This is a genomic window from Bradyrhizobium sp. Arg237L (assembly GCF_029990105.1).
GTDB lineage: Bacteria > Pseudomonadota > Alphaproteobacteria > Rhizobiales > Xanthobacteraceae > Bradyrhizobium.
On sequence record NZ_JAQMIL010000017.1, the window covers coordinates 1 to 56,155 of the forward strand.

General features: G+C 63.0%; 54 protein-coding genes and 1 tRNA gene (1 of these 55 cut by a window edge). 29 read left to right on the forward strand and 26 right to left on the reverse strand.

Features of this window, described 5'->3' with window-relative positions; translation table 11 throughout:
* Positions 1–274: 274 nt before the first annotated feature.
* The 3 genes from OZ411_RS12670 to OZ411_RS12680 form a co-directional block, all read right to left on the reverse strand.
* Positions 275–565 carry a hypothetical protein gene (locus OZ411_RS12670; RefSeq protein ID WP_282528212.1) on the reverse strand — a complete coding sequence of 97 codons (291 nt, stop codon included), beginning with the start codon at positions 563–565 and terminating at the stop codon, positions 275–277.
* Positions 566–790: 225 nt separating this feature from the next.
* Complete coding sequence (locus OZ411_RS12675) at positions 791–2,359, reverse strand: adenylate/guanylate cyclase domain-containing protein (protein WP_130581894.1); 1,569 nt, start codon at positions 2,357–2,359, stop codon at positions 791–793.
* Between the two features lie 267 nt (positions 2,360–2,626).
* Positions 2,627–3,286 (reverse strand): peroxiredoxin, encoded by a 660-nt coding sequence (locus tag OZ411_RS12680; protein WP_130581893.1) that lies wholly within the window; start codon positions 3,284–3,286, stop codon positions 2,627–2,629.
* A 387-nt stretch (positions 3,287–3,673) separates the two neighbouring features.
* On the opposite strand from OZ411_RS12680, the gene OZ411_RS12685 reads away from it, so the two are divergent.
* Positions 3,674–4,246, forward strand: a complete 573-nt coding sequence (locus OZ411_RS12685) for a hypothetical protein (protein WP_130581892.1) — start codon at positions 3,674–3,676, stop codon at positions 4,244–4,246.
* A gap of 36 nt (positions 4,247–4,282) precedes the next feature.
* Here OZ411_RS12685 and OZ411_RS12690 read toward each other — a convergent pair whose 3' ends face one another.
* The 4 genes from OZ411_RS12690 to OZ411_RS12705 form a co-directional block, all read right to left on the reverse strand.
* On the reverse strand, positions 4,283–6,121 hold the full coding sequence (locus tag OZ411_RS12690) for a nucleotide pyrophosphatase/phosphodiesterase family protein (protein ID WP_282528213.1): 1,839 nt from the start codon (positions 6,119–6,121) through the stop codon (positions 4,283–4,285).
* Between the two features lie 138 nt (positions 6,122–6,259).
* Complete coding sequence (locus OZ411_RS12695) at positions 6,260–9,487, reverse strand: CusA/CzcA family heavy metal efflux RND transporter (RefSeq protein ID WP_282528292.1); 3,228 nt, start codon at positions 9,485–9,487, stop codon at positions 6,260–6,262.
* Positions 9,480–10,685 carry an efflux RND transporter periplasmic adaptor subunit gene (locus OZ411_RS12700; RefSeq protein ID WP_282528214.1) on the reverse strand — a complete coding sequence of 402 codons (1,206 nt, stop codon included), beginning with the start codon at positions 10,683–10,685 and terminating at the stop codon, positions 9,480–9,482. The genes OZ411_RS12695 and OZ411_RS12700 overlap by 8 nt, the downstream gene beginning before the upstream one ends.
* A 113-nt stretch (positions 10,686–10,798) precedes the next feature.
* Positions 10,799–11,077 carry a hypothetical protein gene (locus OZ411_RS12705; protein ID WP_282528215.1) on the reverse strand — a complete coding sequence of 93 codons (279 nt, stop codon included), beginning with the start codon at positions 11,075–11,077 and terminating at the stop codon, positions 10,799–10,801.
* A 340-nt stretch (positions 11,078–11,417) separates the two neighbouring features.
* Here OZ411_RS12705 and OZ411_RS12710 point away from each other — a divergent pair, with 340 nt between their 5' ends.
* Positions 11,418–12,224 carry an extracellular solute-binding protein gene (locus OZ411_RS12710; RefSeq protein ID WP_282528216.1) on the forward strand — a complete coding sequence of 269 codons (807 nt, stop codon included), beginning with the start codon at positions 11,418–11,420 and terminating at the stop codon, positions 12,222–12,224.
* Here OZ411_RS12710 and OZ411_RS12715 read toward each other — a convergent pair.
* Positions 12,198–12,896, reverse strand: a complete 699-nt coding sequence (locus tag OZ411_RS12715) for an ABC transporter permease (protein WP_130581886.1) — start codon at positions 12,894–12,896, stop codon at positions 12,198–12,200. The two genes, OZ411_RS12710 and OZ411_RS12715, sit on opposite strands and share 27 nt — an antisense overlap.
* Positions 12,897–13,138: 242 nt before the next feature.
* On the opposite strand from OZ411_RS12715, the gene OZ411_RS12720 reads away from it, so the two are divergent.
* Positions 13,139–15,856 carry an EAL domain-containing protein gene (locus tag OZ411_RS12720; protein ID WP_282528217.1) on the forward strand — a complete coding sequence of 906 codons (2,718 nt, stop codon included), beginning with the start codon at positions 13,139–13,141 and terminating at the stop codon, positions 15,854–15,856.
* 11 nt (positions 15,857–15,867) lie between these two features.
* Here the strand turns inward: OZ411_RS12720 and OZ411_RS12725 are convergent, their stop codons facing one another.
* A complete protein-coding gene (locus OZ411_RS12725; RefSeq protein WP_282528218.1) occupies positions 15,868–16,434 on the reverse strand; it encodes a phosphatase PAP2 family protein in 567 nt (188 codons plus the stop codon).
* A gap of 124 nt (positions 16,435–16,558) precedes the next feature.
* On the opposite strand from OZ411_RS12725, the gene OZ411_RS12730 reads away from it, so the two are divergent.
* A complete protein-coding gene (locus tag OZ411_RS12730; RefSeq protein ID WP_130577725.1) occupies positions 16,559–17,098 on the forward strand; it encodes a DUF4142 domain-containing protein in 540 nt (179 codons plus the stop codon).
* A 10-nt stretch (positions 17,099–17,108) separates the two neighbouring features.
* On the opposite strand, the gene OZ411_RS12735 is transcribed toward OZ411_RS12730, so the two are convergent.
* The gene (locus OZ411_RS12735) at positions 17,109–18,014 is read right to left on the reverse strand and encodes a DUF6328 family protein (RefSeq protein ID WP_282528219.1); all 906 of its coding nucleotides are present in this window, start codon (positions 18,012–18,014) and stop codon (positions 17,109–17,111) included.
* A 97-nt stretch (positions 18,015–18,111) separates the two neighbouring features.
* Here OZ411_RS12735 and OZ411_RS12740 point away from each other — a divergent pair, with 97 nt between their 5' ends.
* The 3 genes from OZ411_RS12740 to OZ411_RS12750 all read left to right on the forward strand — a co-directional run bounded on the left by OZ411_RS12740 (position 18,112) and on the right by OZ411_RS12750 (position 20,320).
* Positions 18,112–19,188 (forward strand): flavodoxin family protein, encoded by a 1,077-nt coding sequence (locus OZ411_RS12740; RefSeq protein ID WP_282528220.1) that lies wholly within the window; start codon positions 18,112–18,114, stop codon positions 19,186–19,188.
* A gap of 108 nt (positions 19,189–19,296) precedes the next feature.
* The gene (locus OZ411_RS12745) at positions 19,297–19,857 is read left to right on the forward strand and encodes a type 1 glutamine amidotransferase domain-containing protein (protein WP_282528221.1); all 561 of its coding nucleotides are present in this window, start codon (positions 19,297–19,299) and stop codon (positions 19,855–19,857) included.
* 16 nt (positions 19,858–19,873) lie between these two features.
* The gene (locus tag OZ411_RS12750; protein ID WP_282528222.1) at positions 19,874–20,320 is read left to right on the forward strand and encodes a PPC domain-containing DNA-binding protein; all 447 of its coding nucleotides are present in this window, start codon (positions 19,874–19,876) and stop codon (positions 20,318–20,320) included.
* A gap of 12 nt (positions 20,321–20,332) precedes the next feature.
* Here the strand turns inward: OZ411_RS12750 and OZ411_RS12755 are convergent, their stop codons facing one another.
* On the reverse strand, positions 20,333–22,771 hold the full coding sequence (locus OZ411_RS12755; RefSeq protein WP_282528223.1) for a PAS domain S-box protein: 2,439 nt from the start codon (positions 22,769–22,771) through the stop codon (positions 20,333–20,335).
* A 70-nt stretch (positions 22,772–22,841) separates the two neighbouring features.
* Positions 22,842–23,603 carry a thermonuclease family protein gene (locus OZ411_RS12760; RefSeq protein ID WP_130577731.1) on the reverse strand — a complete coding sequence of 254 codons (762 nt, stop codon included), beginning with the start codon at positions 23,601–23,603 and terminating at the stop codon, positions 22,842–22,844.
* A 277-nt stretch (positions 23,604–23,880) separates the two neighbouring features.
* Here OZ411_RS12760 and OZ411_RS12765 point away from each other — a divergent pair, with 277 nt between their 5' ends.
* The 4 genes from OZ411_RS12765 (at position 23,881) to OZ411_RS12780 (ending at position 27,485) form a co-directional block, all read left to right on the forward strand.
* Complete coding sequence (locus OZ411_RS12765; protein ID WP_130577732.1) at positions 23,881–24,090, forward strand: hypothetical protein; 210 nt, start codon at positions 23,881–23,883, stop codon at positions 24,088–24,090.
* Positions 24,091–24,236: 146 nt separating this feature from the next.
* A complete protein-coding gene (locus OZ411_RS12770) occupies positions 24,237–26,252 on the forward strand; it encodes an acetyl/propionyl/methylcrotonyl-CoA carboxylase subunit alpha (protein WP_282528224.1) in 2,016 nt (671 codons plus the stop codon).
* Between the two features lie 70 nt (positions 26,253–26,322).
* Positions 26,323–27,189, forward strand: coding sequence for an isocitrate lyase/PEP mutase family protein (locus OZ411_RS12775; RefSeq protein ID WP_130577734.1), 867 nt, complete (start codon positions 26,323–26,325; stop codon positions 27,187–27,189).
* Positions 27,186–27,485: an acylphosphatase gene (locus OZ411_RS12780; protein WP_130577735.1), complete on the forward strand. Its 300-nt coding sequence runs from the start codon at positions 27,186–27,188 to the stop codon at positions 27,483–27,485. The genes OZ411_RS12775 and OZ411_RS12780 overlap by 4 nt, the downstream gene beginning before the upstream one ends.
* Before the next feature lie 106 nt (positions 27,486–27,591).
* Here the strand turns inward: OZ411_RS12780 and OZ411_RS12785 are convergent, their stop codons facing one another.
* On the reverse strand, positions 27,592–27,966 hold the full coding sequence (locus OZ411_RS12785; RefSeq protein ID WP_130577736.1) for a helix-turn-helix domain-containing protein: 375 nt from the start codon (positions 27,964–27,966) through the stop codon (positions 27,592–27,594).
* 48 nt (positions 27,967–28,014) lie between these two features.
* Between OZ411_RS12785 and OZ411_RS12790 the strand changes: the two genes are divergently transcribed.
* The 4 genes from OZ411_RS12790 to OZ411_RS12805 all read left to right on the forward strand — a co-directional run bounded on the left by OZ411_RS12790 (position 28,015) and on the right by OZ411_RS12805 (position 31,625).
* Positions 28,015–28,824 carry an SDR family NAD(P)-dependent oxidoreductase gene (locus tag OZ411_RS12790; protein ID WP_282528225.1) on the forward strand — a complete coding sequence of 270 codons (810 nt, stop codon included), beginning with the start codon at positions 28,015–28,017 and terminating at the stop codon, positions 28,822–28,824.
* Between the two features lie 123 nt (positions 28,825–28,947).
* Positions 28,948–29,505: a MarR family transcriptional regulator gene (locus OZ411_RS12795; protein WP_282528226.1), complete on the forward strand. Its 558-nt coding sequence runs from the start codon at positions 28,948–28,950 to the stop codon at positions 29,503–29,505.
* A 21-nt stretch (positions 29,506–29,526) separates the two neighbouring features.
* A complete protein-coding gene (locus OZ411_RS12800) occupies positions 29,527–30,192 on the forward strand; it encodes a DUF4166 domain-containing protein (RefSeq protein ID WP_282528227.1) in 666 nt (221 codons plus the stop codon).
* Entirely contained in the window at positions 30,189–31,625 is a 1,437-nt protein-coding gene (locus OZ411_RS12805; RefSeq protein ID WP_282528228.1) for a TIGR01777 family oxidoreductase, read from the forward strand. Before OZ411_RS12800 ends, OZ411_RS12805 begins: the two co-directional genes overlap by 4 nt.
* A 19-nt stretch (positions 31,626–31,644) precedes the next feature.
* Here the strand turns inward: OZ411_RS12805 and lipB are convergent, their stop codons facing one another.
* Positions 31,645–32,370, reverse strand: a complete 726-nt coding sequence (gene lipB, locus OZ411_RS12810) for a lipoyl(octanoyl) transferase LipB (protein ID WP_282528229.1) — start codon at positions 32,368–32,370, stop codon at positions 31,645–31,647.
* Between the two features lie 60 nt (positions 32,371–32,430).
* Here lipB and OZ411_RS12815 point away from each other — a divergent pair, with 60 nt between their 5' ends.
* On the forward strand, positions 32,431–32,673 hold the full coding sequence (locus OZ411_RS12815) for a FliM/FliN family flagellar motor switch protein (protein ID WP_028164002.1): 243 nt from the start codon (positions 32,431–32,433) through the stop codon (positions 32,671–32,673).
* A 99-nt stretch (positions 32,674–32,772) separates the two neighbouring features.
* Positions 32,773–32,857 (forward strand) — tRNA-Leu (locus tag OZ411_RS12820).
* Between the two features lie 26 nt (positions 32,858–32,883).
* Here the strand turns inward: OZ411_RS12820 and OZ411_RS12825 are convergent.
* The 9 genes from OZ411_RS12825 to OZ411_RS12865 form a co-directional block, all read right to left on the reverse strand.
* Positions 32,884–33,324, reverse strand: a complete 441-nt coding sequence (locus OZ411_RS12825) for a hypothetical protein (RefSeq protein ID WP_130577741.1) — start codon at positions 33,322–33,324, stop codon at positions 32,884–32,886.
* Positions 33,325–33,739: 415 nt separating this feature from the next.
* Positions 33,740–34,588: a VOC family protein gene (locus OZ411_RS12830; RefSeq protein WP_130577742.1), complete on the reverse strand. Its 849-nt coding sequence runs from the start codon at positions 34,586–34,588 to the stop codon at positions 33,740–33,742.
* A gap of 22 nt (positions 34,589–34,610) precedes the next feature.
* The gene (locus OZ411_RS12835; protein WP_282528293.1) at positions 34,611–35,492 is read right to left on the reverse strand and encodes a VOC family protein; all 882 of its coding nucleotides are present in this window, start codon (positions 35,490–35,492) and stop codon (positions 34,611–34,613) included.
* 2 nt (positions 35,493–35,494) lie between these two features.
* Positions 35,495–36,244 carry a TetR/AcrR family transcriptional regulator gene (locus OZ411_RS12840; protein WP_282528230.1) on the reverse strand — a complete coding sequence of 250 codons (750 nt, stop codon included), beginning with the start codon at positions 36,242–36,244 and terminating at the stop codon, positions 35,495–35,497.
* Positions 36,231–36,557, reverse strand: a complete 327-nt coding sequence (locus tag OZ411_RS12845; RefSeq protein ID WP_282528231.1) for a non-heme iron oxygenase ferredoxin subunit — start codon at positions 36,555–36,557, stop codon at positions 36,231–36,233. The genes OZ411_RS12840 and OZ411_RS12845 overlap by 14 nt, the downstream gene beginning before the upstream one ends.
* Positions 36,554–37,315, reverse strand: coding sequence for an SDR family oxidoreductase (locus OZ411_RS12850; RefSeq protein WP_282528232.1), 762 nt, complete (start codon positions 37,313–37,315; stop codon positions 36,554–36,556). Before OZ411_RS12850 ends, OZ411_RS12845 begins: the two co-directional genes overlap by 4 nt.
* Before the next feature lie 12 nt (positions 37,316–37,327).
* Complete coding sequence (locus OZ411_RS12855; protein WP_282528233.1) at positions 37,328–37,813, reverse strand: aromatic-ring-hydroxylating dioxygenase subunit beta; 486 nt, start codon at positions 37,811–37,813, stop codon at positions 37,328–37,330.
* 12 nt (positions 37,814–37,825) lie between these two features.
* The gene (locus OZ411_RS12860) at positions 37,826–39,121 is read right to left on the reverse strand and encodes an aromatic ring-hydroxylating dioxygenase subunit alpha (RefSeq protein WP_282528234.1); all 1,296 of its coding nucleotides are present in this window, start codon (positions 39,119–39,121) and stop codon (positions 37,826–37,828) included.
* Between the two features lie 23 nt (positions 39,122–39,144).
* Positions 39,145–40,356, reverse strand: coding sequence for an FAD-dependent oxidoreductase (locus tag OZ411_RS12865; protein WP_282528235.1), 1,212 nt, complete (start codon positions 40,354–40,356; stop codon positions 39,145–39,147).
* Positions 40,357–40,539: 183 nt separating this feature from the next.
* Here OZ411_RS12865 and OZ411_RS12870 point away from each other — a divergent pair, with 183 nt between their 5' ends.
* The 6 genes from OZ411_RS12870 (at position 40,540) to OZ411_RS12895 (ending at position 46,505) form a co-directional block, all read left to right on the forward strand.
* On the forward strand, positions 40,540–41,571 hold the full coding sequence (locus OZ411_RS12870; protein ID WP_282528294.1) for an amidohydrolase family protein: 1,032 nt from the start codon (positions 40,540–40,542) through the stop codon (positions 41,569–41,571).
* Positions 41,572–41,575: 4 nt separating this feature from the next.
* Entirely contained in the window at positions 41,576–42,058 is a 483-nt protein-coding gene (locus tag OZ411_RS12875) for a hypothetical protein (RefSeq protein ID WP_282528236.1), read from the forward strand.
* Positions 42,055–43,572 (forward strand): AMP-binding protein, encoded by a 1,518-nt coding sequence (locus tag OZ411_RS12880; protein WP_282528237.1) that lies wholly within the window; start codon positions 42,055–42,057, stop codon positions 43,570–43,572. The genes OZ411_RS12875 and OZ411_RS12880 overlap by 4 nt, the downstream gene beginning before the upstream one ends.
* A 31-nt stretch (positions 43,573–43,603) precedes the next feature.
* The gene (locus OZ411_RS12885) at positions 43,604–44,413 is read left to right on the forward strand and encodes an alpha/beta fold hydrolase (RefSeq protein ID WP_207230891.1); all 810 of its coding nucleotides are present in this window, start codon (positions 43,604–43,606) and stop codon (positions 44,411–44,413) included.
* Positions 44,410–45,189, forward strand: coding sequence for a fumarylacetoacetate hydrolase family protein (locus OZ411_RS12890; RefSeq protein ID WP_282528238.1), 780 nt, complete (start codon positions 44,410–44,412; stop codon positions 45,187–45,189). Before OZ411_RS12885 ends, OZ411_RS12890 begins: the two co-directional genes overlap by 4 nt.
* Before the next feature lie 83 nt (positions 45,190–45,272).
* Positions 45,273–46,505, forward strand: a complete 1,233-nt coding sequence (locus OZ411_RS12895; protein WP_282528239.1) for an ABC transporter substrate-binding protein — start codon at positions 45,273–45,275, stop codon at positions 46,503–46,505.
* A gap of 108 nt (positions 46,506–46,613) precedes the next feature.
* Here the strand turns inward: OZ411_RS12895 and OZ411_RS12900 are convergent, their stop codons facing one another.
* Both OZ411_RS12900 and OZ411_RS12905 read right to left on the reverse strand, forming a co-directional pair.
* Entirely contained in the window at positions 46,614–47,828 is a 1,215-nt protein-coding gene (locus OZ411_RS12900) for an ABC transporter substrate-binding protein (protein ID WP_245475771.1), read from the reverse strand.
* Positions 47,829–47,867: 39 nt separating this feature from the next.
* Positions 47,868–49,007 carry an acyl-CoA dehydrogenase family protein gene (locus tag OZ411_RS12905; RefSeq protein WP_282528240.1) on the reverse strand — a complete coding sequence of 380 codons (1,140 nt, stop codon included), beginning with the start codon at positions 49,005–49,007 and terminating at the stop codon, positions 47,868–47,870.
* 21 nt (positions 49,008–49,028) lie between these two features.
* Between OZ411_RS12905 and OZ411_RS12910 the strand changes: the two genes are divergently transcribed.
* Genes OZ411_RS12910 through OZ411_RS12925 form a run of 4 tightly spaced genes read left to right on the forward strand, consistent with a single transcriptional unit; the run spans position 49,029 to position 54,271 of the window.
* Entirely contained in the window at positions 49,029–49,955 is a 927-nt protein-coding gene (locus tag OZ411_RS12910) for a GntR family transcriptional regulator (protein WP_282528241.1), read from the forward strand.
* Positions 49,956–50,010: 55 nt separating this feature from the next.
* A complete protein-coding gene (locus tag OZ411_RS12915) occupies positions 50,011–50,820 on the forward strand; it encodes an enoyl-CoA hydratase-related protein (protein ID WP_282528242.1) in 810 nt (269 codons plus the stop codon).
* 7 nt (positions 50,821–50,827) lie between these two features.
* Positions 50,828–53,068: an acyl-CoA dehydrogenase gene (locus OZ411_RS12920; RefSeq protein ID WP_282528243.1), complete on the forward strand. Its 2,241-nt coding sequence runs from the start codon at positions 50,828–50,830 to the stop codon at positions 53,066–53,068.
* Positions 53,069–53,083: 15 nt separating this feature from the next.
* Positions 53,084–54,271: a CoA transferase gene (locus OZ411_RS12925; RefSeq protein ID WP_282528244.1), complete on the forward strand. Its 1,188-nt coding sequence runs from the start codon at positions 53,084–53,086 to the stop codon at positions 54,269–54,271.
* A 31-nt stretch (positions 54,272–54,302) separates the two neighbouring features.
* Here the strand turns inward: OZ411_RS12925 and OZ411_RS12930 are convergent, their stop codons facing one another.
* Positions 54,303–54,803: a MarR family winged helix-turn-helix transcriptional regulator gene (locus OZ411_RS12930; RefSeq protein WP_282528245.1), complete on the reverse strand. Its 501-nt coding sequence runs from the start codon at positions 54,801–54,803 to the stop codon at positions 54,303–54,305.
* A 224-nt stretch (positions 54,804–55,027) separates the two neighbouring features.
* On the opposite strand from OZ411_RS12930, the gene OZ411_RS12935 reads away from it, so the two are divergent.
* Entirely contained in the window at positions 55,028–55,339 is a 312-nt protein-coding gene (locus OZ411_RS12935) for a hypothetical protein (RefSeq protein WP_282528246.1), read from the forward strand.
* A 39-nt stretch (positions 55,340–55,378) separates the two neighbouring features.
* On the forward strand, positions 55,379–56,155 hold the 5' portion of the coding sequence (locus OZ411_RS12940; protein ID WP_282528247.1) for a Rieske 2Fe-2S domain-containing protein. It continues 543 nt past the right edge of the window; only the first 777 of its 1,320 coding nucleotides appear in the window; the start codon lies at positions 55,379–55,381; its stop codon lies off the right edge, out of view.

Consider the following 56,155-nt stretch of genomic DNA (forward strand, 5'->3'; position numbering starts at 1 on the left):
GGGTGCAACCGGCACCCGGCTTTCCCTGCGCCCTCTGTTCAATGAGAGGGTGAAACGAACGCAAAGCTCGGACGCAAATGCGCCGCGAGAATGCGGACACACATCCCTCCGCTGTTTGAAATTTGAATCAGACCTCACCCCGTCATTGCGAGCGCAGCGAAGCAATCCATAGTGCCCCTCGTGGAGACGTGGATTGCTTCGCTGCGTTCGCAATGACGAACTCGTCGTACCAGCATGCGCCGGGACGACGCCGGTGCCAGAGCGGTGCCTGCAATCAGCGCTTCGACTTCTTGGCCTTCTTTTTCTTGGTAGTTTTCTTGGTAGTTTTCTTGGACGTTTTCTTTGCCGACTTCTTGGCTTTCTTTGCCGACTTCTTGGCGGCCTTCTTGCCGGCCTTTCTGGTCTTCGTTGCTTTCTTCTTCCTGGCCGCCGCTACCTTCTTCGCCACTTTCTTGGCGGCCCTTCGCACCTTCTTCACGGCTGTCGTCGCGACTTCGGTGGTGGCCGTTGCGGCGGTGCCGAGCGTGTCGGTCACTTGATCGATTACGGGCTTGTCGTCGTCCATGTCATCCCCCAACAGTTGAACGAGAGCACAACGATAGCCGGATTCTTGAAAGCGTCAAATCGATGTCGCAGTCCGTGCACTCCGCACTTCGGCGTAGGCGGCAAGCGCGGTCGTTCGCTGGGACTGATGTCAGCCACCGCGGAGGCCGGCAGGGCAACGGCCTGCGGGACGTCGCCGGGAACTGAGGGGGCGCCGACCGGAGCTTCGATTGTCGGCTCAGCGCCGCTATTGCGCGGGCGTGGCGCGCCTGCGATCGAGCGCGACGAGTGCATCGCTCAGGATCGCCTTGATCCGGTCGATGCCCTGCGGATCGAGCACGGATGGATCAAGGTAGAAATCCAGCCCGGCCGTGCGCTCGACGATCACATCGCCTTTCGCGGTGTCGTCCAGCACGTTGTCGATGGAATAGGGGATCACCTCGCGGCTGATGCCCTTCATGGTGATCGCGGGCAGCGGGTGGGCCTGGATGATGTCCCTGGCCAGCGCAAAGGTCTCGTAGCTGACCACGATGCCTCCGGGCTCGGCGATCGATTGCAGCCGCGCCGCCAGATTGGCTTCGGCGCCGATGATCGTATAGTCCATCCGGTCCACGCTGCCGAAATTGCCGACATTGCAGTAGCCGGAATTGATGCCCATCCGCGACTTGAAGGGCTGTTCAATGCCGGCGGCGCGCCACTTGGCGTTCAGCTCCAGCAGGCGGCGCTGCATCTTCCAGGCCATCTGGACGCAGGCCTCGGCATCCGCCCGGTCCCCCCTGGTTTCGGGATCGCCGAAGAAGATCAGCATGGCGTCGCCGATGAACTTGTCGATCGTGCCGCCATGCTGGTGGGCGATCTCGGACATCTCGGTGAAATACTCGTTGAGCAGTTGGGTGATCTGCTCCGGCTGCAGCCGCTCGGTGGTGGCGGTGAAGTTCTGGATGTCCGAGAAGAAGATCGTCAGTTTCTTGCGCTCAGTGTGAATGGTGACGTCCTTCTGGCCGCTGAAGATGCTCTTGTAGATCTGCGGCGGGATGTAGCGCGATATCTTCAGCGACAGCGTCGCGAGGAAATCGTTGTTGGATTCGAGCTCGCGGTTCATGGCCCGGATTTGCCGGGCTTGGCGGCGCTGCATCATCAGGAAGGAGAGGCCGCTGATGCTGGCCAGCGCCAGATAGGCGAGCAGGTATTTGAAGGAGAACAGGTTTGCGGCGATCGGTTGTGTGATCGCGACCTCCTGGATGCCGCGGACGTCGCCCACCTTCCAGTCCGTCTTGGGGCTCTCGGGATGGGAGTTGTGGCAACTGACGCAGGCCGGGCCCATGACGACCGGGGCGACCAGCCGGACGCGGTCGCTGAACAGCGATGTCGTCGTGTCGACGATCTTCTGGTCCGGGTTCGTGCGCAGGCTCTGCAGCGAAGCTTTCTCGAACTCATCGAGCTGGTGCGGCGCACGGTTCTTGAACGGGAAGTCCGAGACGAAGCGGTAGGTGATGTTCTGCTGCTGCTCGCTGATGACCTTCCCGAGCTCGAGCGACAGCGTCGCCGGGATCGGGATCGCGCCCGGAATGGTCTCGTAGTTGTGGACCACCTGGGTCTGGCCGGGATGGGACAATATCCGCCCGACAACGTTCGAGGCGTAGTACGAGCGGACGCTGCTGACGAGCGAATTGAGATCATTGGCCTGCCGCCGGAGCGCGACTTCCGCGAGATTGGTCAGGTCGAGCCATACCGCGACCGGAAGGGCAGCGAGCAGCAGTGCAATCAGGAACCCTGTCAGGGCCGCGGAGCGTATTTGTCTGGGATTGCTATCCATCGCGATGATCCGATTCCTGCTCGTCCGCAGGCTAAACTTCCATTGCAACCATCGCCTGTAAAGCGCGGCCACGGAGCAACTTTCGTCAAATTGATGCGTAACTGGAGCGACTTGCCGCGGCGGCTGAAGGTGGGGGTGCCGGCAGTCGGTGACGGCCCTGGCTTAGGCGGAGAGGGCAATCCGGAGCGAGAAAATGCAATTCGGAACGGCTCCATCATGCCCGGCACAAGACCGGGCATGATGGTCGGATATCGATGGCGCGGGCGCTTACTTCGGTTGTCCGACGATGCGGATATAGGGCTTCGGCGCCTTCCAGCCTTCGGGGTAGATCGTCTTGGCTTCGTCGTCGCTGACGGAGCCCGCGATGATGACGTCCTCGCCCTGCTTCCAGTCGGCCGGCGTCGCGACGCGATGCTTGGCGGTGAGCTGCAGCGAGTCGATGACGCGCAGTATCTCCTGGAAGTTGCGGCCGGTGGTCATCGGATAGACCAGCACCAGCTTGATCTTCTTGTCGGGGCCGATGATGAAGACGTTGCGGACGGTCTGGTTGTCCGCCGGCGTCCGGACGAGGGGATCGCCGGAGGTCGAGGCGGGCAGCATCTCGTAGAGCTTGGAGACGTTGAAGTCGGTGTCGGCGATCATCGGGTAGTTCGGCGCGGCACCCTGGGTCTCCTCGATGTCAACAGACCATTTGGCATGGCGGTCGACGGGATCGACGGAAAGGCCCATCAGCTTGACGCCGCGCTTGTCGAATTCCGGTTTCAGCTTGGCGAGCGCGCCGAGCTCGGTGGTGCAGACCGGGGTGAAGTCCTTGGGATGCGAGAACAGGAGCGCCCAGCTATTGCCGATCCAGTCGTGGAATTTAATTTTGCCCTCGGTGGTTTCGGCTTCGAAGTCGGGGGCGGTCGCGCCAATGGGAAGTGTCATGGTTTTGCCTCATGCTATTGAAGTGGCTAAAGAAAATCTTTTCTGGGTGACCGGCGAGTATAGGCACAACAAGGGCTTAAGTGAACCACTGTAGCTAAAGTGAAATCATTCTCTTTTGTGACGGAACTCCAAGCAACTTCTTTTGATCGGCCCGCCTGCGGCGAAAAAACCCATAATGCCCGCAAGAGCACGGATTGCCGTGGAATTGCCTTTTATGGTCCCCATCTCCGCGGTCCGGTCTGCTAATAGGCGCGAACCGTGACAGCCGTCACAGCGACCAATTGGCAACTATGTACAAATGTCGAAACCCCGGTTTCGAATCGGTAACCACTCGTTTACGCCGGCATGGAAATGCTGGACTGAAATAAGGAACTGAGAAGTCTCGCTATGTCTGCCCCTAGTATCGAGGCGACCGATGCGGTCGCCCTGCAACCGTCCTGCCGTAAGACTGCCGCCCATGCCCTCACCATCGTACGCGATGGCGTGATCACCGGCGAAGGCCCCACCACCAAGGGCCGCATCCACTTTTCCCGAGCGCTCGATGCCGATGACGCCGCCTGGTGCGCGCGCATCCTCACCGCCTCCGCCGTTGCGCACCAGCCGGTGAGCCGGGAGGAGGTCGCGGCGTTGTTCGAGATCAACGAAGCCGCGGCCGAGCGCAGCGACGATGGCCGTTTCGACGACCTCCTGGCCAAGGCGGTCGCCCATCACGCCGCTTCGATGTCCGGCCTGCCGGTGCCGCCCCGCACGGTGGCGCTGTCGCCGGACACCGACATCGAGAGCTGGGCGCCCACTCACGCCGCCAATATCGACACCAAGGTGCTGGAGTGGATCGCGAGCCAGATGCGTGGCAAGCGCCGCACCAGCCACGCGCTCGCCGCGATGGTCGCCACCCTGGTCGGCGCCGCGGCGCTGCCGCTGGTGCAGTTGCCGAACGTGTTCGATATCGCGTTGGTGTAAGCCACCCGACCTCAAAAAGGGTACCGACGGCGGGGGCTATTTCCCCGCCGTTTTCTGTTTGCCGCTCTCGACGTCAAGCCCCAGCGTCCGCCCGGGAAAACCGGCGACGTCGAAATAGCGGGTCGACAGCACCCGCTGGAATTTGACGACCGTGCGCAGCCCGTTGCCGGCCGGCTTCGAGGTGATGGTGCCGTCGGCCATCTTCGGGACGATGCCGTTCGGGATCGCTTCCGACACCACCCGACCCAGCAGCCCGCCATTGGCGCTGGTGCGGAGGTCGAGCAGCTTGGCGATGGTCATGCCGACGTCGGCGTTGCTGACAGGAAGGGGATCGACATAGCCGGATTTGAAGTCGGGTCCGATCGCCGCCATGAAGTTCAGCGTGTCGCCGCGGCTGAAGCTGCCGTGCATGCCCTGGCCTTGGCGAAGGACCGTGTCGGCGACCTGGACCGAGCAGTTGGTTGGCTCCTCGCAGCCCGACGACCAGGAGCGGAAGTTGACCACGATCGACGGCGTCGGGGTCACCGCCTTGCCCCGCAGGTTGAGCTGGGAGATCGGCAGCGTGCCGGGGAAGCGTCCGAACCGGTCATCGACGAAGAGGCCGCTGACATAGTCCTGCTCCAGCAGCGCCTTGATGACGCGGCCAGTGAGCTTCTTGTCCCGGTTCGGCAGATAGACCAGGTCCGACCCGCCGTTGGTGGCCACGACAACATCGGGCTTGGTTGGATCCTGGCCGAGCACGCCGTTGCCGGCCTTGGGATGGGCGTTGTCGGCGACGCGCGCGTTCTTGTCGTTGGGATCGAACAGCGGCAGGTCCAGCGCCTTGGCGAGGTCGATCGCCAGGAAGCCCATCGGCAGGAAATCCTTCGGTGTATCGTCGTAGGAGATTTTGGCGGAAGGGCTGGTCTTGCTCTCCTTCGAGATCGTCGAGAAGCCATGGTCGGCGGAGACGATGATGTTGGTGGAAGAGGCGAGTCCGAGTTCGTCGAGCGCCTTGCGCAACTGCGCAAGGTTGTCGTCGGCGTTCTTGATCGCGGCCATCGAGGTCGGCCCGTTGATCCCGGGCGTGATCGTGTTGAGGCTGTCGCCCGTGTTGTGCTGGCTGCCGTCAGGGTCGCGCGACCAGAACACCAGCACGAACGGCTTGTTGCGGGCCTTGAACATCGGCAGCACGACCTTGGTGGCGACGTCGGCGAAATAGGCCTGCTGGGCGACATTGGCCACCGTGGTGCCCGGGGTCTTGGCGTCGCCGGCCTTGCCATTATCGCCGCGGCTGGGCGTCGTCAGCGGCAGGTTGGCCTTGGCGAGCCCATCCTTCACCTCCTCGGACAGGGGAACGCCGTTCTTGCCGCCAGTGGAATCGTCGAAGATGATGGTGTGCTTGCCGCGATCGGTGTGGTCGAACAGCAGCGTCGGGCCGACCTTGCCGATGGCCGCGGTGCTGAAACCCTTCTCGCGCGCCATCTTCAGGATGGTCTCTTCGTTGAGATAGTCGCCGTTGAAATGGTCGTCGATGTCGGCCAGCACCGCGTCATTCTCGATGAAGGGCACAACGGTGTCGCCCGCCGGCGCCGAAGAATAGCCGGTGTAGATCGTGTTGCTGAAAGTGCCGGTGTCGCCGAGATAGTGGCCGGTCGACATGGCCGAGCTGTTGGCCATGGTGAAGGTCGGAAACAGTGAATGCGAGTTCTTGAAGTTGACGCCCTTGTCGCGGATATCGGCCATCGTCGGCGCCGTCTGCGGGGTGACGATGCGGGAGCGCAGACCGTCGGGGATGAACAGGATCACGTTACGTGGCGTGTTGTTCTGGGCCGATGCGGCCCCGGCCGCGAGCGTGATCAAGCCTGCCGATAACAATGTTATTGTGCGGCGCATCTTCATTTCCCCCTGTCAGCAGCAACTTCCTGCGATCGATCGTCGCACCCGTTTAGTTTTGCTATATGACAGAATTGTTACATTTGGCCACGATGCCCGTCGAACTATCGAGTCATCGCTCCGAGCTTCGCATCGCGATCAGTTGTGTGCCGCCTTGGGTAGCCCGGCGCGCAGTTCGGCAGCATGCTCACCCCGCCGCCCGAACGCGTAGAGCGCTGGCAGAACGGCGAGCGTCAGCAGGGTCGCGCTGATCAGGCCGCCGATGACCACGGTCGCCAGCGGCTTTTGTACCTCCGCGCCCGTGCCGGTGGCGAAGGCCATCGGCACGAAGCCGAGCGCCGCCACCAGTGCGGTCATCACGACCGGGCGAAGCCGGGTGAGGGCGCCATTCTCGATTGCCTGTCGCAGCGGCATGCCGTCCTCATGGAGCTTACGGACCAGGCTCAGCATCACCAGGCCGTTCAGCACGGCGACGCCGGACAGCGCAATGAAGCCGACCGCCGCCGAGATCGAGAACGGCATGCCGCGAAGCCAGAGCGCGGCGATGCCGCCGGTGAGCGCGAGCGGCACGGCGCTGAACACCACCAGCGCATCGCGCGCCGATCCGGTGGCCGCCAGCAGCAGCAGGAAGATCAATGCAAAGCACGCCGGCACGACGATGCCGAGCCTCTGCCGCGCCGCCGCCAGGTTCTCGAACTGTCCGCCCCAACTCATCCAGTAGCCGGGCGGCAGCTTGACCTGCTGGCCGACCTTGGCCTGGGCTTCCGCGACGACCGAGCCGAGGTCGCGGCCGCGGACGTTGGCGGTGATGACGATGCGGCGCTTGCCGTTCTCGCGGCTGATCTGGTTCGGCCCCTCGGTGAAGGAGAATCGCGCCAATCGGTTGAGCGGCAGGCTCTGGACCGTTGCATTGGGCGTTGCCTTCGGCAGCGCCACGGGAAGGTTGCCGAGCGCCTCGAGGTCGGATCGCAAGCCTTCCGGCAATCTTACGACGATGTCGAACCGGCGGTCGCCCTCGAACACGACGCCGGCGTCCTGGCCGCCGACAGCGGCGCCGATCACATCCTGCACCGCCGCCGCGCTCAGACCGCGGCGGGCGATCGCGGCACGGTCGACCTTGATGTCGAGAACAGGAAGGCCGCCGGCCTGCTCCACCTTCACATCGGTCGCCCCCTCCACCGAGCGCAGGATCGAGGCCACTTCGTTGGCCGCTTTCAGCATCGGCTCGAACTCGTCGCCAAACACCTTGACGGCGATGTCGCCGCGAACGCCAGCCAGCAATTCGTTGAAGCGCATCTTGATCGGCTGAGTGAACTCATAGACATTTCCGGGAACGCGATTGACCGATCTTGCGATCTGCTCGACCAGTTCCTCCTTCGTCATCGAAGGATCCGGCCATTGATTGCGCGGCTTGAGCATGATGAAGGTGTCGGACGCGTTCGGCGGCATCGGGTCGCTCGCGACCTCGGCCGTGCCGGTCTTGGAGAAGACGAAGGCGACCTGCGGCAGACGGCTGACGGCGTTCTCGACCGCAAGCTGCATCGCCTGCGATTGCGACAGCGCGGTGCTGGGAATCCGCAGCGCATGCATGGCGATATTCTTCTCGTCCAGCGACGGGATGAACTCCTGCCCGAGGCGCGCGAAGCCCGCCAGCGCGGTGGCAAACAGTACGGCCGCCGTTGCGATGACAGGCAGCGGGGCTGCAATCGCATAGCGCAACAGCGGCCGGTATAGGCGCTTCAAGGCAGCAACCAGCCTGCTTTCATGCTCCTGGACGCGTCCGGTGACGGCAATGGCGATCGCGGCGGGAACGAGCGTCAGCGACAGAACGAATGCCGATGCCAGAGCCAGGATCACGGTCACGGCCATCGGCGTGAACATCTTGCCTTCGACGCCGGTGAAGGTGAGGAGCGGCACGTAAACCAGAAGGATGATGGCCTGCCCGTAGAGGCTCGGGCGGATCATCTCGACCGCGGAAGCGCGCACCGTGGCCAGCCGCTCGTCGCGGGAGAGGGGACGCCCGAGGTCGCGCTGCCGCTCCGCCAGATGGCGCAGGCTGTTCTCGGTGATGATGACGGCGCCATCGACGATCAGGCCGAAATCGAGTGCGCCCAGGCTCATCAGATTGGCGCTGATGCGGCCCTGCCACATGCCGATCGTGGTCATCAGCATCGCCACGGGGATCACCAGCGCGGTGATCAGCGCGGCGCGAAAATTGCCCAGCAGGACAAACAGCACCGCCATGACCAACAGCGCACCCTCGCTCAGATTGGTCGCAACCGTCCTGACGGTGGCATCGACTAGTTGAGTGCGGTCGAGCACGGTCTTGACCTCGACACCGGGCGGCAGCGTCGGCGCGATCTCGCGCAGCCGCGCGTCGACCGCCGACGACACAGTGCGGCTATTGGCGCCGATGAGCATCAGCGCCGTGCCGACCACCACCTCGTGGCCGTTCTCGCTGGCGCTGCCGGTGCGGCTCTCGCCGCCGATCGCAACGGTGGCGATATCGCGGATCCGCACCGGAACGCCGCCGCGCGTGGTGACGACGATGGCGCCGAGCTCCTCCATGTTCTCGATGCGGCCACCGGAGCGCACGACAAAACCCTCGCCGTTCTTTTCAATGTAGCGCGCGCCGCGGCTGACATTGTTGGTCTCGATCGCGTTTGCAACATCGGCAAAGGTCAAGCCGAGCGCGATCAGCTTCGCCGCATCCGGGTGGACCTGGTACTGCTTGAGATAGCCGCCGATCGTATCGACGCCGGCAACGCCGGGAACGGTCTTGATCTGCGGCCGGATGATCCAGTCCTGTACCGTGCGCAGATAGGCGTTCTTCTCGATGTCGCCTTTGAGCCGTGCCCCGTCGCTGGTGACAAAGCTGCCGTCGCGCTGCAGGCCCGGCGCGCCGTCGGCTTCGACCGGTTTGTCGGCGAAGCGAACGGTCCACATGTAGATCTCGCCGAGCCCGGTCGAGACCGGACCCATCCGCGGCTCGATGCCTTGCGGCAGGCGCGCGCGGACCTCGGCCAGGCGTTCGGTGACCTGCTGGCGCGCAAAGTAGATGTCGGTGGCTTCGCTGAAGACCGCGGTCACCTGTGAAAAGCCGTTGCGCGACAGCGAGCGTGTGCTCTCGAGGCCAGGCGCGCCGGCGAGCGCCGTCTCCACGGGAAAGGTGACCTGCTTCTCGATTTCGAGCGGCGACAGCGCGTGGGCCGCGGTGTTGATCTGCACCTGCTTGTTGGTGATGTCGGGCACCGCGTCGATCGATACCCTCGTCAACGCAAAGCCGCCGAGCCCCATGACGACGGCGCAGAGCGCAACGACGACCCAGCGACGATGAATGGAGAAGCCGATGATGCCCTCAATCATGGCCATGCTCCGCTTCGGCCTTTTCCAACTCGGCCTTGAGCGTGAATGTGTTGGCGACCGCGATCGTCTCTCCGGGCGAAAGGCCGCTCACGATCTCGACGTCGTCATCATCCTCGCGACCGGTACGCACCTGTCGCGCCTCAAACCCTTCGGCGTTACGCACGAATATCGTGGCGTTGCCCTTGACGGTCTGAAGCGCTTTCTTCGAGACGATCACCTTGGAGGGCTCACCGCCGAGCGGCACTTCCGCGGTGACGAAAGTGCCGGGCCTCCATCGGTGATCCCGGTTCGCCAGGGTTGCGATCACGCGGGCGTTGCGGGTCTCGCGATCGAACAGGGGGCTGACAAAGATCACCCGCGCGACCGCTTCGTCGTCGCTGCCGATGGCGCGGATCGTGACCAGTCCGCCCTCGTGCACCGCGGCGATGTCTTCCGGGGAGACCGCGAGATCGACCCAGATATCGTCGAGATTGACGATGACGAACAGCTCGCTTTCCTGGCCCTCGCGGCCGATCAGCCCACCGAGGTCGACGCGCCGCTCTGAGACGCGGCCCGAGATCGGCGCACGCAAATATTGTTCGCGCAGGCTTTCCGGCGGCTGGTTCGGGAGGTCGACGATCTCCTTTTCTGAGAGCCCCAGCGCGAATAGCTTTTGCCTGGCGCCGTCGAGCTTGATCCGTGCGTCATTGGCGGTGAGCTGGATCCGCAGGAATTCGTTTTCTGACATGGCCCGGCTTTCGGCCAAGCTCTTTTGCCTGTTGTAGAGCGTCTGCTGCAGATCGTTGGTCAGCCGCGCGGCGAGGTATTCGCTCTTGGCGTCCGCCACGTCCCGGCTTTCGATGACGGCGACGATCTCACCTTTTTCGACACTGTCGCCGAGGCGCTTGCGCAGTTCGGCGACCGTCGCCAGCACGCGCACGGAGACGCGGCCGACGTGGTCGGCGTCGGGGATAAGCGAGCCCGGTGCCAGGAAGTGGCGTTTGAGCGTACCGCCCGCAACCGGCGCCAGCCTGATGCCGGCATTCCTGATCTGCTCCTCGCTCAGCGCGATGTGCTCGGTGCCGTGATCCTCGCTTTCGGCCTTTGCCGTTCCGGTCGTCGCCGTTTCCTGCTGCGCTGGCGGCCAATGCGACCAGGCCGCGATACCAAGGCCGCCACCGACGATGATGCCGGCAACGAAAAGAAGAATCCGTCTCATTATGCCTTCCCCACCGCGCACGGGTCCAGGCCCGGCGCTGCTGCCATAGCGACGCGTTCAATCAAGGCCCGCTGCCGGGAGGCAGCGCAGCCGGATCGGTCATGCCGATCGGATCAGGCGCGGGGTGGCTTGAAGGGACAGAGCGGTTCGGCCGCTTCGGGGGCGCGCATGGCGAGAAAGCGATAGGCGTGCGCAGCGTATTCGATCGTGACCGACGTGTCCTGCGGTGCCACGGTCGATACGTGGGTCAGGCAGTGGTCGCCGTGGGGCAATGCTGGATGGACGGGAGCCTTGTCGGTGGCATCACCGGCGAGTTGCGCGATCGACAGCGCCGGTATTGCATCGTCGCTGTCGAAGCCGAGACCGTGAAAGAAGGACAGCACGAGCGCCAACGAGATCAGTCCCGCAAGCAGGCTACGCCATCGGCGTGACGGGGCCTTGCGGGTCGAACAATCCGGTGCGGCGAAGCGAGAGTCCATGCCGCTAGTTAGCGTTACCCCAGCGCCGATTCAAGGCAGGAGATTTCTGAATGCTATAACGTTACCCTTTCGCCAGCAGCCCGCTTGTGCCTCGTAACGCCGAATATGACGGCGCGACGACGGCGTCGCGCAGTTTCGGGCGATTGTGAAGTCAGTGCCTCCAGTCGCTGCGGCGGATCGCCTCGCTTATGGCCGGGCAGGCCGGGATGAAGTAGAACGTCCCTAAACAGCCGGCTTCGCGGAGGTGAGGGAAATGCTCGCACGAATCGTGGTCGCAACTCTTCTCATGATCTCCAGCGCGTTCGCGCAGGAGCGCTCAATCACGGTGGCATCGACGACATCGACCGAGCAGTCCGGACTGTTCGGTTTCCTGTTGCCGCGCTTTACGGCGGCGACGGGGATCGGTGTCAAGGTGGTCGCGGTCGGCACCGGCCAGGCGCTCGACATCGGACGGCGGGGCGATGCCGACGTGGTGTTCGTGCATGATCGCCCGGCGGAGGAGAAGTTCATGGCCGAAGGATTTGGCGTCAAACGCCAGGACGTGATGTACAACGATTTCGTGGTGATCGGCCCGAAGGCGGATCCGGCGCACATCGCTGATGGCAACGACGTCACGGAAGCGCTGAAGAAGATCGCCGCCGCGAAGGCGACCTTCGTCTCGCGCGGCGACCGCTCCGGCACGCACCAGGCCGAATTGCGGCTATGGAAGGAGGCCGGCATCGACATCGCGACGGCGAAGGGATCCTGGTATCGCGAGATCGGGCAGGGGATGGGGCCCGCACTCAACATGGCCGCATCCGACAACGCCTATGTGCTCTCGGATCGCGGCACCTGGCTATCGTTCAAGAATCGCGGCGATCTCGCGATCCTGACCGAGGGCGATCGGCGCCTGTTCAACCAATATGGCGTGATGCCCGTCAATCCGGCCAAACACCCGACCGTGAAAGCCAGAGATGGGCAGGCCTTCGTCGACTGGTTGATCTCCGCCGAGGGGCAGAAGGTGATCGCCGACTACAAGGTCGGCGGCGAGCAGCTATTTTTCCCCAACGCGTCCGACTAGCAGGAACGCGACCGTGCTCACGGTTACGCTGAGGCCGAGCAGGATCAGGCCAAGCCCGAGCGCCAGTGGCAACTCGCCCTTGCTGGTTTCTAGCGCGATCGCGGTCGTCATGGTCCGGGTGTAGCCGCGGATATTGCCGCCGACGATGATGATGGCGCCGACTTCGGCGATGGCGCGGCCGAAGGCGGCAAGAAACGCCGTCAACAACGAGCCGCGGCCGAGCGATGACAACACCGCCATGCTGCGCAGGCGCGACATGCCATCGGTGCGCATGAGGTCGGCATATTCCGCCCACAGTAGCGAGACCGGACGGTGCACGAGTGCGACCACGATCGGCGTGGCGAGGATCGTCTGCGCGACAATCATCGCGCTCGGCGTGAACAGCAGTCCGGCAAAGCCGAGCGGACCGGAACGCGACAGCAGGAGGTAAAGGGCCAGTCCAACCACCACCGGCGGCAGGCCGAGCATGGCGTTCGCCAGCACGATCGTGGCCTGCCTGCCCTGAAACCGGCTGATCGCGAGCAGGACGCCGAGGGGCGCGCCGATCAGCAGCGCGAGCAGGCTCGCCGTCAGGCTGACGCGCAACGATAGCAGGACGATGCCGATCAGCTCAGCGTCAAGGCTGGCGATCAGCGAGAGCGCCGTCGCCACCGATTGCGTGAAATCATTCATCCTGCTGCGCGCTTGGCCGCCCCGGTGAGATCGCCCGAATGAAGATTGCCGGCTGGCACCATCTAGCAAACACCTAAATCTCTCATAAACTGCGTAACGTCCAATACCGCACAAGCAATGTTGCGCGGGCGAAATCTGGTAACGCTCAGAAACAAAGTTCCATGTTAACCGGCTGATAACTCATTTTCCTAACGCCCTCTTGGGTTGTGTCCCCTACAACAAGCGCTTGTAGGGGCAGGGAAATGTCAGACAGCTCGGCCAAGAGCGATATCTTGCAGAGCCGGTGGTGGCCGAAATGGGCCGCCGTGGCGCCACTGCGATTGAGCGCAATCCAGTGGCTCGTGCTGTGCGCGGCAGCACTCGTGGCCGCGATCGGGCTCGGCACCGGGTACCTGGCGCTGCAATTCCGGGAGCGCGCACTCGATCTTGCCGAACGCGAACTCTCCAACACGGCGCTGCTGCTGTCCCGCCATTTCGATCAGCAGCTCTCCGATCTCCAGCACGTGCACGATGATGTCGTCGCCAACATGCGGGCGGACGGGGTCGATACGGCCGATCAGTTCGAAAAGATGATGTCACTGCTGAGCGCGCACGAAATGCTGCGCACCAGGCTTGCGGCGCTGCCGCATGTTGGTGGTCTCAATCTGTTCAATGCCGAGGGATGGCTGATCAATTCCTCCGAGATGTGGCCGGTGCCCGACCTGAACGTCAGGGATCGGCGATATTTCAGGGAGTTTACCTCCGGCAAGCCGACACCGGATGTCATCGTCGAGCCCGCGGTGAGCCGCGTCACGGGCAAATGGACGACGCTGTTCGCCCGCAAGATTGTCGACGGCAACGGCGCTATCATCGGCTTTTCCAGCCGGGGCGTCGAGCCCAGCCAGTTCGAGGATTTCGTCGCCTCTCTGGCGCTGAATGGCGACACAATCATCTCAATGATCCATCGCGACGGCACGGTGATTGCCCGCTATCCCAAGGATGATGGGGCGATCGGCAAGAGCGTAGCCGGTCTCCCGTCATTCCAGAAGGCGCTGACGCTTGACGGAAATATCTCGGGCCGCTTCAGCACTGAAGATGCCGAAGACAAGATCGGGGCGGCTCGACCGCTCACTCATTTTCCGATCCTGATCGTTGCCACGACCAGGACCTCGACCGCGCTCGCCGACTGGCGCGCGCAGACGAAACTGCAGTTCAGCGCTGCGATCCTGGCGATCGTCGTCGTCATCGTCACGATCTTTCCGATCGTGAGACAACTGCAGCAACAGCATGAGGCGGCGCGCCAGAAGCTGTCGGAGAAGAGCTTTCATCTCGACACCGCCATCAACAACATGACCCAGGGGCTGTTGCTGTTCGATGCGTCGGGGCGGCTCGTGATCTGCAACCAGCGCTATCTCGATATGCTCGGCGTGTCGCCTGACGTCGCCAAGCCCGGATGCCACCTGCGCGACCTCGTGCTGCACCGTCAGTCGATCGGATCCTTTATCGGCGATGTCGAGGAATACTGCGCGCACTTCATCGGACCTAACAGCAGCGAGATCGGCGAACGCCACTTCTCGACGCAAGACGGACGAATTATCCGAATGATCTTCAAACATTCGCCGGACGGGGGCTGGGCCACGACGTTCGAGGATGTGACCGAGCGGCGCCGGGTCGAGGCGAAGATCGAACATCTCGCCCATTACGATCCGCTGACCAGTCTGCCGAACCGGACGCTGTTCCAGCGCCACGCCGAAGGCTTGCTGCTCGAAACAGCCGATGTGCAGTTCGCGATCCTCTATATCGATATCGACGAGTTCAAGCGCATCAACGATTCGCTCGGCCATTTGATCGGCGATGAATTCCTCAAAGGTGTCGCCGAACTGTTGCGGCAGTCGATCGGACCGGAGGATTTCATCGCGCGGCTCGGCGGGGACGAGTTCGCCATCGTGCAGCGCGGCATCGCGGCGGATGTCGATGTCAGCGCGCTGGTTGAACGGATCTATCAGGCGCTGCGGACGCCGTTCGATTGCCATGGCCATCACTTGTCCGGCGACGCCAGCATCGGCATCGCGGTCGCGCCGCGGGATGGTACCGATCTGCTCGCCCTGTTGAAGCGCGCGGACCTTGCGATGTACGCCGCCAAGGCTGCCGGTCGCCGCACCCACCGTTTCTTCGAGCCGGAGATGGAGAAGGAGGCCAAGCTCCGCCGCGAGCTAGAAGCCGATATGCGCACTGCGCTGGTCGAAGGCGGGTTCGAAATCCACTATCAGCCGCTGGTCGATCTGCGCAGCGACGAGGTCACCGGCTGCGAGGCGCTGGTGCGCTGGCGGCATCCGGTGCGCGGCATGGTGTCGCCGGCCGAGTTCATTCCGGTCGCCGAGGAGACGGGCCTGATCGAGGAGATCGGGCAGTGGGTGCTGCGGACCGCCTGCACTGAGGCTGCCACCTGGCCCGCTCATGTGCGGGTGGCGGTCAACGTGTCGCCGATTCAGTTCAAGTCGGAAGCGTTGTCGCTGAAGGTCGCGGCGGCGTTGGCCGAGAGCGGGCTCGATCCGCGCCGCCTCGAGCTCGAAATCACGGAGGCCGTGCTGATCGCGGACGATGATGCCGCGCTGGTCGCGCTCAACCAGCTCCGCGCGCTCGGTGTTCACATCGCGCTGGATGATTTCGGAACCGGCTATTCTTCGCTGCAATATCTGCAGCGCTTCCCGTTCGACAAGATCAAGATCGACCGCAGCTTCGTCAAGGAAGTCACCCGCAATAGCTCGTCGGCGTCGATCATCCGCGCGGTGGTGAGCATCGCGGCCGACCGCGATATGATCACGACGGCGGAAGGGGTCGAAACCGAGCAGCAGCGCGACACAGTGCACATGCTGGGCTGCACCCAGATGCAGGGTTATCTGTTCAGCGCGGCGCGCACGGCACGGGAGATCCGGGCGATGCTGGCGTCCGAAACGGCTGAAGTGGAGGACGCCGCCTGATCGGCGAGGTTTCAGCATTCGTGCCGATCCTCGCCGTAGCCTGTGATGAGCCGCAGCAGCCGTTCGATAGCAGCGCCGATCGCAAGGCCGGCAACGACATCGCTCAGCCAGTGCGCGAGCAGGACGACGCGTGTCAGCACAAGGCCTCCACCGATTGCCCAGACGACATTCCGCTTTGCCGGCGGAAGCACGGTTGCGGCTGAGGCGATTGCGCCGACGTGAATCGCGTGGCCTGACGGAAAGGCGTCCTCAGGCTTGCCGGAGAACGGGACGCCATGCAGGTGACCTCGGGCTGTCCGTCGATCGGGCCGCTCCTGGTCGAATACCGTTTTCAGCACGTGGGGCAGGACGGCCGTCACGATCGTGGTCAGGAGGACGTGGCTGCTGCTGCGACGCTGCTTTGCGTCCTTGTTGCGCGAATAAAGCCACCAGCCCAGCGCAAGCGCGCAGATGACGTGCTCGTCCGCGCCCCAGGTCAGCAGCTCGGCGGCCCGCTCGGCTGTCGGCGTCGTGTATTCCGACACGGTGTCGGCGATTGCCTTATCAGTGTGGGTTGGCTGCACCCGAAGAAGCGCCATCAGATTCTCCCTTGCAGATTACAACCTCCGACAGCCGTGATGGTTTCGCGAGCGCACCCCCTCGTAGGAACCAAAATTCCGGCCACGGGTTTGCCGCTCACAACCCTTACGAGAGGCAAGGACCATGAAGAGATCGATCGTGGTGGCGGCAGTTGCCGTCGCCTTTATTTCCACCTCGGCAGCCGCGCAATCGGTCGGCGAGAAGACCGGCGTCAATTCGGTATTGGGCGTCGCTCCCTCGACGGCCGATTTCGTCAAGGAAGCGGCGACCAGCGACATGCTGGAGATCGAGGCAGGCAAGCTCGCCGAGCAGAAGGGCAATGCGGAGGAGAAGAAATTCGCGTCCCAGATGATCGCCGATCACACCAAGACCAGCAGCGAGCTGAAGGGCCTGGTCACGAGCAGCGAGGGCGTGCAGATTCCATCGGGCCTGGATTCGTCTTCGCAAAGCAAGCTCGACAAGCTGCGCGACACCAAACCGGAGAACTTTGCAAGTCAATATAACCCGATGCAGGTGAGCGCCCACAAGGATGCGGTGTCGCTGTTCGAACGCTACGCCAAGAGCGGCGACAATCCGAAGCTGAAGGATTGGGCCGGCAACACGCTCCCGACGCTGCGTCACCATCTCGAGATGGCGCAGGCGCTGGACAAAAATCGCAAGTGACGGCGCGGCGTCACGGCTTGCGGTGATTGCCGGTCCATCGCACGATCAGCGGCAGAGCGTACCAGAATCCGATTAGCACGAGAAAACTCGCCGCCGCGTAAGTGGCGGCGAGTTCGCGGTTGGTGATCCTGCCGAGCACGACATAGCTCTCTGCGGCGATGCCGGCAGCCAGAAATAGCGGCGCCACTGTCACCAGCGCGGAGGCAGTGCGAAGAAAGCTCGCAGAATCCGCGCCACCATAGGAAAGCCGGTGCAAGGAAGCCGGCGTCATCAGGAGGATGACATTCATGGCGACAAGGCCGAGCGCGACGGCATGCACGATTTTTGCCGTTTGCGGCATTTCTTCAAATCCGCTGGTGAGCATGGCGATGAATTGAAAGCCGAACAGGGCTTGCGCGCCGGGGATGATGACGCGCGCTTCGGTCAGCAACTGGTCGACCTTTGTCGCGAGCGGGGTTGTTCCTCCTGAATCGGGCATTAGGGGTCTCTGCCGGTGAAACAGCTCCAATCCGAACCATGCAAAGCTTGATGCGAGTACCAGCGCTAGTCCGCTTGTGAATCCCGCAAGCCAGCCGAAATGTCCCTCGATCACCACATAGGTGGCAACTCCGAGGCTCAAGGAGAAGGGAACCAAGCCGGCGGTCGCATAGAGCGACGTCGCGCGGACCAGGCGCTTCGACGAAGAACCTTGCTCGACCAACCGGTGTTCCATTGAGGGGACGATCAGGAGCCCCAGCGAAAGCGTCTGCAGCGCAAGTCCGACGGCGCAGAGCATTTTCGACGCGGAGGAGAGCGCCGGAAACCCGGTCTGGAAGAAGGCCTGGAATTGAAAGCCGAGCAGGACCTGGATGCCCAGGACGAGCAGACGGGTTTCGTCGAGCGCCGTCTTGACCTTGCGATCCAGCTTCTCGGACACAGTGGCCGCACTCCTTTCTCGCCGCGCCGGAACCGTCGCCGATGTCATGTTGTTAACGCGACATGTCATCTAACGTTCATGCAGGGCGGGGTGCGACATGACGGCGCCGGACGTCCGCCAGGGGATGCCGCCGGTCAAATTGCCGCGCGAGGAGTTCGCGCGACGCTATCGCAGCCGTTTCGTCGATCCCGCTTTCGGGCCGCTGCAGCGGGAGATCGACGCCATCATCGACGCGGCGTGGGATGCCTACAGTCATTCGCGCAAGTCGCCGCTGACGCGCAAAGCGGGGCCGGGCTTCGCCGATCCGGAGTACGAACTTGCGGTGGATTGGCTTGCTGCGCGCGAGGCGATCCTGGCGGCGCAGCGGCGCCACGACGATGCGGCGGAGAGACCGCGCATCCTGATCATCAACGGCTGCTCGCGCAGCGAGCATACCTGTCCCGGTGAAATGTCCAAGAGCTGGCGATTGGTCAAGCTCGCCGAGCCTGTGTTCGTCGAGATGGGACTTGCCGTCGACATTCTCGATCTCTCGCGGCTGGCGTCCGAGTACGGCAAGCAAATCCATCCCTGCAAGTCCTGCGTCTCGACTTCGCCTGCGCTCTGTCACTGGCCCTGCAGTTGCTACCCGAACTACGCGCTTGGCCAGACCGACGACTGGATGAATGAGATCTATCCACTATGGGTGGCGGCGCATGGCATCCTGATCGTGTCGCCGGTGAATTGGTATCATGCGCCGACTGGGCTGAAAGCGATGATGGACCGGATGGTCTGCGCCGATGGCTGCAATCCCGATCCGACCTCGACCCATGGCAAACACGCCGATGAAGCCAAGGCACTCGAGTTGAAGGGCTGGCCTTATCCGCGCCATCTCGCCGGCCGCTACTTCGGACTCGTCGTGCACGGCGATTCCGCTGGCGCGGAAACGATGCGACGGTCGCTATCGGATTGGCTGACGGATATGAGGCTGATCTCGATCGGCCGAACCGGCGAGCTCGACGGCTATATCGGCTACATGGGGCCTTACGCGACCTCACATCAAGCGCTCGATAAGGATAGCGCGTTTCAGGAAGAGACCTTGAATGTTGCGCGCGCGCTCGGCAACGCCGTGAAGCTTGCGCGTGAGGGCAAGTTGCAGGATCCGGCGGCGGGGCTCGTCGAGCCGAATCCGAAATAGCGTCCGCGTCGGTTCCCGGGGAGGCCGGATCAATTCGCCGTTGCGCAGGAACGATGTTCGGCATTGTCGATTGGTCGGCATCTCCCATGCACGGCGACGGAGTTTCCCATGGACTTGAAAGGCAAGAAGATCGCAATTCTCGCAACTCACGGGTTCGAGCAGTCGGAACTGGAAGTACCGCGCGATCGGCTCAAGAAGGCTGGCGCCGCCGTCGACGTGGTTTCGCTGGCCGCGGGCGAGATCAAGGGCTGGGACATGAAGGATTGGGGCCGGCCGGTGAAGGTCGACAAGACGCTCGACCAGGTCTCCGCGTCCGACTACGACGCGATCGTACTGCCGGGCGGACAGATCAATCCTGACCTGCTGCGGATCGAGCCGAAGGCGCTGAAGTTCATCAAGGATATATTCGACGCCAAGAAGGTCGTCGCGGCGGTCTGCCACGCGCCCTGGCTTCTGATCGAAACCGGCATCGCCAAGGGGCGGCGGATGACCTCGTACAAGTCGATCAAGACCGACGTGATGAATGCCGGCGCCAAGTGGGAAGATTCCCAGGTAGTGACCGACCAGGGCGTGATCACGTCCCGCAATCCCGGCGATCTCGAGGCCTTCAGTGCCAAGATCATCGAGGAGGTGAAGGAAGGCCGCCACGCCCAGCGCAGCGCAGCCTGACGAAGCGAGCCAGCCGATGCGAAGCAAATTGGTCTCAGACGAGCCGGGTGCGCAGGTCCATGTCGTCATCCTCGACACCGGCGAGGAAGCGTTCGCGGCGCTGACGAAGTTCGCCAACGAGGCGAGGATTTCGGCGGCGGCGTTGACCGCGATCGGTGCGCTCGAGCGGGCGACCGTCGGCTGGTTCGATTTCGGCTCGAAATCCTACCGGAAGATCGAGGTCAACGAGCAATGCGAGGTGCTGAGCGCGATCGGCGACGTCGCGATCGGCGATGACGGCAAGGCCAGCCTGCACGTCCACATCGTGCTCGGGCTGTCGGATGGCTCCACGCGCGGCGGCCATCTGCTCGCGGGCGCGGTGCGGCCGACGCTTGAGGTCGTGCTGACGGAAACGCCGGCAAAGCTGCGCAGGAAGAAGAGGGCTGATCTCGGCATCGCCCTCATCGATATCGCGGCCAAATAGAAGGAGACGCGCTCAGATTGATCCGCGATCTGCGATCGCTTTCCGTAAGATGCGCGACAGCGACTCGACCGAGTAGGGTTTCTGGATCAGCTCGAATCCGCGATGCGCGTTTTCGGCGAGCACGTTGCTGTATCCGCTGGTCAGGACCACGGGCAGCCCGGGATAGCGGTCGCGGATCACGCTGGCGAGCTCCACGCCGTTCATGCCGGGCATGATGACGTCGGAGAATACGAGGTCGGCGGAAAACTCGTCTTCGGACAACAGGGCAAGCGCCGCATTGGCATTCGCCACGCGTTTGACCGAGTATCCGAGATCTTCGAGCAACTCGGTGGAGAACTGCCCGACCTCGTCATTGTCCTCCACGACGAGGACGCGATAGCCGCGGCCCGTGGTTGCCGGCTCGCTGGCGATGGCTGCGGCGGATGCCGCATCGGCCGGTCGTGCTGCCTGCGGCAGATAGATCGTGAAGGCCGCGCCTCGTCCGAGCGTGCTGACGACATCGATGTCGCCGTCGGACTGCTTGGCAAAGCCAAATGCCTGGCTCAGGCCAAGCCCGGTTCCCTTGCCGACTTCCTTGGTGGTGAAGAACGGCTCGAAGATCGATTGCAGATGATCGGGCGCGATGCCGGTGCCGGTGTCGGCCATGGTGATCGCGACAAAATCGCCGCGGCGCGCCGGCTGGGCGCGCAGGGCAGGGATGCCCCGCACCTTCCGCACCGTAATCGCGAGGCGGCCTTCGCCGTCCATGGCGTCGCGGCCGTTCACCGCGAGATTGATCAGCGCGGTCTCGAATTGGGCGATGTCGGCGATCGCAAAGCAATCGGGGGCGTCGATCTCGACGTCGATCTGGATGCGCGCGCCGACCAGCGGCCGGATAAGCTGGGTCACGCCCTCGACCTGCGCGCCGACATTGAAGACCTGCGGCTTCAGCGGCTGGCGGCGGGCGAACGCCAATAGCTGCGCGGTCAGCCTGGAGGCGCGCTCCACCGTCTCGGAGATCGCGTCGATGTAGCGATGCCGGCGCTCTTCGGGCAGGTCGCGGCGGCGCATGAAGTCGGTCGCGGAGCGGATGATGGTCAGCAGATTGTTGAAGTCGTGGGCCACGCCGCCGGTGAGCTGGCCGACGGCTTCCATCTTCTGCGATTGCCGCAGCACCTCTTCGCCCTGGCGGCGTTCGGTGATGTCGACGGCTTCGGCCACGGCGCCGATCACGGTGCCGTGCTGGTCGCGCAGCGGCCGCATCGCGAAATCGAAATAGCGTTCGCCGACCGGAAGCCGCAGCATCATCTCGGTCTTGACGTCGTCGCCCTTCATGACCGCCACGAAGGCGTTGCGGACCAGCTTGGGCAAGTCGTCGGTCGCGGCGAACCAGGGCGTTTCCCAGAACGGCTTGCCGATGGCATCGCGGGCCTCGGCGCGGATGCCGGTCAGTGCCGTCCGGTTGGCATCGAGCACGTCGCCGTGCTGATTGAGCAGCACCTGATACTGGTGACTGGTCTCGAAGATCGCGCGCATTTGCGCTTCGCTGGCCTCGAGCTGCGCGGTGCGCTCGGAAATACGCAATTCGAGCGTCTCGTTCAGCCGGCGCAGCTCGATCTCGGCCTGCTTGGCCGCGGTGATGTCGTGGGCGACCCCGATGAAGCCGATATGGTTGCCGGTCGGATCCCAGCGCGGTTGCGACTCCGACCTGAGCCAGCGCCATTCACCGTCGGCGCGCAGATAGCGCGCCTCCAGCACGAAAGGCTTGAGCGAGGCTTCGCCCGCGATCGATTCCTGCACGATGCGCGACACGTCGTCGGGGTGCAGTCGCTTGCGCCAGTCGAACTTGATGGCTTCTTCGAAGGGAAGGCCGAGGAAATCGATATAGGCCCGGTTGGCGAAGGAGCGGGTGCGGTCGAGTTTGGTCACCCAGATCGGAACCGGCGCGCTGTCGGCGATCAGGCGGAAGCGCTCCTCGCTTTCGCGCAGCTTTTCCTGCGCGAGCATGCGTTCGGTGATGTCGATATGGGCGCCGACCAGACGGAGTGCGCGGCCGTCGCGGTCGCGCTCGATCTCCCCGATGACGGCGATCCACCGGGTCTCGCCGTCGCTCGGACGGAGGATCCGGTATTCCGCCACGTAATCTTCGCTCGTCCCGGCCAGGGCATCGAAGAAATGCCTGATCGCGCGCTCACGATCCTCGGGGTGGATGCGGTCGACCCAATCCTCGTGGGTCTCGTTCACCGCATCCCACCCCAGCCCATGGACGATCAGGTATTCCGGCGAGCGGCGGTTGCGGACGCCCTCGCGGAAATCGACCTCGACGCCGCCGACGCGGCCGATACGCTGGATCCGGGCAAGCTCCGCCTCGCGCTCCTGTAACGCGCGATGGGCGCGGTCGCGTTCGCGCGCAATTTCTTCCAGATGCTGGCGCAGCCGTTCAGCGGCGACCGTCTCGGGAAGGACGTTCATAGGGTCTGGCGACATCGGGGCGGGCGACCTCTTTCCGTAGTCTCACACAACGGAAGAGGGCTTGCCAGCGTCATTTGGCCTTGGTGCCGGGCCGGCAGTTGTAGGCCCTGCGGAACCCCGCGGCCTGCGCGTCATCTTCCGAGCAGAACCAGCGGTCCGGCTTGGTTAATCCAGGGTAACTGCGGCACGCCTGCAAATGATAGATGCCGATATCGCCGGTGACGCGGGCGCGCACGGCGAACTTGCCCTTGATGTTGCAGCTTGCAGGCATCGGGAGATCTTCAGGGAAGAGCACGTCGCGGATCGCGCGATCGCGATCGGCGGGGCATGATGCGCCCAGCAGCACGCCCTCCTGCTTGCCGCGCCGGAACTCCTGCGGGGCAACGAAGCAGCCTTTCCACATGCCCTGGCGGTCTTCCCTGGCGCGCGCCTCCTCAGGCTTGAAGCGGCCGGTGGCGGATGCCTCGACATTCAGGGCAAAGCCCCGCTGGACCATCACCTCGCTGAGGCTGGTCGGGTCGCCTTCGATCTTGCACACGCCGAGATGTCGTTTCTCGTAGGTCGGGTCGGGGCCGAGATCGTCGCAGCGGACCTGACGGTCGCCGATCAGCTTCCTCAACTGGTCACGGGCCTCGATGCCGCAGGTCCAGCTCTCGGCATGCTCGTCGATGCACAATTGGTCGATCGGCGGCACGTCGATGCCATCGAGCCGGTAGGTCACGTTGCCGAGCTGAAGCGTGCTGCCGTCCCTGACGGTAGCGTTGGCGGCGAAGCCTTGGCTCGCTGGAAGGGCTATCAGGATCAGCCCTGCGATCAATGTGCGTAATGGCATGGTCTGCATCGATGGGATGGCGTGCGGGGGAAAGGGTTCTAGATCATGATCCGATTGGACGGAATCGGATCATGATCTCATCTTTCTTGTTTGAGCATGATCTTTTCGGAAAACCGGTTTCCACTTTTCCGGATCATGCTCTAGCACGAACCCCTCGCGAAGCTATTCCGGGTTGGGAAAAAGCCGCCGGAACCGGTCGACAGTGACCGATCCGTGGTTGACATCAGAGAACAAAAAGAGAACATTGATATCCGTCCCGCATCCCGGAAATCGCCAGATGTCCTCTCTTCCCAGTGCCAGCACCGAGGATATCGACACGTTGGAGGCTGCCGTTGATGAGGCGATCGCGGCCTGCGGCGGGGATATGCGGGCCACCGTCCGCGCGCTGATCGTGGCCAACGACTATCTGGAGAACGAGGTCAGCGAGCTGATGAAGGCCGTCTCTCGCGCCCATGTGCGTGGTAGATTTAATACCTATTCGGGTTGATGGCTTCGGGAGCCGGGCGCAAGCCGGCTGCCTCCATATAGACCGTTGCCTCTCCTGAGTTTTCCTGTACCACGTCAATTGAGACGCCCACCGCCCGTACCACATTGCGGGCGAGGATCCTGCCCAAACGCTCAAGCAAGAAGAACATGTTCAAACGAATCCTGATCGCAAATCGCGGCGAGATCGCCTGCCGGATCATCAAGACTGCGCGCCGTATGGGGATTGAGACGGTAGCGGTCTACTCTGAGGCCGACCGCGATGCGTTGCATGTCGAGATGGCCGATGAGGCCGTGCTGATCGGCCCGCCGCCGGCGGCGGAGAGCTATCTGTTGATCGACAGGATCGTCGACGCCTGCCGCAAGACCGGCGCGGAAGCCGTCCATCCCGGCTACGGCTTCTTGTCCGAACGCGAGGCGTTTCCGCGCGCGCTGAATGAGGCCGGCATCGTCTTCATCGGCCCCAACCCCGGTGCCATCGCCGCGATGGGCGACAAGATCGAATCCAAGAAGGCGGCGGCGAAGGCCAAGGTCTCCACCGTGCCCGGCCATCTCGGTGTCATCGAGGACGGCAAGCATGCGGTGCGGATTGCCGACGAGATCGGCTATCCGGTGATGATCAAGGCCTCCGCGGGCGGCGGCGGCAAGGGCATGCGGATCGCGCATTCGAAGGCCGAGGTCGAGGAGGGCTTCAACCTCGCGAAGGCCGAAGCGAAATCGTCGTTCGGCGACGACCGCGTCTTCGTCGAGAAGTTCATCGTCGATCCCCGCCACATCGAGATCCAGGTGCTCGGCGACAAGCACGGCAATGTGATCTATCTGGGCGAACGCGAATGCTCGATCCAGCGCCGCAACCAGAAGGTCATCGAGGAGGCGCCGTCGCCGCTGCTCGACGAGACCACGCGCCGCAAGATGGGCGAGCAGGCGGTCGCGCTGGCGAAAGCGGTGAACTACGACTCTGCCGGCACGGTCGAGTTCGTCGCCGGCCAGGACAAGAGCTTCTACTTCCTGGAGATGAACACCCGCCTGCAGGTCGAGCATCCCGTCACCGAGCTCGTCACCGGTATCGATCTCGTCGAGCAGATGATCCGCGTTGCCGCCGGCGAACAGCTCAGCCTTGCACAGAAGGATGTGACGCTGACGGGATGGGCGGTGGAATCGCGCGTCTATGCCGAGGATCCGTTCCGCAACTTCCTGCCGTCGATCGGGCGGCTGGTGAAATATCGTCCGCCGGCCGAGAAGAGCCAGGACGGCGTCACCGTCCGCAACGATACCGGTGTCCAGGAGGGCGGCGAGATCTCGATCCATTACGATCCGATGATCGCCAAGCTGATCACGCACGCGCCGTCGCGGGCGGCGGCCATCGAAGCGCAGTCGAGCGCGCTCGATGCCTTCTATGTCGACGGCATCAGGCACAACATTCCGTTCCTGTCGGCGCTGATGAACCATCCGCGCTGGCGCGAAGGAAAGCTCTCCACCGGCTTCATCGCGGAAGAATATCCAAAGGGATTTTCGGCGCGTCCGCCGGAGGGCGAGATCGCACGACGGTTGGCGGCAGTGGCCGCGGCGATCGACCACGTGCTCGGCGAGCGCAAGCGGCAGATCTCGGGCCAGATGAATGGCCGACTGGTGCAGCGGGAGCGGCGTCGCGCGGTGTGGCTCGACCGCGAGGAGATCGCGCTCGATGTCGCGCGCGAGGCCGACGGCGTCGCGGTGCGCTTCATCGCCAGCGATGGGCTGCCGGGCAATCCGCACAACCTGGTCTCGAACTGGGTGCCGGGCGAGCCGGTGTGGCAGGGCACGATCGACGGCCAGTTCGTGGCGATGCAGGTGCGCCCGATCAACAACGGCTTCCGCCTCGCGCACCAGGGATTTGAGGTTTCGATCTACGTCTTCACCGAAGCCGAAGCGACGTCGGCGCGTCTGATGCCGGTAGTGTCGGCCGCCGATACCGGCAAGAAGCTTTTGTGCCCGATGCCGGGGCTGGTGGTGTCGATCGCGGTCAGCGAAGGGCAGGAGGTCAAGGCCGGCGAGACGCTTGCGGTGGTCGAAGCCATGAAGATGCAGAACGTGCTGCGCGCCGAGCGCGACGGCACGGTGAAGAAGATCCACGCCGCGCCCGGCGCAACGCTGGCGGTCGACGCCCTGATCCTCGAATTCGCGTGAGGCATGATCCGGAACGTAGACATCAGTTCTCCGAAAGGATCGCACCGAAGCTGAGATAGAGAGAATTTCCATGACCTTCCGCGCGCGACGCGAAGCACTGCGTTCGATCCTTGCGGGCACCGGCTGCGTCCGACCGGGCTCGGTCTATGATGCGACGTCGATCCGGATCGCCGAGGATCTCGGTTTCGAGGTCGGCATGTTCGGCGGCTCCGTTGCCTCGCTCGCGGTGCTCGGCGATCCCGATATCGCCCTGATCACGCTGACTGAGCTTGCCGAGCAGATGCGGCGGATGTCACGGGCTTCGGCTCTTCCTGTGCTTGTCGATGCCGACCACGGCTATGGCAACGCGCTCAACGTCCGCCGCACCGTGCAGGAGCTCGAGGTCGCCGGCGCCGCCGGCCTCACCATCGAGGACACCTTGCTGCCGCAGGCGTTTGGTCAGGCCAAGACGCAACTGATCCCGCTCGATGAAGGTGTCAGCAAGATGAAGGCCGCGCTCGACGGCCGCAGCGATCCATCGCTTGTCATCATTGGCCGCACCGGCGCGGTGTCGATCACCGGCCTTGACGATGCGATCGCGCGAGCAAAGGCCTATGAGGCCACCGGTGTCGATGCGCTGTTCTTCACCGGCATCAAGGTCAAGGCGGAGCTGGAAGCGATCTCCGCGGCAACGACACTGCCGATCGTGCTTGGCGGTGCGCCGGAGGAGATGGCCGCGCCGGATTATCTCGCGGGCCTGCGCGTGCGGATTGCGCTGCAAGGCCATGCGCCGTTCGCAGCGGCGACGCAGGCGGTCTACGAGACGCTGAAGGCGCTGCGCGAGGGCGCGTCGCCGAAAAGCCTGAAAGGGCTGCCATCCCCGCAACTGACCGGCCGTGCGATGCGCGAGGCTGAGATGAAAGCGCGCAGCAGCGAATTCCTCGGACTGAAGAAGTGAGCGACACGATCCGTCATGTCATGATCCGCGGTCGCGTCCAGGGCGTCGGCTACCGCGCCTGGGTCGAATACGAGGCGCGCGTGCGCCGACTCGAGGGCTGGGTGCGCAACCGACGGGACGGCAGCGTCGAAGCGGTGTTTGCCGGGCCCGAGACCGTTGTGTCCGATATGATCGCCGCGTGCCAGCGCGGACCGAGCGCGGCGCGTGTCGATGCCGCGCAGCACGATGCCGGCAGCCCCGATCTCCTGAACCTGCGCGACGCAGGCGAGGGTTTTTCGGTCCTGCCTACGGTATAACCACCATAAACTGGGGACGCCATTGGGCCGCCGCGGTCGTCGGAGGTTTGGCGGGCGCGACCTCGCTGACGGCGTCTCGTGACGACTTCAGGGCGTAGGGCGAATTCTAGACAGGGTAGCGTACCGAAAACGCCCTTGCCTCCATGAGCACAGGCATAAGCCCTCGCCCCCTATCGGTGAGTTGATATTCGACGCGCGGCGGCTGCTCGCCGAAGTCTCTTCTCTCGATCAGGCGATCATTCTCCAGCTCCCGCAGGTGCTGTGTGAGCATCTTCTGCGAAACGCCCGGCATGTCCCTTTTCAACTGCAAGGTCCGCAATGATGGCGCCGCGTAGAGGCGGAACAAGATCGGCAGCTTCCAGCGTCCGGTGATCATTCGAAGCATTCTGGTGACATGTGCGACAGAACCGTCGGGGCCAAGGCAAGCTGACCGCTCCTCGTGTCCTATGGGCACTTTTAAGTGCGTAATTGTCTCGGTCATCGTTCCGTCCATTCTATGAGCCGTCGACTTCAAGGTAGGTGCTCGGCAATGGATTTGAAACTGGACGGAAAGGTCGCGCTCATTACCGGGAGCAGCAAAGGCATAGGAGAAGCGATAGCCAGAGGGCTCGCTCGCGAGAAGACGATCGTCGTCGTCCACGGACGCGATCGAAACCAGACGGAGAGGGTCGCTCACGACATCTCCGCGCAGGGAGGACATGCTCATGCCGTGGTCGGAGACCTCACTGTTGACGATGAAGTGTGGCGCCTGGTCGATGAGGCACAGGCCCTGGCCGGCCCGATAGACATCCTGGTCAACAATGCCGGCGGTTCAGGCGATGCCGAAGACTGGACGAACAGTCGCCCAGCTTCTTGGGCGTCCGCCTACGACCGCAACGTCCTCGCCGCCGTGAGGGTGACTACCCGGCTGCTACCGAGGATGCAGGCAGCCAGGTGGGGACGTGTCGTAAACATTTCCAGCCTAGTTGGTTTGATGCCTCCGGCCTCCAGGCCCGACTACTCCGCCTGCAAGGCGGCGATGAACGCCATGACGGCGTCGATGGCCAAAGCCGTTGCGGCCGATGGCGTGACGGTCAACACGGTGTCGCCTGGCACGATACGTAGCGCCAGGCTGGATACCCGGTTCCGCGAGGTCGCAGCAGAGCGCGGGCTTGCGGACGGCTCTCCATGGAAACTGATTGAACAGACCGTCCTGCCCATGTTCGCCCAGGTACCCGTCGGCCGCGTCGGAACACTAGAAGAGATAGCTGATGCCATCTCATTCCTCGTCAGTCCCAGAGCGGGATACATAACCGGTGTCAACCTCAGGCTCGACGGCGGGATGCTGCCTAGCATCTAGTGGGTCGCATCTGACATTTGATTCCCGGCAGGGATTCCTCCTGAGCCTGCCCATCGGACCGAAGCGGCAAAATCCCGCCGGGCACCGGTTGACACTCGCTCCGTTTTATCAGATATTTCTGTCATGACAGAAATAACCGGCAAGAGAAAACTTCCTCCCGCGGTCGAGCGCTTCATCCTGCATTGGGGCGACATGGGGGACGAGTGGGGTGTCAACCGCTCGGTCAGCCAGATCCACGGCCTGCTCTATCTCGCCGAAGCGCCGATGACGGCGGAGGACATCGCCGACACGCTCGGAATGGCGCGCTCGAACGTCTCCAATTCGCTCAAGGAGCTGCTTGCCTGGAACCTGATCCGCCGCGTGCCGATCCTCGGCGACCGGCGCGATCATTTCGAAGCGGAAACCGACATCTGGGAAGTCGCAGCGCGGATCGCCGCAGGCCGCAAGGAGCGGGAGATCGATCCGGCGATCGCAGCGCTTCGCGCCTCCGTGTCTGACGCCGCCGACGATCCCACGATCAGCCCGGTCGCGAGCAAGCGGCTCAAGGAGATGCTGGCTTTCACGGAGCTCGTCGACCGCTGGTACAGCCAGATGCTCAACGTGCCGCGTCCGCGCCTGGTCGCGCTGATCAAGCTCGGCGAGAAAATCGTGAATCTGCTGCCGATAGGAAGAGCCAAATAGGCAAGCAAGTGGGAGCATGCGATGGCGTCAGCAAGGATATCCAGCCTCAAGACATCACCGGCTTCCAACGCAAGACTGCACAACGACAACAGGTTTCGTGCGCTGCTCGCCGACGAAGATTGGGGTCGGCTGCCGGCCGCGGTCTGGCGGCGCTTCTCGAAGCGCCTCGCCGAGGGCGGGACCATCATCTATGTTGGCGAGATCGATGAAGTCACCTTCAATCGCGCCGGCTGGTGGCTGGCGCAGGCGGCGCGCCTGATCGGCGGGCCGCTGCCGACTGGCTCCGAGACCGGCGTCCCGGCCATCGTCACGGTGACCGAGGATGCCGCCGCGGGCGGCCAGATATGGAGCCGCATCGCCACGCGCAGCGACGGCTTTCCGCAAGTCATTCACTCTTGCAAGCGCTTTGCCGGCCCGACGGGGCTTGAGGAATATGTCGGCTGCGGCATCAGCATGGCGCTGAAGATATCGGTCGCGCAGGACGCGCTGGTGTTTCGCAGCACCGGCTATTCGCTGCAGCTTGGTCCCTTCCGATTGCCGCTGCCGGAATGGCTCACGCCGGGCGATCTCACCGTGACCCATCGCGATCTCGGCGGCGATGAATTCCGCTTCACGCTCGAGATCATTCATCCCCGCTTCGGCATGCTTATCCGTCAGTCTGCCGTGTTTAGGGAGGCCATGCCATGACGCCGCTGCTTTGGACCCTGATCGCCATTCAGATCCTGATGGGGGTGTTCGACACCTTCTATCACCATGAGTTCACCGAGCGCCTGGCGTGGCGTCCGTCGCAGCGTTTCGAGCTGCAGCTCCACGCCGTGCGCAACATGTTCTATGCGCTGCTTTTCCTCATTCTCGGCTGGCTGGAGGTGCACGGCGTTTTCGTTATGCTGATTATTGCCGTGCTGGTCGCAGAAGTCGTCATCACGCTGATGGATTTCGTCGAGGAGGATCTGAGCAGGAAGTTGCCGGCGAGCGAGCGTATCAATCATACGCTGCTCGCGATCAATTACGGCGCCATCTTGGTCCTGCTGCTGCCGGTCCTGATCGGCTGGGCGATGCAGCCGACCGGGATCAAGTCGGCTTACACGGACCTTCTCAGCATCGTGGCCGCGGCCGCCGCTGTCGGCGCGGCGCTTTGCGGCTTGCGCGATTTCACGGCCGCCAGACGCCTGGCGCGCATGGCCGTCGCGCCCGCGCGCGAGCTTGTGACGGGATTGCCCGGCCGGCAGACCGTGCTTGTCACCGGCGCCACCGGCTTCATCGGCAACCGGCTGGTCGGAAGCCTCACCGCCGCCGGCCATCAGGTCATCGCGCTGATCCGAAATCCGGCGAAGGCGGAGCTATTGCCGCCGCCGATCACGCTGATCACGAGCCTCGATCAGATTCCTGCGGAGACCAGGATCGACGCCATCGTCAATCTCGCGGGCGAGCCGATCGGCAATGGCCTGTGGACCGAGGCCAAACGTCGCGAGATCCTTGCCTCGCGGATCGATATCACCGGCGACGTCGTGAAACTGATCGCGCGCCTCGAACGCAAGCCCGCCGTCCTTGTCAGCGGCTCGGCGATCGGCTGGTACGGGCTGTGGCAGGACCAGGTGCTGACCGAATCGGCCAAGTCGCACGCCTGCTTCAGCCACGAGCTCTGCGAGGCCTGGGAGAAAGCGGCGCGTTCCGCAGAAGAATTCGGCGCCCGCGTCGTCTGCTTGCGGATCGGCCTGGTGCTCGGCACCGACGGCGGCTTCATCACGCGCATGCTGACGCCGTTCGAGTTCGGGCTCGGCGGGCCGCTCGGTTCGGGCAGGCAATGGATGTCCTGGATCGAGCGCGACGATCTCGTCCGCCTGATCGCCCATGTGATCGCAAGGCCCGATCTCTCAGGTCCGATCAACGCGACCGCGCCGATCCCGGTGACCAATGCCAAATTCACCGAAGAGCTTGGCCGCCGGCTGCATCGGCCCGCGATCTTTCGCATCCCCGCCGGCCTGCTGCGTCGGGTCGGGGGTGATTTCGCCAAGGAGCTATTGCTGGGCGGCCAGCGTGTGCTGCCCAACAAGGCGCTCAGCAACGGTTTTGTCTTCCGCCACGAAACGCTGCGCAGCGCGTTCAAGGCGATCTTGTGAGGCCGTACGCGGCCCGGTGCTAAGTCGTCTCTGGCAGCCGCGCCTCGGCTGCGCCAAACACCTCAGCAAAGGCTTGACGAAGCGCGACGTCGACGTCAGGGAGCGTCACCGGCAGGCCGAGGTCGACCAGGGAGGTGACGCCATAGCGCGGGTCGACCACGCCGCAGGGCACGATCGCGGAGAAATGCGCCAGATCCGGCTCGACATTGATCGCGATGCCGTGGAAGGACACCCAGCGCTTCAGCCGCACGCCGATGGCGGCGATCTTGTCCTCGAATCCCGGTCCCTTGTCGGGCCGCTTGACCCAGACGCCGACGCGATCCTCGCGGCGCTCGCCGCTGACATTGAAGGCGCCAAGGGTGCGGATGATCCATTCCTCCAGCGAGGCGACATAGGCGCGTACATCCGGCCGGCGCCGCTTCAGGTCCAGCATCACATAGGCCACCCGCTGGCCGGGGCCGTGATAGGTGATCTGCCCGCCGCGCCCGCTCTCGAATATCGGGAATCGCGCCTCCAGGAGGTCGCCGGCCTTGCCGCTGGTGCCAGACGTGTAGAGCGGGGGATGCTCCAGGAGCCAGACCAGTTCGGGCGCTTTCCCGGCCGCGATGTCGGCGACGCGTGATTCCATCGCGGCGACGGCGTCAGGGTAGGGCACTGGGGCATCCGAAATCCGCCATTCCACGGCTTCGCCGCCGTCTAGCTGCGCGAAAATCGTCAAATCAAGGTCTTGGCGGACATTAACCATTGGCTAACCATCACGTGGTCAGGTGGAACCACAATCTAATCCCGGTTTGGCGGTTCAAAAGTGCCTACCCTCGATAAAGTCAGTGTCGATCTCATGGTGGTGCTCGGCACCACCACGATGCCCATCCACCAGGTCATGCGGCTCTCCCGCGGCGCCATCATCGAACTGGATGCCACGGAGGCCGACGAGGTCAAGATCCTCGCCAACAACCTGCCGATCGCCAGCGGCGTGGTGCTGGTCGACCGCAACCGGATCGCGGTCGAGGTCAAGCAAATGCTGCCGAAATCCCCGGATGTTAGATAGTTGATAGGCCACTTACCGGCTTGTCCCCCACCTTCCGATTTGTTACATCCCGCGCCGTCGATCCGGCGGCGGGCCTTTGGGTTCCCTCCGGCATCCCGGGCGCTCGTGGCGGAATTGGTAGACGCGCTGCCTTGAGGTGGCAGTGAGTAAAATCGTGGGGGTTCGAGTCCCTCCGAGCGCACCATAAACCCACATTTTCCATTGAAATCCTTACGCTTTTTTCCGGGTGTTACCCGGGAATGTTACCACTCCGTTCCCGTGCGGCGTTCGCACGTTGTTCGCTTTAGGTGCCCATAGAAAGTCGTCAAATGACTGGCTCTGATCGAACGCGATGATCTTTTCCATACCACTGACGCCGAGCTTCTCTCGATTCGCCTGAGCGATGTAGTGCGCGGGCATTTTCGGATCGGTCCAGCCGAACATGGCCATCATCTGGCTCTCGGTGCAGTCGGCGTAAGCAGCAACTTCGGCGCGGGCTTTGCGCACTCCATGGCAGCTCTTCTTCGGCTCGTTGACGCCGGCCAGGATCACGTATTTCTTGAACTTGGCCGCCCATGCCTTCTTCTTCATTGGTAGAACGCAACCGCGCACGACCTTGCCGGTGAAGGCATTTCGCGAGCGATGAGGGACAAGGATTTCGTTGAGCGGCAATGGGCCGGATCGGAGTTGAGGCAAGCAGACTTTCTTGATTGCTCTATTTGGCTGTAACTAGCCCAAATTGGCCCCATGATGGATTGGAACGAGAGCTTAAGTTTTTCAATTGGTTCGAACGCGGCGTGTGCACCGGGAGATCAAGAAAAATCTCATCACAGCAACGGTGTGCAGGCGTTCCGAAGTAGGGCCGCGCCGCCTCCGGTTGGTGCGCGTGAACGACCAAAATTCCGAGGGTAGGGCGACAGGTGAGTGCTGACGAGCGACATTAGTTCTCGGAGCTAGAAAGCGTCACTCCTTCACCGCGCATTTGCGCAGCTCCGTTGATCCAACTGAGAACGAGCAGCTCTTGTAGCGCTTCCCTGATTTGAACCGCCGACTCGCAACGCTGCCTGCCGAGTGCCGTTTGCCGCGTCTACCGCGCGCGCTTTGATTTCGATCCCCACATGCAGAGACTTGTCGGTTCGAATCCGAACTGGCGCGGCCGATGCGTTTCCTCGTTCTCGATCTCGTCCACCCCAACCGAATATTCGAACACCATGCCGTCGGGGCCCTGGAAGTAAAGGAAGCGCGCGCCGGACGTCGGGTGACGGCCAGGGCCGAAGACGATCGGCACCCGCTGCTCGGACAAGTGATAAAAGGATCGCAGCACGTCGTCGTTGCTCTGCACCTGATGATTGATGTGCTGGATCCCGGGACCTCTGGCCGGCGCAAGCGCGATGGTGTGGTGGATCGCGTTCACGCGCATCAGCGCAATATCCCCGATGCGATCGCTGACGCGCGCGTTGCAGACCTCCGTCCAGAACTTCTCGTCGCGGACCGGATTGGTCGAATTCAAGCCGACATGACTGAAGCCGGTGATGCCGGCGTCCCGTGCAGCAAAATAGCGGCGGCCATGCTGCTCCGGACGAACGACAAGCTCGATCTGATTGCCGCTCGGATCCTTGAATCCGATGAAGGCGCGAACCTTGCGTGCCGAGCATTCGGCGGCTGCGCCGACATGCACCGGATGACCAAGCGAGTCCAGGGTGGTGGCGGCCTCGTTCAACTCGCTCTCGTTCTCGACCTCGAATCCGATGGTCTGATCGGCCGGGTCGCCTTCGAAGTAGCACAGCGTATGCGCACGTTCGTCCGAACGCAGATAGAGTGAGTTCTGCGATCGCTCGCTTACCTGAAGACCAAGGCATCTGGTCGCAAATGATTCGGCTTCCTCGAGGCTCGAGGCCCCCAGCCGCGCATAGGTGACATCCTTGAGCTGGATCATGGTTGCGCTCCTTTTGCAGAGATCAGGTGATGGCTTGCCGCAGCTCCGGAATCTCGGAGCATTCGCTTCCCCATTCGCATAGTGAGAAAGCTGCTGGCGCAAACTGCCTCGCACGGTGCCGGGCATCGATGTCGGCCAGCCCATGCCCGTACGAGAAGACGTGCCCTTCCGGTCCGGCAAATCGCAGGAAGATCTGACCGGACGCGGCCTCACGGCCAGGGCCGTGAAGGATCTTGATCTGTCGCTCCTGCGCGAAATAGTGATTCTGCATGATCGAATCGAGACTTTCGACTCCGTAGCAGACGTCGAGCAGTCCGGCCCGATCGGAAGGGTAGAGCGCAATCCGGTGATGCTTCCGGTCGATGCTGAGATAGGCAATATCGCCGACCCAATCGCTGACCGTGGCTCCCAGGATCGTGGTCCACAGCTTCAGGTCATCCTCGATCGCGCGGCTGCGAAGGCCCACGCATTGCAAGCCGGTGACACCCGCATCGCGGCTCGGAAAGTAGCGCCGGCCGCTAACCGCCGGGCGCGATACAAGGTCGATCTCATTGCCGCTCGCGTCGCGCACGATCAGCGCGCGCCGAACAAAACGCCGGCTGCATTCCTCCGCCGATGCCTCGCGGACTTCAAATCCGTCTCGCTGCAGGGCATCGGCCGCTCGATCAAGGTCGTCGGCGGAGGCGACCTCCAGGCCGATGCTGGACCTGTCAGCGTCTTCCACGAGGCAAAGCGTGTGGAAGCGCTCGTCCGACCGGAACAGAAATTGCTCCTTGTCATCAGTAATGCGCTGAAGCCCCAGGACGTCGGTCACGAAGGCAGCGGCGGCTGCGCCGTGCTGTACCGCAAGCCTCACATAGCAGAGCTGGATCAACGGGATAGGGGCGAGCTGCTTTGCGTCCATTTTCAACCACGGTTCTTCTGGTCGTTCGCCATCGCCGTCTGGAGATGTTGGCGGACGATGTCGCGCCACACTTTCAGAAGGCGACTGAACTGCTCAGGGTCTTTTTCGATCAAAGTTCGAACGGAATAGCCGCGGACCACGCTCAGCGTGAGTGACAGGATATCGCTGGCGAGCTGCTTGGGAACGCCCGACGACATCAGCGCTTCGAGCCAGGCAGCCTCGACCGAAAACCGGCTGGTGCGGGAGTTCCTGTACGTCTCGCGCTTGAGAATGCGCGAGTCGCTGTCCGCGCTCATTGCGATCGCGAGCTCGATGAAGAAATAGTCGCCGAAATAGAAATCCTGCGCGTCCTTGATGATCCCTTCGATCGGATCGTTTCCGCTGTTCTGGGCGAGGTGAGCCCGGCGGGCGCTCTCCACCAGCGAGACTTCGTTGACGTGCCTGATGACGGCGACAAGAAGATCGTGCTTGCTCTTGAAATGGTGCAGCAGGGCGCCGCGGGAGACGCCCGCGAGTTCGGCCACCTCAACCGTACGCAGGCCGCGCAACCCGTTGGCGCGGACAAGCTTCACCGCCGCCTCGATCAATTGGGTCTGCGTCGCTTCGCTGCGCTCCGCCTGGGTTCGTTTGGGGGCGTATTTCGGTTCGCTGGAGCTGTTTCGGCGCGATTGCAGCCGTTGCCGCGTTGCCGTGCGGGGCAGGGACGCCTGGCCTCCGCGCCCTTCTGGCTTCGTCTTGTCAGCATTCGACATAAACGTCCTCTTCGCTCAGTTTGACCCGGAAGGTCTTCAGCGCGACCGTGCAGGGCATGCCGGTCGGCTGCCCATTAGTGACGTCGAACGTGCCGAAGTGCCACGGGCACTCGACGATTTTCCCCGTCAGAATGCCCTCTTCCGACAGCGACGCCTCGCCATGGGTGCACAGATCGGCCGTGGCATAGATTGCTCCATCCACATTGTACACGGCGATATTAGTGCCATCCGGCAGCGTCGCCTGGCGGACCTCTCCCGGCGGGAACTCGTCGAGCCTTCCGATCAACACATCCTTGGTCATCGTCGTACTCATAGCATCGTGCTTCCGCCGTTCACGCTGATGACCTGGCCTGTGACGAACGAAGCTTCCCTGGAGGCCAGATAGCAGACCATGGAAGCCACTTCGTCCATCTCCCCGGGGCGTCCCATCGGCACGACGTCGATGAATTTCCGGATTGACTGCGGCGCCTTGGCGGCCGCGCGTTGCACCTGGGGCGTATTCACGATGCAGGGTGCAACGACATTGACGGTGATCTCGTCGGTCGCGAATTCGCGCGCCAGCCCGGTGGCGATGGCGTGAACGCCGCCTTTTGCCGCGTTGTAGGCAGCGTGGTCGTAAAGCCCGTTGCGGACGGAGTCGGCGCCGATATTGACGATCCGGCCGTAGCGCTTCGCCTTCATCACCGGCACGGCGTGCCACGTGCACCACAGCATTGTCCAAAGATTGCGATCGATGGTCGTCCGCAGCGTCTCCGGAGTATGCTCCAGGAACGGCTTGATGATGCCGCCGCCGGCATTGTTCACGAGGACGTCGATGGTGCCGAACGCCTTCACGGCATCGCCGATCAATCGGCCGGCGACATCTTCCTGCGAGAGATCGCCGCCTCGGATCAACGGCTTCTCGCGACAAAGCGAGGAGAGACCGTCGGCAGTGGTGGTCAACCCCTTCTCGTCCAGGTCCGAAAGGACCAGCCTGGCACCCTCTCTGGCAAAATGCTGTGCGATCACGGCGCCGATGCCGCTGGCGGCGCCGGTGATCACGACAACCTGTTCGGCAAATCGTTTTTCCATCGGAGCTGTCTCTCAGAGCACAATGGAAATCCGGCCATGGGGGCGCAGACCTTCACCCCCAAGCAGGCAACGTTTCTCGCCGATCCTTATCCTGTTGTCATCGACCTTCAGGCGGTAGTTGCTGGTGCCGAAGTAGAGATCGGTCGTACCGTCCTTGGTGCGGAAAGTCTGGAACACCGCGCTGACGTCCACGGTGCCTTCGTTGCGCCCGCGGATACGCACGTTGCCGACGATGCGGCTGGTCTTGGAGTGCGGGAATTCGGCGTGCGCGGTCCGTTTCATCAGGCGCTTCACTCTCTCACCCAACCGGAACCGGTCGTCCGCGATATAGAAAAGGTTGTTGTCCGCCGAGGCGTCGGGCGGAAGATCGGTGCAGGGGACCTCGTAGGTCGCATCATCCGTGAACAGCTCCAGCCATTCCGGCAGTCGCCATTGATCGAGCAGGTCTGCTTCGTGGAACAGGAAGTCTTCCACGTCGGATCGTTCGATTGCGCGCATGACGATCTCCTTTTAGGCCGCGACGTTCTTGATGCTGGAGACCGGAGCGGGGAACATCATGGCGTTCCACCGGGTCCAGAACGCGCGCATCTGAAGCTCATCGTTGTAGGCGGGACGCTCCTTGCCCATTCCCTTGGATATGTCGTTCCATTGCGCTTCTTTGGCGTTATTGAAGCCGCGCTGGCAATGTTCGAGCGCCTCGGCGTCGTCGGGCGTCGCGAAGCCGCCGGGCCCGAGAAATTCGAGAAAGTTGTTCAGGCGATATTTGCGAGCCCATGAGGTCTCGTCGTTCGCACCCAAAGCCCAGGCGCTGATGACCATGTAGTCGGCGGCCATCGGGAAGTAGGTGCGGACGGTCAGCGCCATGATGTCGTTGACGACGAGATTCGGGAAGATGAAGAGATTCCGGTTCTTGCAGGCAATGCGGTCGGCGCGTTCCTTGCCGAAGCGCTGGACCAGATTGTCGTAGAGGCGAGTGATTTCCTGCTTTCCGCTATCGCCCCACGCTGGAATCCACTGCGCGACCGGCCGGCCCCATGGCGCGCCGTATTCGAGAACGGCGTGACCGTTGCCGAGGTCGTAGCCATATCCGCCGCCGCCCATGCCGGTGGCGAGTCCATCCGTCGTATTCATCAGATAGTCGAAGTAACTCGCATGCGTAGTGGTCGCATGATAGCCATCGATGCTGTTCTCGGTGAGAAGCTTCCAGTTGGCCCGGATCGAGTATTCCTGGGTGCCGGCAATGATCGAGAGGCCCGCGTCGGTCTGATCGCAGATGAGATCGAGATATTCCTTCGCGCCGGCGAGGTAATCGACGAGGAGGACGATGTTCCTGTCGAAGGAGATGAAGCAGAAGTCACGGTAGGTCTCGAAGCGCGGAACCGCCTGCATGTTGGAGGATTCGCGATTCTTGAATCCTTCCGCATAGGCTTCCTCGCCGGGCTGGCTGCGCAGCTTGCCGTCGGCTCCGAACACCCATCCGTGGTAGAAGCACTGAAACGATTTCGCATTGCCTTTCCGCTCGCGGCAGACCTGCGCGCCGCGGTGAGGGCAGGTGTTGAGGAGCGCGCGAAGCGTTCCCTTGCTGTCGCGCGTGAACAGGATGCTGCGGCCGGCGACGGTCCGGCTTACGAAGTCGCCCGGCCTGGGAAGCTCGGATGCATGGCCGAGGTAGAGCCACGAGCGCTCGAACACGAGCTCCTTCTCCGCCTTGAAGATCTCGGGATCGGTGAAGTTGCGGCGAGCAACCTTGAAGATCTGCTGGGCGGGATCAACCAGAATCGCCGGTTGACGGTTGTCGGTCTGCATGTCGTTTCCTCCGTCTGCGCTCTTCATGAAGCGAGAGCTTGTTTCAAGTCGAAAGCGGGATTGGCGATATCAGATGGATTGACCCGCTTCCGGGAAGCGGCAAGCCTTCGCAACAGCGCCATGTCTTTTGGCGAACTCACCGTGACGCCACCGACCACTTCGCCGTCGCGGAGGCTGATGGTGGTGAAGCGTCCGCGCTCGACGTCGCCGCGCACGATCTCGTCGGCGCCGCCGGGATGGCCGATCACCTGGATGTTCGCCTCGAACTGATCCGACCAGAACCAGGGCGGCGCCTCGTAGCTGACATCCTGGCCGACCATGTTCCTCGCCGTCGCGATTGCCTGGTTTTGCGCATTGGCCCAGTTCTCCACGCGCATCCAGCGTCCGTGCCAGTCGCTCCATTGCTCGGCGACATCGCCGGCCGCGTAGACACCATCGATCTCGGTCATGCCGGAGGGGCCGACACGAATGCCCTGATCGACCGCGAGTCCCGCTTGGCGGGCGAGGTCTGCCGCTGGCTCAACGCCGACGCCGACGACGACAAGATCGGCTGGAACAATCCTTCCGTCGGACAACTGGATTCCGTTGGCCGTGGCGCCTACGATGGTCGCGTCGCAGCAGATGGCAACGCCGCGGTCGCTGTGCAGCCGCCTCAAATATCCGCTCAGCGCGGGCGAGCCGACCTGTGGCAACAGCCGGTCGGCCTTCTCCAGCACAGTGACCTCGCAGCCGCGGGCGATGGCTGCAGAGGCGACCTCGAGGCCGATCACGCCGCCGCCCACGAGCACCACCTTGGTGCCCTGCGTGAGATTGCGCCTGAGTTCGCGCGCATCGTCGATGCAGCGCAGGTAGCAGACGCGCAATCCGCAATTCTCGAGATCGCGCAATCGACGCGGCCGCGTGCCGGTCGCTAGCAGCAGACGATCGAATGAAATCTCGCGGCCGTCCGACAGCCCGATCGCTCGACGGTTCACATCAATTGCAATGGTCGGCGAGGAGGTGCTCAGCTCGATGTCGATCGCCGCCCAATCCTGCGAATTCCGGATGAAGCGCGGTTCTTCGTCCGCGTTGATCAGCATGGCCTTCGAAAGCTGCGGCCGTTCGTAGGGCGGATGTTGTTCTTCGCCCAATAAGGTGATCGGCCCGCGATGCCCGGCGGCCCGCAACGCCTCGGCTGCGCGCGCCCCGGCCTGGCCTGCGCCCACGATGACGATGCGTGTCCGGGATAAATCCAATGCGTTCACTCCCCTGAGCGGTTCTTTGCCGCTTGCGGCGCTCCTCTCGGCGGCGCTTGACAAGCAGGATAAAAACAATCATTCCTGTTTGTAAAGTAAATTATCCAACGCAGTTCGAAATGCGGTTCGCACCGGCATTCGGCAGCGCAGGGCTCAGGGAACGAAAGGAGGGTGCCATTGCCAGTGGTGGATGCCCATACGCATGTCGTGCCTGCACGGCTCCCGGCTGACGCCGCGCGCGATCGGCGGTGGCCGAGCGTGGAGCTTTCGGGCGACAAGGCCGCGGTGGTGATTGGCGGAAAGGTGTTCCGAAAGATCGACTCGCGCTCGTGGGACGTCGGGCGCAGGCTGGCGGACATGGAGGAGGATGGCACCACAATGCAGGTGCTCTCCCCGATGCCAGAGCTTCTGTCGCATTGGTTGCCGGCTCATGACGCCGAGCACCTCGCGGATACAATCAACGAGCACATCGCCGTGATGGTCAGCGAGGCTCCGCGCCGCTTCGCCGGAATCGGCATGGCCTGCGTTCAGGACGTGCCGCGCGCGCTGGCGCAGCTAGAGCGCATCAAGGCGCTTGGTCTTTCCGGCATCGAAATCGGAAGCCATGTCGATGGCGTCGCCCTCGGCAGCGAAGTGCTCCATCCGCTCTATGAGGCCGCAGAGGCGCTCGACCTCTGCATCTTCGTTCATCCATTGCATCCGGCCGGGCTGGAGCGGATCGGGGCGGGGCCCGAATTCGCGGCGACGGCGGCATTTCCGCTGGAGACTGCGCTGGCCGCAGTGTCGCTGCTTGCGGCCGGCGTTCTCGAGAAATTTCCCAAGCTCCGCATCCTGCTCAGCCACGGCGGCGGCGCGCTGCCCTGGATCCTGCCGCGGCTCGATTACGGCTGGTCGCTCGGCGGGGAGATGCAGAAACGGATGACGCGATCGCCAAGGGAAATCGCGCGCGGCTTCTTCTACGACTCGATTCTCTACGACGCCCCCGCGCTTCAATTCATGTCGTCGGTCGTGGGATCGGACCGCATCGTGGTCGGCTCCGACTATCCCTTCACCATTCGCCAAAAGCATCCCGGCGCATTTGCCCGCGCCGCGCTCCCGGATTGCCCGGGCGTTCTCGCCGACAACGCCTTCGCTTTCCTTGGCCGTGCTTTCGATCTGGAAATGCTGCATGCAGCAGCTAGCGATTGTCACTCCGTCGCGTCACAGCAGGCCTAGCGTCATGATTGCCTGCAGGTCGGTTCCACAGATGTGCCTGCTCGGTCCCGTTCCGCCGCGGACGCCCGGCCGCAGCGACGCGCAGGTCCCGTCCGACGCTGCGCTTGGCGTCAGCCGCTACGCGCGCATCTCCTATGTGTATTTCTACAGCGAGGACGAACCCGATGACGTCGCGTTCGGCCTGCTCGACGTGGAGATCGCCGTTCAGCGTCGGGGCCGCAACGAATTCGCCCTGGAGATCTACTGTATCGGCGACGGCTATCAGAGCGGGCACGGCTCGAGCGCGGCGGCACCGCTGACCGTGGAGCTCAAGGCCGGCAGCCGCACGGTGGCGACTGTGCGCTGGAACTATCCCGATGTGCTCAATGGCCACATGGATCCGCTGACATTCACCACGTCGATCACTTTGTCGGAAGCGGACTTCCAGGCGCTCGACCACGTCTATCTGCCCTCCGCTCGCGCCGAGGCGGTGATATGCCTGGAGTGAGCAAACGAGACAGGTCGATCATCATCGGCGCGCACAGTGTTTCGTGCGACGCGCTGCTCGTGCAGGGCAAGCGCGCGGCATCGGCGCTTGCGGCAGCGGGCGTCAACGAAGGCGATGCGATCGCGCTGCTGATCCGGAACGATCCGATCTATTTCGAAGTCATGCACGCCGCGTCCCTGCTTGGGGCCTATGTCGTGCCGCTCAACTGGCACAGCAGCGCGGACGAAATCCGCTACATTCTCGCCGATTGCGCGCCGCATGCGCTGATCGGCCATGCCGGCCTGCTGCAGGGAGTTGCGGCCGCAATTCCAGCGGACCTGCCGACGTTCTTTGCGACGCCTGCGGGCGTCGGCGTCGCGGCCGCGTCGGATGCTCCTTCGTGCGCCCGTGCCTGGGCTCCCTATCGGGACAGTTTTGCCGAATGGTCGGAACCGGCGCGCGCCCCGCGCGGGACCATGATCTACACCTCCGGCACCACCGGCCGACCGAAAGGCGTGCGTCGCGCGCCGATGAGCGCGGAGCAGGTCAAGAGGAATGCCGCCTTGCTGCGACAGATCTATGGCATTGAGGAAGGCATGCGCGCATTCGTGTGCGGCCCGCTCTATCATGCCTCTCCGGGGGCATTTGCCAGGCAGGCCTTTCAGCATGCCGACCTCGTGATCCTCCAGCACAATTTCGATCCCGAAGACTTGCTGAAGACGATCGAGGAACATCGCATCACCCATCTCACGATGGTGCCGACGATGTTTGTGCGCTTGCTTCGGCTCAGCGAGGAAGTGCGATCGCAGTACGACATTTCCTCCATTCGCTGGGCGACCCACACCGGCGCAGCATGCCCGCCCGACGTCAAGCGGCGCATGATCGAATGGTGGGGGCCGGTGATTCACGAAACCTACGGCGCAACCGAAACCGGGCCAGCGGTCGGCTGCAACTCCCACGAATGGCTTGCCCATCCGGGCACCGTCGGCAGGGCGATGCCGGGCACGACGCTACGCATCTACGACGACGAAGGCCGCGAGCTCGGCACCGGACAGATCGGGGAGATCTACCTGCGCACGGAAGCCTATGCCGATTTCACCTATCACGGCAGGCCGGAGCAACGCGACGAGATCGATCGTGGCGGGCTCGTGACCTGTGGCGACGTCGGCTACGTCGATGCCGACGGCTATCTGTTCATCTGTGATCGCAAGCGCGACATGGTCATCTCCGGCGGGGTCAACATCTATCCCGCAGAGATCGAGAATGTCCTGGTGAACTGTCCGGGCGTACGGGACTGCGCGGTGTTCGGCGCACCCGACGAGGAGTTCGGAGAAAGCCTGGTCGCTGCCATCGAAGCCGAGGGCGGGATTCGGCTCGGGGCCGAAGCCATCGCGACATTCCTGGAACGCCATATCGCCCGGTTCAAGATCCCGAAGCGGTTCGTGTTTCATGATGCGCTGCCGCGCGAGGCGAGCGGAAAAATCTTCAAGCGGAAACTGCGCGACGCCTATCTGCAGGCGCACGCGCAAGCCTGACAGAATTCATCATCGAAGTCGGAGATTAATAGTGGAACTGAAGGGTAAGCATGTCGATGTCGCGGGGACGCGCACGCATTACTATGACGTCGGGCAAGGAGAGCCCACCATCCTCATCCATGGCGGAGGCCCGGGCGCTTCCGGCCTGAGCAATTATCGCAAGAATGTCGAGGCTCTCGCCGCGCGCCGTCGCGTGATCGTGTTCGACCTTCCCGGATTTGGCGAGACCGAAGGGAAGCTGAAGGACGGCCCGATCTTCGAAGCGATGGGTGACTTCACCCGCGCGTTCATGGACGCGATCGACGTCAAGAAGGCGAGCTTCGTCGGCAATTCCCTCGGAGGCGCAACTTCGCTGATGGTGGCCTTGCGCGCGCCCGAACGGGTCAACCGGCTGGTGCTGATGGGGACCGGCGGAAGCCAGGCGATCTTCTCGCCGATGCCGACCGAAGGGCTGCGGCGGATGGCGATGTTCCATGCCGGCGAGGGGCCGACCTTGCAGAAGCTGAAGGGCGTGATCGATCTCCTGGTGTTCGACCAGTCCTCGATCACCGAAGAATTGCTCGCCGAGCGGCTCAAAGCCGCCACCCGCCCCGATGTCATCGACATCTTCAAGCGGCCGCCGCTCGATATCTGGCGTGAGAATCTCGCGGCGCTCAAGCACCGCACGCTTCTGATCTGGGGGCGCGAGGACCGCGTCGTGCCGCTCGATTCCAGCTTCATCCTGCTGAAGACCATGCCGAACGCGCAGCTTCACGTCTTCCCCAAATGCGGGCACTGGGCGCAGTGGGAGAAGGCCGACGAATTCAACGCGCTTGTCGCTGACTTCCTGGATCGGCCATGAGCAATATCGTTGAGAACATCGCGACACGCCTGCAGGAAGCGGAGGCGGCATGCCGCCCGATTGCGCCGATAGCGGGCGATATCGGCGAAGGGCGAGTGGAGGTGGCCTATGCGATTCAGGCCGAAGTCACCCGTCGCGGGATCGCCGGCGGCCGCCGGCTCGTGGGCCGCAAGATCGGCCTGACGTCCAAAGCCGTCCAGCAGCAGCTTGGAGTCGATCAGCCCGACTACGGCGCGCTGTTTGCCGACATGGAGATCCCGACCGGCGAACGGATCGAGGTCGCGCAACTGATCCAGCCGCGTGTCGAGGCGGAGGTGGCGCTCGTCCTGGAGCGGGATCTGGCTGACGATGACATCACCCTCGGCGAATTGATGCGATCGACGGCCTATGTCGTCTCCGCGCTCGAAGTGGTCGACAGCCGGATCCGCGATTGGAAGATCACGATCCTGGATACGGTGGCCGATAACGGCTCGAGCGCCCGCTATGTGCTCGGCGCCTCGCCGCGTCGCCTGACCGATGTCGATCTGGAAGCCTGCGGCATGACGATGACGCGCAATGGCGCGATCGTCTCCGTCGGCTGCGGCGCGGCCTGTCTCGGCCACCCCTTGCGCGCCGCGCTCTGGCTTGCCCGCACCATGGCAAAAGCCGGCCAACCGTTGCGGTGCGGTGATGTCGTGCTGACCGGCGCGCTGGGACCCGTGTCGCCGGTCTCCGCAGGCGAATTCTACGAAGCAAAAATCTCAGGATTCTCGCCCGTGAGCGTTTCGTTCGTTTAGCTCACCGGGCCTCATGCTGCCGGAGAGCAGCAGGCCCGTTGCAGCATCCACTTATAGCCAAAAATGAAAGGGGAGGAGCCGAAATGACATTGATCTCGCGGCGAACAACCATCGCCGGCCTCGGCGCAGCGGCACTCACGTGCGGTCGAGCGTCGCGCGCACGCGCTGCAAACAATTACGGGCCTGGTGTGACCGACACCGAAATCAAGCTCGGGACCACGGCGCCCTATAGCGGACCGGCGTCCGGCTACGGCGTCTACGGACAGGCACAGACGGCCTATTTTCAGATGGTCAACGACAATGGCGGCATCAACGGCCGGAAGGTCAACCTGGTTTCGCTGGATAATGCCTTTTCGCCGCCGAAAGCCGTCGAGCAGACGCGCAAGCTCGTGGAGTCGGAGGAAGTCTTCGCTATCGCCGGTTTCCTGGGAACGGCAACCAATGCAGCCGTACAAAAATATCTCAATGCGAAGAAGGTGCCGAGCCTGTTCCTGACATCAGGCGCCGAGCGCTTCAATGATCCGAAGGAGTTTCCCTGGATCGTTCCGTTCTACCCGATCTATGTCGCGCAAGGCGCGGCCTTGGCCACGTTCATTCTCAACGAAAAGCCGAACGCCAAAATCGCCGTCCAATATGTCAACGACGATCTCGGCAAGGACTTCCTTCGTGGCCTGAAGAAGGGGCTGGGCGGCAAGGCGAGCGCCATTGTCAAGGAGGTCAGTCACGAGATCACCGAGCCCACCATCGACAATCAGGTCGCCGATTGCAGGGCGACCGGTGCCGATGTGTTCGTCCAGTTGACCTATTCCAAATTTGCCGCGCAAGGCATCCGGAAGGTGGCGGCGATGGGCTGGAAGCCGCTGCACGTCGTCAATTCGAATTGCAGTTCGATCGGAGGCACGCTTGCCCCGGCCGGCCTCGACAACGCCAAGGGCTTGATCTCGGCATGGTGGGAGATCGTCGTGACCGATCCGAGACACCGGGACAAGCCAAGGGTGAAGGCCTATGTCGACTTCATGAAGAGATACATGCCCTCGGTCGGCATCGACGACAATACGGCGACGCCAGGCTACAACAACGCCTACATGATCGAGCAGGTTCTCAAGCGTTGCGGCAACGATCTGACGCGGGAAAACCTCTTGAAGCAGGCGACGTCGCTCAAGGGCGAACTGCCGCCGCTTTTCCTCGATGGCATCAAGGTGGAAAATTCTCCAACCGACTATCGCGCCATCCACAACTTGCAGATTTGCCGCTTCGATGGTGAGAACTGGATTCCCGTGGGCGACATGATCGATCTCGGTGCGATTGCGTCCTGAACCCTCACGAATCTCCGGGACGGCTGGGCGAGGGCGGCAAATGCCGCTCTCGCCTTTTTCTGATGGAGAAATTGCATTCGCGAGCAATGCTGCAAACGCCCGGATGGATCACTGAGCCGACAGCGGATCGCCTGCCAGTGTCCAGCTCTCTCCGTCGAAAATCGCGATCCGAAGCGTCTTGAACGGTGTGTAGTCGTCGGGATGCATGCTGATCGAGATGCCCGGAAGCATCATCGGCAGCCGTTCGCCATGGAGCGATGTCGCCTGGCGAATGAGATTGTCCCGCGTCAACTGATCGCCGCATTTCTTCAGGGCGAGCGTCACGGCATGCACGTTCATATAGGCGACCAGGACGGAGTAGTCATCCGGATTGGCCGACGACGCATACTTCTTCAGGAAGCTCTTGTAGGCCTTCACCTCTTCGTCATCGGCCCATGCCGGGTCGCCGGGCTGTTTGAGGAACTGCGTCGTGACCAGTCCTTTTGATGCCTCGAGGCCTGCCGGCTTCAGGATGGTCTCTACCGACGCCGTCGAGCCACCGATCACGTGGAGCGGATTCCACTTAAGCTCGTAGACTTTCCGTATCGATTGCGCGGCTGCCTTCGAGGACGATTGTTCGATCAGCGTGTCGATGCCGGCGGCTTTCAACTGAACGATTTGCGAATCGATCGTCGGATCGGCGAGTTCGTAGGAAACCGCCGTGACGATCTGCGCCGCCTTTTCGCCAAGCCCGGCCCGCAAGCCCTTGAGATAGTCCTTTCCGTAATCGTCATTCTGATACAGGACGCCGATCTTGGCGTCGGGTCTTGTCTTCGCGATATATTTGGCGACGACGCGGCCTTCCGTCTCGAAATCGGGATAGAGCGGCACGGTCCACGGGAAAGCCTTGGGATCGTTGAAGCGGCGTCCACCGGCGGTGATGAAAAGCTGCGGCACCTGTTTGGAGTTGAGATATTTCTGGATCGCAACATTCGGTGCCGTTCCGATGGTCCCGACCTCGGCCAGCACGCCGACGTCTTCTATGAGCTTGCGCGACTGCTCGACCGCCTTGGGCGCACTGTAGGCATTATCCAGTTGCGTAAAGCTGATCTTGCGTCCGTTGATCCCTCCTTGCGCGTTCAGCATCTCAAAATAGCCGACGACCGCCCGTCCTGCGCCGGCACCGAAAGCAGAGGCGGGACCGCTGAGCGGGGTTGATTGGCCAAGCTTGATCTCGGTATCGCTGGCTCCCGGGCTATAGGCTTTTTGCGCGTAAGCTGGTGTTGCGGCAAGAAGTGCGGATATGGCCACAGTGCGCCAAATCCGGTGGATGGTGCAGGTCAAGATCGTTTCCTCCATGTTGTATTTGATTGTTCATTCTTGTTATCGCAGCAGCTCGCGGGCGATCACCACGCGCTGGATCTGATTGGTGCCTTCAAAGATCTGGGTCAGCTTGGCGTCGCGCATCATGCGTTCGACCGGGTAATCCATGGTGTAGCCGTAGCCGCCGAAGATCTGGACGGCGTCGGTGGTGACCTTCATGGCGGTGTCGCTGCCGATGCACTTCGCCATGCTGGCGAGCAGGTTCAATCGCTTCCAGTCGCCTTCATCGCCGGCACGCGCGCATTCGTAGACGAGCGCGCGCGCCGCCTCGATCTGCATGGCCATGTCCGCAAGCATGAACTGCACGCCCTGGAATTCCGAGATCGATCGCTTGAACTGCTTGCGTTCCTTCGCATAGGCGATGCAGGCGTCGAGCGCGCCCTGCGCCAATCCCACAGATTGGGCGCCGATGGTCGGGCGGTTGAGATCGAGTGCGCGCATTGACGCGCGAAAACCCTTGCCTTCCTCGCCGACGAGATTCTCGGCGGGAACCCGCACATTGTCGAAGAAGATCGGCGTATTCGGAGCGCCGTGAAAGCCCAGCTTTCGCTCGTGTCGCCCGAACGAGATGCCCAGCATCTGCTTCGGTTCAACGATGAAGGCGCTGATGCCGTCCGCGCCTGAGCTGTCGCTCGTCCTCGCCATCACCACGATGTAGTCGGCGACGACGCCGTAGCTGCACCACTGCTTGCGGCCGTTGAGGATATAGCAGTCGCCGTCCTTCCTGGCGCGGGTGTTGAGCGCGGAGACGTCCGAGCCGGCCTGCGGTTCGGAGATCGCGATCGCGGTCACGACGCCGCCCTTGGCGATGATCGGCAGGTATTTCTTGCGTTGCTCCTCGGAGCCGAAATGGAGCAGCGGCATGATGAACATGGTATTGAGGGCTGCGATCGAGGCACAGGCGGGCGAGACCTTCGAGATTTCTTCGCGCGCGATGCAGGCCATCGTCAGGTTGCCGTTCGGTCCGCCATACTGTTCCGGCACCCAAAGCTGCATCAGCCCCATCTCGCCGAACAGCTTCACGATCTCGAGCGGGAAACGATCAGACTCGTCGATCTCGGCGGCGATCGGCGCCACGTGTCTGGCGACCATTTTTCGGATGTTGTCGCGGAACGCGATCTGCTCCTCGGTGAAGCTCATGGGTTTCCCGCCTGCTTTTTTGTGAGGAAGCTCCAGAAAGGGGCTTCCATTGAATGGGTGATCCATTTAATAATTCACCCGATGAACACCAAGTCAAGCCCTCGTAACTCGGTCCGACCGCGGTTGGCGTCGCCCAGCCGGCGGGAACGTGCCCCCGATCACCGTGCAGCCGGGTCGCCGGCTGCATTGCAATTCCGGCCGATCCACACCCGTCGCGCGTTCGAGGAAATCTGCGAGCGTATTCGCGAGCAATTGGCGCTCGGTGTGCTCAAGCCCGGGGACAAGCTTCCCGCCGAACGCGACCTGGCGCAGCAACTCGGCGTGAGCCGCAATGTCCTGCGCGAGGCGCTGCGAAGCCTCGAGATGGCGGGCGTGCTGCGGCTGCAGAAGGGCGTCAAAGGAGGAGCCTTCATCCGCGAGGGCGATACCAGCCGCATGAACGACGTCATGCGAGACATGCTGAGCCTTGGCACGATTTCAGTGCGCGAATTGTCGGAAGCACGCGTCCATGTACTTGATCTCGTCGTACGGCTGGCGTGTGCGAATGCGCGGGCGGTCGATCTCGACGCGCTTGAGGCGAATGTGGAGCGCACCGAACTTGCCACGCGCGAAGGCCGGCTGCTCGACCGGGTCGAGTGCTCGCGGGAGTTCTACAAGCTGCTGGCCGCGGCGACCGGAAACAAGGTGATCGCCATGATCATGGATTCGGTCACGGAGATTCACATGCGCTTCGTCTATGCCAAGGTGGCGTCGAGCGGCGTCGCGATGGCCCGGCTCGCCGAGAAGCGCCGGCGGTTTGTGGCCGCGCTGCGCGAGCGCAATGTCTCGTCCGCCACGCGCCTGATGCGCACGCATCTCGAATCCGTGCAGCGGATGCTGGAGCAGGATCCCGGCGCCATGTCACTCCAAGTCGCCTTGGCGGAGGTCCAGCCTGGTATCCGCCGTTGAGCGGCGGCATGTGACGACCAGCCTCGCCTGAACAAGAGTATAAACGGAGGAAAATGTGTCCAGATACGCCAATTACGAGTGCCTGAAGATCGAGGTTGCGGACAAGGTGGCGACCGTGACCTTGAACCGCCCGCAGGCGCGCAATGCGATCAATCAAAAGCTGATCCGCGAACTGCGGACGATCTGGGATGACCTCGCCGATGATCACGCCGTCAATGTCGTGGTGCTGACCGGCGCCGGCGATTTCTTCAGCGTCGGTGGCGACGTGAAGGCGATGTCCGAGCGGCCAGGCGGCGACGTCCTCGAAGAGGGCGAGGTCCATGATCCCATGATCAGCCGGCGCGGGGTCACCCGCCAGCTTGAGCTCGACAAGCCGATCATCGCCGCCATCAACGGCGATGCCATCGGCCTTGCGGCGACTCACGCGCTCCTGTGCGACATAACGGTCATGGCCGATGACGCGCGGATCGGCGACACGCACGTGTCGCGTGTCGGCCTGGTCGCGGGCGACGGCGGCACCGTGATCTGGCCGCTGCTCGTTGGGATCAACAAGGCCAAGGAATTCCTGATCCGCGGCACGCTCCTGAGCGGCAAGGAGGCCGAGAGGATCGGGCTGGTCAACCATGTGGCGCCGCGCGCGGAGGTGCTGGCCAGGGCCCGCGATATCGCCGTGGAGCTTGCGAACGGCCCGACCTGGGCCATTCGCTGGACCAAGCTGTCGATCAACCAGATCGTCAAGGATCGCGTCAACTTGCTGCTCGAAGCCTCTATGGCCCTGGAGCAGGTGACGTTTGAGACGGCCGACCACAAGGAAGCGACCATGTCGTTCAAGGAAAAGCGCAAGCCGAAATTCGGCCAGGCGTAGCGCGGCCATGAGCGCGACCGAGCGCCCAACTGACGACACCAGGAAGATGCTGGCGGATTCCCTGCGCGGGTTTCTCGGCCAGCATTGGCGCGTCGACACCGTGAAGCGTGGCCCGTGTCCGCAAGAGATCGCAGCGATCTGGAGCAAGCTCGTGGGTCAGGGCGTTGCGTCGCTTGGCAGCGATCCCGACATGGGAGGGTTGCGCGAGATCCTGGTGGTGATGGCGGAGCTGGGCCGCGCCGCGTGCCCGGCGCCGATGTGGTCGGCGACTCTCGCCAATTTCGCGCTCGCGGGAGCAATGTCCGAGGCTTCGGTTGGTTTGCTAAGGCGCCTACATGCGGGCACCGCGCGCATCGCGTTTTCGTTTGGGGCATTTGATCCGGACCGCGCGGCGGGCAGCATCGAGGTCACGAACGTTAAGGCAAGCGGACTGCTGCGGTTTGTCGAGGCGGCGGGAAGCTGTACGCATCTGCTTGTGCCGATCAGTCCATCGGCGCTTGCGCTTGTTGCGATGGATGGCCCGGGTGTCGGCGTTGAACCAACCCGTGCGATGGGCGCCTGGAGCCTTCACCAGGTTCGGCTGAACGCTGCGCCGGCTGAAATCATCGAAGTCGAATTCCTTGCCGTCCATGACCTATTGCGCAAGGCCAAGCTGGCGCTGATGGCGCGGGCGCACGGTGCCGCCCGGCGCGCGTTCGAACTGGCGGTCGACTATGCAAAGGAGCGCCGGCAATTCGGGCGGCCGATCGGACAGTTCCAGGCGATCCAGCACAAGCTGGCCAATTGCTTCATCCTGCTCGAAGGCGTGCGCCTGATCCTCGACCATGCAGGGGAACTGCATGATCGTGGCGATCGTCATTGGCCGTATTTCGCCGATTGCGCCGCATCTTTTTCCGCCGAGGCGCTGCGGCGTGTTTCGCTCGAGACCCAGCATACATTCGGCGCCATCGGCTATGCTGAGGAGCACGAGGCGCCATTGCACTTCAAGCGCGTGCATCTCGATACGATCGCGCTCGGCGGCGCGGCGCATGCGAGGCTCGGCATAGGCTCTTTCCTGCTAGATGACGGTGGTGCGGAACTGCCGCAATACGATCTTGGTCCGGCCGGCAATGCGCTGCGCGAGCAGGTCCGGCAATGGTTGGAGGAGAATTGGTCGAGCGAGCGCAAGGCCGCCTTCGACGCGCAGCCATTTGCCAAGCGCGAGTTCGATGTCGAGTTCGCGCTTGATGTCGGCAAGACCGGCTGGATCGGGTTGGGATGGCCGAGCAAATTCGGCGGGCAGGGGCGCTCGCCGCTGGAGCAGATCGCCCTCATCGAGACGATGGAGCGGGACGAAGCGCCGCGGATTGGAGCTGCGATCCAAGCCAACGCGCTGATGATGTTCGGCACGCCGGAGCAGCAGCAGAAATATCTGCCGGAGATTCTCCGCGGCGAAGCCATGCACGGCATGGGCTACAGCGAACCCCAGGCAGGCTCCGATCTCGCCGCGCTGCGCACCGGCGCGGAGCGTGATGGCGATCAGTGGGTCATCAACGGCCAGAAGATCTGGACCACGACGTGGTGGGGCAAATACATGTTCCTGGCTGCGCGCACGGACAGGGACGCCAAGCCGCCGCATGCGGGCATCAGCATGTTCATCGTGCCGATGAATACGCCGGGCATCTCCATTCATCCGGCGACGACCATGTATGACGGCTCCTTTGCCAATATCTTCTACGACAACGTCCGTATTCCGCTTGACAACCTCGTCGGTGAGGTCGATGGCGGCTGGAAGGTGCTGACCGGGGCGCTCGCTTTCGAGCGCGGTCTGGTCGGCGGCGGCATCGTCCTGAAGGTCGCCCACGCCTTCGAACAATTGCGCCGGCATATCATGGCGGCAGAAGCCGACAGGCCGCCGCTCGCCAATGACCCGATCGTCCGCGACAGAATGGCCGTACTCGCGTCTAAAATCGAGGTCGGCCGTCAGTTGATGATGCATTGCGCGGAATTGGCGGCCGATGGCATCACCCCGCCGGAATATGGCGCGATCAGCAAGGTGTTTTCCAGCGAGCTGATGGAGCGCTTCGGCGAAACCGCGCTCGACATTCTAGGCCAGCGCGCCGCGCTTTCCGAGCAGATGCCTGATGCAATCGACAATGGCCGCTTCGAGCAGAACCTGCGTCATTCGCTGATGTGGGTGATCAGCATTGGAACCAACGAAATTCAGCGCAGCCTGATTGCGCAGCGGGCGCTTGGGTTGCCGAGATAGATAGGGAGTGATCGCATGCCGCAGCCAGACGTCGCGACGGCGCCCCTCAATGGCGTCAGGGTGCTCGATTTCTCGATCATGCTGGCTGGTCCCTATTGTGCGCGGCTGCTCGCGGATGTCGGCGCGGAAGTGATCAAGATCGAGCCGCCGGAGGGCGACGACATGCGGCTGCGCGCACCCCTGCGCGACGGCCACAGCGCCTATTTCGGCCAGCTCAATGCCGGAAAGCGGAGCCTGGCACTCGACCTGAAGAACAGCGAAGCGATCAGCCTCGTCCACAGGCTGGTCGAGCAGACCGATATCGTCGTGGAAAATTTCCGTCCCGGCGTCATGGATCGGCTGGGACTTGGCTATGAGGCGCTGCGCGAGATCAATCCGCGCTTGATCTATTGCTCGATCTCCGGCTATGGCCAGTCTGGTCCGGCGGCGGAGCGTGCGGCCTATGCCATGATCGTTCACGCCGAAAGCGGGTTCGACCGTGCGCTGATGCGATATGCGGGCGATCGCGACCGTCCCGCAGCGGGTGCCGTGTTCGTGGCCGATCTGTTGGGAGGCATCTTCGGCTATTCGGCGATCCAGACTGCGCTCGTGCAGCGATCGCGCACCGGAGTGGGGCAACGGATCGACGTCGCGCTGATGGATTGCATGCTGAACCTGCTCGTCTACGAGCTGCAGGAGGCGCAGTTCCCGGTGCATGCGCCGCGGCCGACCTATGGTCCGGTGCGGGCCAGCGATGGTGATATCCTGATCGCGCCGGTGACATCGCGCAATTTCGCCGCCCTTTGCGAGGTGACGGGAGACCGCGCCTTGGCCGAGGATGCCCGCTTCAACACTGTGCCGGCGCGTGGCGCGAACTGGGGCGCAATGATGCAGCAGATCGAGAGGTGGACCGAGCTCCACACGGTGCGAGAATGCATCGCGGCGCTCGATCGCGCCGGCGTTCCCTGCGCCGAATATCGCGATCCCGGCGCGGCGCTGACCGACCCGCATCTTTCGCAGCGCGGCGCCTTTGCGACGATTGCGGATGGTGCAGGCGAATTTTTCGGGGTCAATCCGCCTTGGAGGATGTCGGGAGCGGACTGCTCGATGCGGCGCGAGGTGTCGGCGGTCGGCGCGCACCGCGACGAGGTGCTGTCACGGGCGCTGGGATTGTCATCCGCGGAAATCGCCAGCCTGGCGGACGTAGGAGCGTTCGGAAAATAGTTCGCCCGCGTCAGCAATACTGCAGAAGAATTCAATCCTCGGATGATCCGGAAGAGCCCGATGGCGTCGCCTTTGCGATCGCCAGCATGCATTTCAGAAAATGCGCGCGATCTTCCTTGCGCAACGGTGCCAGCATCAGGTCCTGCAGTTCAGCAGCAGCGGGAACGACGCTGAAGAGCGCCGTCTCTCCCTTGGCGGTGATCTGAACCTGCACGGATCTCCGGTCTTCCGCATTGCTCTTCTTCGAGATCAGCTTTCGCGCCGTCATTCTCTTGAGCATTTCGCTCAGCGTATTCCGGTCGCAACTGATGTGTTCCGCGAGGATCGACGGCGTGAGCGGGCCTCGTTGATACAGCGCCATGAGTACGCCGAACTGTCGGGGGGTGATGTCACTCTGGCGCGTCACCTTCTGATAGAGGACGTCGTAGCGGGCTTCGAGCAGCCGAAGAAGAAAGCCGATGCCGCCTTCGAGCTGCCAATTGCGCGCGAGCTCCGCGGCCAAATCCGTCTTGATTGCCTTGTCGGCTGACATGCCGTTGTCGACCTGCGCTGTAGTCCATCTGACCCCAAATCGGCATAGCCGTTAGCAGCTTGGTGTTCCGTCCTCAACCCTTGGGCTGGGTGCCGAGAGCAGGCCCGATCCGAAACGCCGGTCCCAAAGGCCACATCGGCCCTTGCAAGATGAGAATCGATATAGTACGTATACGTAACAAATGTAGACGCGAACGGATCAAGGTTCGCGCAGGGAGGGTGGTTTTGGATCTGCGCCAGTTTTTGTCGATCCCGTATCTCCTTGAGGCTGAAGCCGTCGAAACCGAGCCAGGCAAGTGGCTGTTGCGGCTCGCTTATCCGGAGCTTCCGGGCTGCATCGCCGAAGGGTTTGTCGTCGAAGACACGCTCAGAGAGCTCGAACGACGACGGATCGAACAGATCGTGAGCCTGGTGGAGGCGGGCAGTGAGCCTCCCGTTCCCCGAAAGCCGCTTGCCGCATCCGATCCGCTCTGGACCGCCCGTGATCTGGGCGTGTCACCCCGCATCGCTGCACTCCTCGAACGCGCGGCCAAATAACGCCACGGGACGAATCGTTGAATTGAACGGAGGAAGCTCATGCTGTCGCGCGAAGACAATGAAAGGCTGGTGAGAGTCGGAAAGGGCACTCCCCTTGGCGAGCTGTTCCGGCTGTATTGGATTCCGTTTCTGCCGTCCGCCGATCTGGTGAAGGACGGTCAGCCGAAGCGCATCCGGCTCTTGGGCGAAGATCTGGTCGCCTTCCGCGACACCGAGGGTCGCGTCGGCCTGGTCGATCATGCCTGTCCGCATCGCGGCGCGCCGCTGATGTTCGGCCGCAATGAAGATTGCGGATTGCGGTGCGTCTATCACGGCTGGAAGTTCGATGTGACAGGGGCGGCAACGGACATGCCGGCCGAGCCGGTTCGCAGCCGGCTGAAAGAGCGCGTGCGGATCAAGGCCTATCCCTGTCAGGAGCGGAACGGAATGCTTTGGACCTATATGGGTCCAGATGCTGCGAATCCTCCGCCGCTTCCGAACGTGGAGTGGAATCTGGTGCCGGCGGACCAGGTGCACATCTCGGTGCGGGTCCAGGAATGCAACTGGCTGCAGGCGGTCGAAGGCGAGATCGATTCCGCTCATGCGCCGTTGCTTCATGGCCGGCTCGATTCACAGGGCACCACCAGCGCGTGGATTCAGAAGCGCGATCTCCGTCCGATGTTCGAATGCATCAAGCAGGATTTCGGGATGAGCATCGCCGCCCGCCGGAACTACGACGCCAACACGTTGTACTGGCGCGTCAATCAGTTCGTGATGCCGTTCTATACGCTCGTTCCACCGCTGTCTCCGTTTCCGGATCTGAGCGGTCATGCCTGG

Excerpts from the sequence above, each read along its gene's own strand:
- OZ411_RS12670 (WP_282528212.1), bottom strand. The coding sequence starts at position 565 with ATGGACGACGACAAGCCCGTAATCGATCAAGTGACCGACACGCTCGGC.
- OZ411_RS12675 (WP_130581894.1), bottom strand. The coding sequence starts at position 2,359 with ATGGATAGCAATCCCAGACAAATACGCTCCGCGGCCCTGACAGGGTTC.
- OZ411_RS12680 (WP_130581893.1), bottom strand. The coding sequence starts at position 3,286 with ATGACACTTCCCATTGGCGCGACCGCCCCCGACTTCGAAGCCGAAACC.
- OZ411_RS12685 (WP_130581892.1), top strand. The coding sequence starts at position 3,674 with ATGTCTGCCCCTAGTATCGAGGCGACCGATGCGGTCGCCCTGCAACCG.
- OZ411_RS12690 (WP_282528213.1), bottom strand. The coding sequence starts at position 6,121 with ATGCGCCGCACAATAACATTGTTATCGGCAGGCTTGATCACGCTCGCG.
- OZ411_RS12695 (WP_282528292.1), bottom strand. The coding sequence starts at position 9,487 with ATGATTGAGGGCATCATCGGCTTCTCCATTCATCGTCGCTGGGTCGTC.
- OZ411_RS12700 (WP_282528214.1), bottom strand. The coding sequence starts at position 10,685 with ATGAGACGGATTCTTCTTTTCGTTGCCGGCATCATCGTCGGTGGCGGC.
- OZ411_RS12710 (WP_282528216.1), top strand. The coding sequence starts at position 11,418 with ATGCTCGCACGAATCGTGGTCGCAACTCTTCTCATGATCTCCAGCGCG.
- OZ411_RS12715 (WP_130581886.1), bottom strand. The coding sequence starts at position 12,896 with ATGAATGATTTCACGCAATCGGTGGCGACGGCGCTCTCGCTGATCGCC.
- OZ411_RS12720 (WP_282528217.1), top strand. The coding sequence starts at position 13,139 with ATGTCAGACAGCTCGGCCAAGAGCGATATCTTGCAGAGCCGGTGGTGG.
- OZ411_RS12725 (WP_282528218.1), bottom strand. The coding sequence starts at position 16,434 with ATGGCGCTTCTTCGGGTGCAGCCAACCCACACTGATAAGGCAATCGCC.
- OZ411_RS12730 (WP_130577725.1), top strand. The coding sequence starts at position 16,559 with ATGAAGAGATCGATCGTGGTGGCGGCAGTTGCCGTCGCCTTTATTTCC.
- OZ411_RS12740 (WP_282528220.1), top strand. The coding sequence starts at position 18,112 with ATGACGGCGCCGGACGTCCGCCAGGGGATGCCGCCGGTCAAATTGCCG.
- OZ411_RS12745 (WP_282528221.1), top strand. The coding sequence starts at position 19,297 with ATGGACTTGAAAGGCAAGAAGATCGCAATTCTCGCAACTCACGGGTTC.
- OZ411_RS12750 (WP_282528222.1), top strand. The coding sequence starts at position 19,874 with ATGCGAAGCAAATTGGTCTCAGACGAGCCGGGTGCGCAGGTCCATGTC.
- OZ411_RS12755 (WP_282528223.1), bottom strand. The coding sequence starts at position 22,771 with ATGAACGTCCTTCCCGAGACGGTCGCCGCTGAACGGCTGCGCCAGCAT.
- OZ411_RS12760 (WP_130577731.1), bottom strand. The coding sequence starts at position 23,603 with ATGCCATTACGCACATTGATCGCAGGGCTGATCCTGATAGCCCTTCCA.
- OZ411_RS12765 (WP_130577732.1), top strand. The coding sequence starts at position 23,881 with ATGTCCTCTCTTCCCAGTGCCAGCACCGAGGATATCGACACGTTGGAG.
- OZ411_RS12770 (WP_282528224.1), top strand. The coding sequence starts at position 24,237 with ATGTTCAAACGAATCCTGATCGCAAATCGCGGCGAGATCGCCTGCCGG.
- OZ411_RS12775 (WP_130577734.1), top strand. The coding sequence starts at position 26,323 with ATGACCTTCCGCGCGCGACGCGAAGCACTGCGTTCGATCCTTGCGGGC.
- OZ411_RS12785 (WP_130577736.1), bottom strand. The coding sequence starts at position 27,966 with ATGACCGAGACAATTACGCACTTAAAAGTGCCCATAGGACACGAGGAG.
- OZ411_RS12790 (WP_282528225.1), top strand. The coding sequence starts at position 28,015 with ATGGATTTGAAACTGGACGGAAAGGTCGCGCTCATTACCGGGAGCAGC.
- OZ411_RS12795 (WP_282528226.1), top strand. The coding sequence starts at position 28,948 with ATGACAGAAATAACCGGCAAGAGAAAACTTCCTCCCGCGGTCGAGCGC.
- OZ411_RS12800 (WP_282528227.1), top strand. The coding sequence starts at position 29,527 with ATGGCGTCAGCAAGGATATCCAGCCTCAAGACATCACCGGCTTCCAAC.
- OZ411_RS12805 (WP_282528228.1), top strand. The coding sequence starts at position 30,189 with ATGACGCCGCTGCTTTGGACCCTGATCGCCATTCAGATCCTGATGGGG.
- lipB (WP_282528229.1), bottom strand. The coding sequence starts at position 32,370 with ATGGTTAATGTCCGCCAAGACCTTGATTTGACGATTTTCGCGCAGCTA.
- OZ411_RS12830 (WP_130577742.1), bottom strand. The coding sequence starts at position 34,588 with ATGATCCAGCTCAAGGATGTCACCTATGCGCGGCTGGGGGCCTCGAGC.
- OZ411_RS12835 (WP_282528293.1), bottom strand. The coding sequence starts at position 35,492 with ATGGACGCAAAGCAGCTCGCCCCTATCCCGTTGATCCAGCTCTGCTAT.
- OZ411_RS12840 (WP_282528230.1), bottom strand. The coding sequence starts at position 36,244 with ATGTCGAATGCTGACAAGACGAAGCCAGAAGGGCGCGGAGGCCAGGCG.
- OZ411_RS12845 (WP_282528231.1), bottom strand. The coding sequence starts at position 36,557 with ATGAGTACGACGATGACCAAGGATGTGTTGATCGGAAGGCTCGACGAG.
- OZ411_RS12850 (WP_282528232.1), bottom strand. The coding sequence starts at position 37,315 with ATGGAAAAACGATTTGCCGAACAGGTTGTCGTGATCACCGGCGCCGCC.
- OZ411_RS12855 (WP_282528233.1), bottom strand. The coding sequence starts at position 37,813 with ATGCGCGCAATCGAACGATCCGACGTGGAAGACTTCCTGTTCCACGAA.
- OZ411_RS12860 (WP_282528234.1), bottom strand. The coding sequence starts at position 39,121 with ATGCAGACCGACAACCGTCAACCGGCGATTCTGGTTGATCCCGCCCAG.
- OZ411_RS12875 (WP_282528236.1), top strand. The coding sequence starts at position 41,576 with ATGATTGCCTGCAGGTCGGTTCCACAGATGTGCCTGCTCGGTCCCGTT.
- OZ411_RS12890 (WP_282528238.1), top strand. The coding sequence starts at position 44,410 with ATGAGCAATATCGTTGAGAACATCGCGACACGCCTGCAGGAAGCGGAG.
- OZ411_RS12895 (WP_282528239.1), top strand. The coding sequence starts at position 45,273 with ATGACATTGATCTCGCGGCGAACAACCATCGCCGGCCTCGGCGCAGCG.
- OZ411_RS12905 (WP_282528240.1), bottom strand. The coding sequence starts at position 49,007 with ATGAGCTTCACCGAGGAGCAGATCGCGTTCCGCGACAACATCCGAAAA.
- OZ411_RS12920 (WP_282528243.1), top strand. The coding sequence starts at position 50,828 with ATGAGCGCGACCGAGCGCCCAACTGACGACACCAGGAAGATGCTGGCG.
- OZ411_RS12925 (WP_282528244.1), top strand. The coding sequence starts at position 53,084 with ATGCCGCAGCCAGACGTCGCGACGGCGCCCCTCAATGGCGTCAGGGTG.
- OZ411_RS12930 (WP_282528245.1), bottom strand. The coding sequence starts at position 54,803 with ATGTCAGCCGACAAGGCAATCAAGACGGATTTGGCCGCGGAGCTCGCG.